Origin of the sequence: Bradyrhizobium denitrificans (assembly GCF_013179005.1) — a bacterium.
Taxonomy (GTDB): domain Bacteria; phylum Pseudomonadota; class Alphaproteobacteria; order Rhizobiales; family Xanthobacteraceae; genus Bradyrhizobium; species Bradyrhizobium denitrificans.
The window spans coordinates 1-41,553 of the sequence record NZ_JABFDP010000050.1 but is presented as its reverse complement, the minus strand read 5'-3'; the positions used below and the strand labels follow the sequence as shown (position 1 = coordinate 41,553).

Genomic DNA, 41,553 nt, shown 5'->3' with positions numbered 1-41,553 from the left:
TCGAACGGCGGATTGAGGAAGTTCATCCGGCCCAGCGTCTGAAAGCCGAACTTGTTGAGAACATCGATCTTCAGATCCGGGTTCGCTTCCAGCACCGGCAACAGATCATAGGGCGGCGCTTCCATGAAATCGATGTCGCCCGATTGCAGCGCATTCACCGCGGTCTGCGCATCGGCCATGGTGATCCATTCGACGCGATCGACCTTCACCACCTTGCCGCCGGAGGTCCAGCTCGCCGGCTCCTTGCGCGGCACANTTCGACGCGGTCGACCTTCACCACCTTGCCGCCGGAGGTCCAGCTCGCCGGCTCCTTGCGCGGCACATAGTCGGTGTTCTTCTCGTAGACCGCCTTCACGCCCGGCTGAAATTCCGCCTTGACGAATTTGAACGGGCCGGAGCCGATCTGCTCCGGGATCTGCTGGCCCTGCGGCGTCTCAGCGAGGCGCTTCGGCATCATGAACGGCACCAGCGACGACGGCTTGCCGATCGACTCCAGCACCAGGCCATAAGGCTCCTTCAGCTTCAGCACGATGGTCTTGGCGTCCGGAGCTTCCAGGCTCGCGGTGAAGTCCATCAGCTTCTGGCCCATGCCGTCATTGCGGCCCCAGCGCTTCAGCGATGCGACGCAATCCTCCGCCGTGACCGGCGTGCCGTCATGCCATTTCAAGCCATCGCGCAAGGTGAAGGTGTAGGTCAGCTTGTCGTCCGAGACCTTCCAATCCGCCATCTGCGGCTGGATCTTGAAGTTAGCATCGGTGGCGAGCAGCGTGTCATAGACCATGTAGCCATGATCGCGGGTGATATAGGCGGTGGTGAAGCCGGGATCGATCACCCGCAGGTCTGAATGCATCACGGCGGCGATGGTTGTCTTGCCAGCGGCGAGCGCCTGCGGCGCAAGACAGGGCGATAGCAAAACAGCGGACGCAACAAGCCAGGATGCGAGCACGGAATGAGCCCGGCGCGGATGAGGTGACATGCGATCTCTCTTGACGTGACGGGGTGAACGGCTGCCTCGGAACTCAGCGAGACACGGCGATCCGCCGAGCGTCGCGGCCGCGTTCTGCGATCCTCGGCTCAGCGTTCATTCCGCAGCCGAAGAGTTGCAACAGTTCTGGTGCCCGTCAATCGGCTTTGCTGGCGCAGGCCGCACGGCCAGCGCCCCGCGGCTCCCGCAAGATGAGCATTGGTACAGGCATGCCATTTGAACGGGCGCCATGCAGGGCGGCGGCACCGTCGTCGGCCGACGCAAGGCGACCTGCGGGTCTCCCCGTACCATCCGGACCGATGCGCTGGCTCCGTTGTCATTGCGAGCGCAGCGCGCGCTGCAATGTGGACGGCCTCGGCGGAGGGGTTCTGCGGTGCGTCGCTGCGTTCGCAATGGTGCAGGCCATCTTGCGATTGCAGCGAGAGGCACGCATCGCAGCCGCTTTGTCTACTCTCACGGTCACCGAAAACAAATGCGGCGGAGTTGCCTCCGCCGCAGGGTCGTGTGCTGATGGCAGAGCCGTGGTGGCGCCCTACTCGCTCTTGTCGATGTTCCAGAAGATCGGCGTCGCCGGGCCGTCCAGCACGCCGGTCAGCGATTTGCGCCAGCCGCTCGGCAGCAGATATTGGCCGAGCGGGATGTAGATCACACGCTCATAGTTCAGCTTCTGGATCTCGGTCGCGATCTTCTTCTGCTCGTCCTGCGAAGACGCGCGCGCATAGGCGTCGCGCAGCTTCTCGATCTCGGCATCCTCGGCCCAGCCGAACCAGCCGCCCTTGGTGCCGCGGCCACCGATCGACACGTTCACCACGGGATTGGCGACGTCGGCGCCGACCCAGTTGGTGAAGAACATGTTCCAGCCGCCTTCCTTGACCGGCTTCTGGCTGGCGCGGCGCGTCACCACGGTCTGCCAATCCGTCGCCTGCAGGTCGACCTTGAAGCCGGCCTCGCGCAACAGCTGTGCGGCCACGATCGGCTGCGCCTTCAACGTCGTGACGTCGCCGGGCGCCATGATCGCGATCGGCGTGCCGTCATAGCCGGATTCGGCCAGCGCCTTCTTGGCCTCGGCCATGCCGTTGCCCTTGATCAGCGTCTCCGCACCGACATCGGTCTCCAGCGGCGTGCCGCAGACGAACACCGCGCCGCAGATCTTCTGATATTTGGCATTGCCGACCAGCGCGTCGAGCACGTCCTTCTGGTTCAGCGCCAGGAACGCCGCGCGGCGCACCTTCACATTGTCGAACGGCGGATTGAGGAAGTTCATCCGGCCCAGCGTCTGGTAGCCGAACTTGTTCAGCACATCGATCTTCAGATCCGGGTTCGCTTCCAGCACCGGCATCATGTCGTAGGGAAGGTTCTCCATGAAGTCGATGTCGCCCGACTGCAGCGCGTTCACCGCGGTCTGCGCATCCGGCATCGTGATCCATTCGACGCGGTCGACCTTCACCACCTTGCCGCCGGAGGTCCAGCTCGCCGGCTCCTTGCGCGGCACGTAGTCGGTGTTCTTCTCGTAGACCGCCTTCACGCCCGGCTGAAATTCCGCCTTGACGAATTTGAACGGGCCGGAGCCGATCTGCTCCGGGATCTGCTGGCCCTGCGGCGTCTCGGCGAGGCGCTTCGGCATCATGAACGGCACCAGCGACGACGGCTTGCCGATCGACTCCAGTACCAGGCCATAAGGCTCCTTCAGCTTCAGCACGATGGTCTTGGCGTCCGGAGCTTCCAGGCTCGCGGTGAAGTCCATCAGCTTCTGGCCCATGCCGTCATTGCGGCCCCAGCGCTTCAGCGAGGCGACGCAATCCTCCGCCGTGACCGGCGTGCCGTCATGCCATTTCAAGCCATCGCGCAGGGTGAAGGTGTAGGTCAGCTTGTCGTCGGAGACCTTCCAGTCCGCCATCTGCGGCTGAATCTTGAAGTTCGAATCGACCGCCAGCAACGTGTCGTAGACCATGTAGCCATGGTCGCGGGTGATATAGGCGGTGGTGAAGCCGGGATCGATCACGCGCAGGTCGGAATGCATCACCGCCGTGATCGTCTTCTTGGCGGCGGCAAGCGCCTGGGTGCTCAGCGCCGTGGACAGCGAAAGCACGGAAACGGCCAGGCTCGTGGCGAGCGTAAGACCTTTCCAGCGCGGGATGTGGAACATTACGGAGTCTCCTGACGGGGATATTTTGATGCCAAACTGATCAGAGCCAGATCATTCGTTGAGCGGAGCGGTCAATCCTTGTGCGAACTAACAGACGCAAGCCGCTGAGATTCAACACTTGCACTGGCTGCCCTGCTCGTCAATCCGCATTCGCTGCATGGCAACAATGGCCGGCAACGCCGTTAACGACTGCATAGCTTTCGCTTTACAAAGCTTGCGCGACTCCATCTCGTGTGCGCCGATCGTGACCAAACCTTGAAGAGAGCAACATGAATCCAGCCAATCTTCCGTTCGATACCGAGGCCATGCTGCAGGGTTTGCGCGGCTGGGTGGAGTGCGAAAGTCCGACCTGGGATGCGGCCGCCGTCGAACGGATGCTCGACCTCGCCGCGCGCGACATGGCGATCATGGGTGCGACGATCGAGCGCATCGCCGGACGCCAGGGATTCGCCGGCTGCGTCCGCGCCCGCTTCCCGCATCCGAACCAGGGGCAGCCGGGCATCCTGATCGCCGGCCACATGGACACGGTTCACCCCGTCGGCACCCTCGCCAAGCTGTCCTTTCGCCGCGAGGGCAACAAATGCTACGGTCCCGGCATCTGTGACATGAAGGGCGGCAACTACATCACGCTGGAGGCCATCCGCCAGCTCATCAAGGCGTCGGTGACGACGCCGCTGCCGATCACCGTGCTGTTCACGCCCGACGAGGAGGTCGGCACGCCGTCGACGCGGGACATCATCGAGGCCGAGGCGCAGCGCAACAAATACGTCCTGGTGCCCGAGCCCGGCCGCCCCGACAATGGCGTGGTGACCGGCCGCTATGCGATTGCACGCTTCAATCTCGAAGCGGTCGGCCGGCCGAGCCACGCCGGCGCCCGGCTCGGCGCCGGCCGTTCCGCCATCCGGGAAATGGCCCGCCAGATCCTGGCGATCGACGCCATGACCGGCGAGGACTGCACCTTCTCGGTCGGCATCGTGCGTGGCGGCCAATGGGTCAATTGCGTCGCCACCACCTGCACCGGCGAGGCGCTCAGCATGGCGAAGCGACAGGCCGATCTCGATCGCGGCGTCGAACGCATGCTGGCGCTGTCCGGCACCCATGACGATGTCAGCTTCACGGTCACCCGCGGCGTCACGCGTCCGGTCTGGGAGCCGGATTCCGGAACCATGGCGCTGTATGAACACGCGCGCGGCATCGCCGAGCAGCTCGGCCTGTCACTGCCGCATGGCTCGGCCGGCGGCGGCTCGGACGGCAATTTCACCGGCGCATTGGGCATCCCGACGCTTGACGGTCTGGGCGTGCGCGGTGGCGACATGCACACGCTCAACGAGCACATCGAGGTCGACAGCCTTGCCGAGCGCGGCCGCCTGATGGCCGGCCTGCTCGCCACGCTCGCCTAGATCGTGACGAGATCATGACGCTGGACGCGCCGCAGCAGCCCTGCAGCTGTGCATGGATGAGGCGGCGCGCTCATCCTCTCGCCAACGCTGATTGACGCGCGGCCATGCCAAACGGCACCACGCAACTCCGGGCGCTGCTGCGCAGCAGTTTAGTTTCATTTTACGGGACGGCGACAGCGCCGGTGGACATTCTCGCGTCGGCGCGCAAGTAATGGCAAGGGCCTTGCAAAGTTTACGCGAGCTCCTTCGCACATGCGATGAAGCGCTATGATCGCGAAATGTCGCATCCGTCGGCCGGACAGCGGAGACCTTGAAAGCGATGGACATCAGTGACATGCAGACTCGGTCGCGCAATCTGCCTTCCCCAGGGATCATGAACACGGTTCTCTCACGATGATCGGTTATCTGCTTCGCCGCATTCTCGCATCCATCCCTGTGATGGGCGTGGTGGCGCTGTTCGTCTTTCTGCTGCTGCGCCTGACACCCGGCGATCCCGCAGCGATTCTCGCCGGCGACAACGCAACGCCCGAGCAGCTCGAGCGCATCCGCACCACGCTCGGCCTGAACGAGCCGCTCTACATCCAGTTCTTCACCTGGATCAATCAGCTGCTGCATGGCGATCTCGGCGTGTCGCTGATCTCCAAGGTGCCGGTGCTGCAGATGATCGGCCAGCGCGTCGAGCCGTCGATCTCGGTTGCGATCTCGACCATCATCCTCTCGATCCTGGTCGCGGTCCCGCTCGGCGTCATCGCCGCATGGAAGCACGGCACCTGGATCGACCGCTTCGTGATGGGCCTGTCGGTGCTCGGCTTCTCGGTGCCGGTCTTCGTGATCGGCTACATCCTGATCCAGATGTTTGCGATCAATCTGCGCTGGGTCCCGGTCCAAGGCTTCCGCAGCATCACGGTCGGCTTCGGCCCGTTCTTCGAGCGCATCATCCTGCCGACCTGCGCGCTGTCCTTCATCTACGTCGCGCTGATCGCACGCATGACGCGCGCCGCGATGCTCGACGTGCTCGGCGAGGATTTCGTGCGCACCGCGCGCGCCAAAGGCGTCAGCGAGGTCGCCGTGCTGCTGCGCCACGCGCTGCGCAATGCCGCGGTGCCGGTCATCACCGTGATCGGCTCCGGCTTCGCGCTGCTGATCTCCGGCGTCGTCGTCACCGAGAGCGTGTTCAATCTGCCGGGCATCGGCCGGCTCACGGTCGACGCCGTGCTGGCGCGCGACTATCCGGTCATTCAGGGCATGATCCTGCTGACCTCCTTCATCTATCTCGCGGTCAATCTGCTGATCGACCTCGCTTATACGCTGCTCGACCCCCGCATCCGCTACTGAGGCCTTGTTCCGATGGCAATCGTCACCACTCCTGAGCCGTCGATTCCGGTCACCACGCGACTGGGGCCCAAATTCGGCTTTCTCACCTCGACCCCGATCATCGCCGTGGCCACGATCTGCCTGTCGCTGATCGTGCTGGTCTCGATCCTGGCGCCGCTGCTGGCGCCCCATGATCCGGTGCTGCTGGCGCCGGCACAGCGGTTGAAGCCGTCGAGCGCGCAATACCTGCTCGGCACCGACGCCTATGGCCGCGACCTGTTGTCGCGCACCATCTATGGCGGCCGGATCTCGTTGCTGGTCGGCGTCGGCGCCGCCGTCATCTCGATCGCGATCGGGCTGGTGATCGGCCTCGTCTCCGGCTTCTTCCGCTGGGTCGACGCCATCATGATGCGGGTGATGGACGGCCTGATGGCGATCCCGAGCATCCTGCTCGCGATCGCCGTGGTGTCGCTGTCGGGCGCCAGCGTCGCCACCGTGATGATCGCGATTACCATCGTCGAGATTCCGCGCGTCGCGCGCCTGGTCCGCTCGGTCGTGCTGACCGCGCGCGAGGAGCCCTATGTCGAAGCGGCGATCTCATTGGGCACCTCGATGCCCAAGATCATGTGGCGGCATCTGATGCCGAACACGATCGCGCCGCTGATCGTCCAGGGCACCTATATCTGCGCCGCCGCGATCCTGACCGAGGCGATCCTGTCGTTCCTCGGCGCCGGCATCAGCCCGGAGACGCCGACCTGGGGCAACATCATGGCCGAGGGGCGCTCCTACTTCCAGATCAAGCCGTCGCTGATCTTCTGGCCGGGCCTGCTGCTGTCGATCGCCATTCTCTCGATCAACCTGATCGGCGACGCCGCCCGCGACGCACTCGACCCGCGCATGAAGCAGCGCGAGGCCGGCAAGTGACCAACGTTATTGCCGTCATTGCGAGCGCAGCGAAGCAATCCAGGGCCGCACCCGGGACTCTGGATTGCCTCGTCGCTTCGCTCCTCGCAATGACGGAGGAGACAGGAGACCCCGGATATCGCTGCGCTCATCCGGGCTACGCATTCTTCGCCACGGCGACTGAGGCCTGAACACATGACCGACACCATCCTCGACATCGACAATCTCGTCGTCACCGTCGGCAAGACGAAGAACCCGAACGGGCCGCGCATCATCGACGGCGTGTCGATCAAGGTCGCCAAGGGCGAGACGCTGTGCGTCGTCGGCGAGAGCGGCTCGGGCAAGTCCGTGACCTCGCTGACCACGATGGGCCTGTTGCCGAAGAACGCGCTGCATGCCGTCGGCGGCAGCGTCAAGCTGGTCGGCGAGGAACTGCTCACCGCCAGCGATCGCCGGCTGCGCGAACTGCGCGCCACACGGATGGCGATGATCTTCCAGGAGCCGATGACCGCGCTCAATCCGGTCGTTCCGGTCGGCCGCCAGATCGACGAGGTGTTGCGCGCGCATACGTCCCTCGACGCAAGGGCGCGCCGCAAGCGCATCCTCGACATGATGGAGCAGGTCCACCTGCCCGACGTCGAGCGCATCTTCGCCTCCTACCCGCACCGCCTGTCCGGCGGCCAGCGCCAGCGCATCATGATCGCGATGGCTTTGGTGCTGGAGCCGAAGCTCCTGATCGCCGACGAGCCGACGACTGCCCTCGACGTCACCACGCAGAAGCAGATCCTCTCGCTGATCCGCGAACTGCAGCGCGATCACGGCACGGCGGTGTTGTTCATCACCCACGACATGGGCGTCGTCGCCGAGATCGCCGATCGCGTATCCGTCATGCGCCAGGGCCGCCTGGTCGAGACCGGCCCGCTCGACAAGATCCTGCGCAGCCCGGAAATGGACTACACGCGCAACCTGCTCGCCGCGGTGCCGAGCCTGATCCCGCGGCCGCCGCGGCCCGAGACCAGCGAGCCGGTGGTGTTGGAGACCAACGAGCTCGGCAAGGTCTATCGCGAGCGCTCGTTCATCGGCAAAGCGCGCGAGGTCGTCGCCGCGCAGAACGTCACCCTCACCTTGCGCAAGGGCCGCACGCTCGGCATCGTCGGCGAGAGCGGCTCCGGCAAGTCGACGGTGGCGCGCTGCATCGTGCGCCTGATCGATCCGACTTCGGGCGGCGTCCGTCTGGCGGGCAACGAGATCTCGATCCTGACGCGCCGGCTGCTGCAGCCGCACCGCAAGCGCATCCAGATCGTGTTCCAGGATCCCTACCGCTCGCTCAACCCGCGGCTGACGGTCGGCGAGAGCATCGCCGAGGGCCCGGTCAATTACGGCACCTCGCACGATAAGGCGATGGCGCGGGCGCGCGAGCTGCTCGAGCTGGTCGGCCTGCCCGCGGACGCGATCTCGCGCTACCCGCACCAGTTCTCCGGCGGCCAGCGCCAGCGCATCGCGATCGCGCGCGCGCTCGCGCTCGATCCGGACGTGCTGGTGGCCGACGAAGCGGTCTCCGCGCTCGACGTCTCGGTGCAGGCCCAGGTGCTGGAGCTGCTCGACGAGATCCAGCGCCGGCTCGGGATCGCGATCCTGTTCATCACCCACGATCTGCGTGTCGCCGCCCAGATCTGCGATGACGTCGTGGTGATGCAGAAGGGCCGCATCGTCGAACAGGGTCCGGCCGGCGAGATCCTGACCCACCCGAAGGAAGCCTACACCAGGTCCCTGCTCGAAGCCGCACCCGGCCGCCACTGGGATTTCGCCAACTTCCGCCCGGTGTCGGAGGCCGTGGCGTAAGTCGCGTAGCCCGCATGAGCGACAGCGTGCGCCCGAAGGGCGCAGGCGATAGCGACATGCGGGGTCTCACGCGCTTCTCGTGAGACCCCGGATATCGCTCCCACCTCCGCCCTGCGGGCTCCGTCGTCCGCTCGTCCGGGCTACGAAACGCACGACATCGCCGGTGCCGTAGGATGGGCAAAGGCGCTGCCGTGCCGTTTCCACGCGCGAGATCACGGTGGCGCCGTGCCCACCGTCTCGCCGCCGAACACGCTGATCGACGGTGGGCACGCTGCCGCCTGCGGCGGCTGCTATGCCCACCCTACACGTCACTGCACGTTCCATCATCGTGGCCCGCATGCAAAACGGCATCGCTCCTTCGCTTGCCTGCGCCGCGAGCGCCGGTCTAACGTCAAGCCCAAATCAACGGCCTGAGGTTAAGGAATGGCGCGCGTCGCGATTGGCGGCTTCCTGCACGAAACCAATACATTCGCACCGACCAAGGCTGATTACGACGCCTTCATGCATGGCGGCGGCCGCGCCTCGATCGACGATGCAGCCAGCGTGCTCACGACCATGCGCGGCATCAATGCCGGCCAGGCCGGTTTCATCGCGGTCGCGGACGCCAATGGCTGGGACATCGTTCCGACCATCGCCTGCGCGGCCAGCCCCTCGGCGCATGTGACCGAGGAGGCGTTCGAGCGCATCACTGCAACGATGGTCGACCGCATCAAGGCCGCCGGCCCGCTCGACGGCGTCTATCTCGATCTGCACGGCGCCATGGTGACCGAGCATCGCGAGGATGGCGAGGGCGAGATTCTCGCCCGCGTGCGCCAAGTGATCGGTCCCGACGTGCCGCTGGTCGCAAGCCTCGATCTGCACGCCAATGTCACGCCCGAGATGATAGCGCAGGCCGATGCGCTGATCGCCTATCGCAAATATCCGCACACCGACATGGCCGACACCGGCCGCGCCTGCGCCGAGCATCTCGCACGGCTGCTGCGCACGCGCGCGCCGCTGGCGAAGGCTTTCCGGCAGTTGCCGTTCCTGATCCCGATCAGCTGGCAGTGCACCAACGACCAGCCGACCAAGGGCATCTATGAGCAGCTCGCGGCGCTGCAGAGCGAGGCGGTGCCGACGCTGTCTTTCGCCCCTGGCTTTCCCGCCGCCGACTTCGCCCATTGCGGCCCCAGCGTGTTCGCCTATGGCCTGACACGGGCGGATGCGGACACGGCGGCGGATGCGATCGCGGCGATCGTCACCGGCCACGAGAATGATTTCGACGGCCGCATCTACACCCCGGATGAGGGCGTGCGCCATGCGATGATGCTGGCCAAGACGGCGCGCCGCCCGATCGTGATCGCCGACACCCAGGACAATCCCGGCGCCGGCGGCGATTCCGATACGACGGGCATGCTGCGCGCGCTGGTACGCAACCGCGCCAGCCGCGCGGCGATCGGCATGATCTACGATCCGCAGGCCGCACTGGCTGCGCATGCCGCCGGCGAAGGCGCGACGGTCACGCTGTCGCTCGGCGGCAAGAGCGGCATTCCCGGCGATGCGCCGTTCGAGGAGAGCTTCATCGTCGAGACGATCTCCGATGGCCGCTTCATCGCGCCCGGCCCGTTCTATGGCGGCCGCAGGATGGAGATGGGCCCGTCGGCGTGCCTGCGCATCGGCGATGTCCGCGTCGTCGTGGCCTCGCACAAATCCCAGCTCGCGGACCAGGAGATGTACCGCTTCGTCGGCATCGAGCCCACCGAACAGGCGATCCTGGTCAACAAGAGCTCGGTGCATTTCCGCGCCGATTTCGAACCGATCGCCGAAGCCCTGCTGATCTGCGCCGCGCCCGGCGCGATGCCCGCCGATCCCTCCACTTTGCCCTGGACGCGGCTTCGCCCGGGCATCCGCCTCAAGCCGAACGGCCCGGCGTTCGGGGGCCCCATCTCCGCATACCCATCCTCATCCTGAGGAGCCCGCCTTCAGGCGGGCGTCTCGCAGGCTGGGCCGCAAGCGCGCTCGCAGACCAGCCACTCCTCACATCATAAGAACATCTCACCAAGCTCCAACGGAACCCCACATGCCCACCATCGACCGCATCCAGGCTTACGCCGACGAACTCACCGCCATCCGCCGCGACCTGCACGCCCATCCCGAGATCGGCTTCGAGGAGACGCGCACCTCCGGCATCGTCGCCGAGAAGCTGTCGCAATGGGGCATCGAGGTGCATCGCGGCCTCGGCGGCACCGGCGTGATCGGCGTGCTCAAGGGCAAGGGCGACAGCGGCAAGCGCATCGGCCTACGCGCCGACATGGACGCGCTGCCGATGGAGGAGAACACCAACCTGCCCTGGCGCTCGACCATCCCCGGCCGCTTCCACGGCTGCGGCCATGATGGCCACACCACGATGCTGCTCGGCACCGCGCGCTATCTCGCCGAGACGCGCAATTTCGACGGCACCGTGCATTTCATCTTCCAGCCGGCCGAGGAAGGCCTCGGCGGCGCGCGGGCGATGATCAAGGACGGCCTATTCCAGAAATTCCCCTGCGACGAGCTCTACGGCCTGCACAATGCGCCTGATCTCGCGCATGGCGAGATCGCCATCCTACCCGGCCCGGCGATGGCCGGCGCCGACTTCTTCGACATCAAGATCTCCGGCTATGGCGCCCATGGCGCGATGCCCGAACGCTCCAAGGACGCGGTGGTGATCGCCACCAGCGTGGCGCAGGCGATCCAGACCATCGTCAGCCGCAATGTCGAGCCGCTGCAGGCCGCCGTCGTCTCGATCACCCAGATCCATGCCGGCTCGGCCTACAACGTCATTCCGGGCGACGCCTGGCTGTGCGGCACAGTACGCGCGTTCTCGGACTCCGTCCGTGCGCTGGTGCGCGAGCGCATGCGCGCGATCTGCGCCGGCATGGCCGCGGCGTTCAACTGCGAGATCGATGTCGACATCCGCGACACGTTCAGCGTCCTGGTGAACCAGGAGGAGCAGTCCAAGGTCGTCGAGGAGGTCGCGCGCACCGTGGTCGAGCCCTCCAAGGTGCTGACGCGCTCGACGCCAAAGATGGGCAGCGAGGATTTCGCCGACATGCTGCAGACCATCCCGGGCGCCTATTTCTGGGTCGGCCATGACGGCTCGGTGCCGGTGCATAATCCCGGCTACGTGCTCGACGACAAGATCCTGCCGATCGGCGCCAGCATGTTCGCCCGCATCATCGAAACCCGTATGCCGGCAGCTTAGCGTGATCTGACATGCGTCCATGAGCGGGTGGCGATCTCATACGAAGTTCGGCAACGGAGTTTCAGCATGCACAAGCCCGCCTCGGATGATGTCACCTCGCTGCACGACCTCTCCGCGGTCGATCTGATCGCCGGCTACCGCGCGCGCCAGTTCTCGCCGTCCGAGGTGATGGACGATGTGCTGGCGCATGTCGCGGCCTGGGAGCCGCACATCAAGGCGCTGTACCTGCTCGACGTCGACGCCGCGCGGGCCGCCGCCAAGCTCTCGACCGAGCGCTGGGCCAATGACGAGCCGACGGGCGTGCTCGACGGTGTGCCGGCGACGGTGAAGGACAACATCGCCACCAAGGGCCAGCCGATGCCGCTCGGCGCCGCCAGCGTCACGCGCGCGCCGCTCGCGGCCGACGCGCCGCCGGCGGCACGGCTGCGCGAGGCCGGCGCGATCATCTTCGCCAAGACGACGATGCCCGATTACGGCATGCTGTCGTCGGGCCTGTCGAGCTTCCATCCGCTGACGCGCAATCCGTGGGATCTCCGGACGAACCCTGGCGGCTCCAGCGCCGGCGCGGGCGCGGCCGCGGCGGCGGGCTATGGCCCGCTGCATGTCGGCACCGATATCGGCGGCTCGATCCGGCTGCCGGCGTCGTGGTGCGGCCTGGTCGGGCTGAAACCGAGCTTCGGCCGGGTGCCGCTCGATCCGCCCTATGTCGGCCGCGTCGCCGGCCCGATGACCCGCATCGTCGACGACGCCGCGCTGATGATGAGCGTACTGTCGAAGCCGGACCGCCGCGACGGCACCAGCCTGCCGCCGTCCGACCTGCACTGGAAGATCGCGGAGAAGCCGGTGCGCAAGCTGCGCATCGGCCTGATGCTCGATCTCGGCGGCGTCGGCCAGGCGCTGGAAGAGCCGGTGCGGGCCACGACGCTGGCCGCGGCAAAAGCCTTCGCGGACGCCGGCGCCGTCGTCAGCGAGGTCAAGGGCTTCCTGACGCGCGAGATGCTCGACGGCCTCGACAATTTTTGGCGCGCGCGGCTGTGGGACGATCTGGCCCGGCTCGCGCCCGAGGTCCGCGCCAAGACCCTGCCCTACATCCTGCAATGGGCCGAGCGCGGCGCGACACTGTCCGGCGTGGAGGTGATCAGGGGTTTCAACGTCACCATGACCCTGCGCGCGGCGGCGGCCAGACTGTTCACCGAATACGACTACATCATCTCGCCAGTCTCGCCCGGCGTGAAGTTTCCGGCCGAGTTCGCGTCCCCCGTCAACGATCCGCAGGCGCCGTTCGAACACATCACGTACACCGTGCCGTGGAACATGTCGGAGAACCCGGCGATCTCGGTCAATGCCGGTTACGACGCCGACGGCTTCCCGATCGGCCTCCAGATCGTCGGCCGCCGCTTCGACGATGTCGGCGTGCTGGGATTGGCGAAGACGTTCGAGGGCCTGCGTGGCGAGCAGCGGCCGTGGCCGGCGCCGCCGGCCTTGTAGCCTGGATGCGCGCAGCGACATCCGGGTTCACCGACGCAGCGCGTGAGACCCGCATGTCGCGACGCTCCTGCGTGCACCAGGCTTTTTGTTTGAGAAGGAGATGTTTCCACGCGTCATTGCGAGCGTCGTGTCGCAATGACCGGGAAAGAGCATGGCGCATCGCTACGGCGCCGTTCGCAGAAATACAGATGGCACCGAGCTTTTCGGCGCGTCCTGCGGCCAGCGGATGGGCACGCCGTCGCGCGCCGTTCCATGCTGCGGAATGATTCCGCGGGACTTTGCCACGGCGTCACGCTGAACTATTGTGTTCATGTCGCGGGTCTTGGTTGCGTCGTTATTCCGGGCTCACGCCCTACGGGCCGTGCCCCGGAATGACAGCGGCATTTTTGGCTCGCCTAACTAAGAACAACAACGGATCAGGAAACCCCCATGGCCTACCAGACCATCCTCTATGACGTCGCCGACAAGATCCTCACCATCACCTTGAACCGCCCGGAGAAGCTCAACGCCTTCACCGCGACGATGCAGCAGGAGCTGATCGATGCCTTCGATCGCGCCGACAGGGACGACGGCATCAGGGCGATCATCGTCACAGGATCGGGCCGCGCGTTCTGTGCGGGCGCCGACCTCTCCTCCGGCGCCGACACGTTCGATCGCGATGCCAAACGGGGACCGGTGAAGCGCCATGCCGATGGCCGCGTCGACTATTCCGATCCGCAGGTGCGCGACGGCGGCGGCCAGGTGACGTTGCGGATCTTCAAGTCGCTCAAGCCGGTCATCGCCGCGGTCAACGGCCCCGCCGTCGGCATCGGCGTCACCATGCAGCTCGCGATGGACATCCGCATTGCGTCGGACGCGGCGCGGTTCGGCTTCGTGTTCTCCCAGCGCGGCATCGTGCCGGAAGCCGCGTCGAGCTGGTTCCTGCCGCGCATCGTCGGCATCTCGCAGGCGCTGGAATGGTGCTACACCGGTCGCGTCTTTCCGGCGCAGGAGGCGCTCGCAGGCCGTCTCGTCAGCAAGGTCGTGCCGCCGGACGAGCTGCTGCCGACCGCGCGTGCCCTGGCGCGCGAGATCGCCGACAAGACGGCGCCGGTGTCGATCGCGCTGATCCGCCAGATGATGTGGCGCATGATGGGCGCCGACGATCCGATGGAGGCGCACAAGATCGACAGCCGCGGCATCTACGCGCGCGGCCGCTCCGATGACGTCAAGGAAGGCGTGGTGTCATTCCTGGAGAAACGCCCGGCCCAGTTCAAGAACACCGTCACTGCCGACATGCCCGACTATTTCCCGTGGTGGGACGAGCGGGAGTACAAATAGCCTCCTTTGTCATTGCGAGGAGCGGCGCAGCTTGTAGCCCGGATGAGCGCGGCGACATCCGGGTTCATCGACCCAGCTCGTGAGCCCCCGCATGTCGCCACGCTCATGCGGGCTACGCGCTGTCATTGCGGGGAGTACTTGCGACGAAGCAATCCAGACTCTTTCCGAAGCCCCTGGATTGCTTCGCTGCGCTCGCAATGACGGCACCAAACAGGAGCTGTCGTCCCGGACAAGCACGCGCGCGCCGCGCCTCAATCCATCACCAGCGCGACGCGGCCGATGGCCTTGCGGTTGATCAGCAGTCGCATCGCGCGCGCATAATCCGCAAACGGTACGCGGTGTGAGACATTGGGGCGCAGTCTGCCCTGCTCCGCAAAATCGAGCAACGCGGCCATGCGGCGCTCGCCGAGCGCGGGATCCTGGCGCACGGCCTCGCCCGCGCGGACGCCGAGGACGCTGGCGCCCTTCATCAAAATCAGATTGGTGCGGGCCAGCCCGATGCCGCCGGTGAAGCCGATCACCAGCAGCCGCGCGCCCCAGGCGATGCAGCGGACGCTGTTTTCGAACACCTCGCCACCGACAGGATCGAACACGACATCGACGCCTCGGCCGTCGGTGATGCGCTTGACCGCATCGCGAAACGGCTCGCGCGCATACAGCACGAGATGATCGGCGCCGCGCGCGCGGGCCACCGCGAGCTTCTCTTCGGACGAGGCCGCCGCGATGACGGTGGCGCCCAGCAGCTTGCCGAGTTCGACCGCGGCCAGGCCGACGCCGCCACCGGCGCCGTGCACCAGCAGCGTCTCGCCGGACCTGAGCTGGCCGCGATCGACCAGCGCATGATACGCGGTGCCGTGGCCGGCGAGATAGGTCGCGCCTTCAGCGTAGTCGAAGGTCGAGGGCAGCGGCGTGAGCTGGCGGGCTGCGACCACCGCCTCTTCTGCATAGGCGCCGAAGCGCATGCGCACGATGACACGGTCGCCGACGGAACGCCCCGTCACAGCGGTGCCGGTCTCGATGACATCGCCGGCCGCTTCCACGCCCGGCGTGAACGGCAGCTCGGGCTTGAGCTGATACTCGCCCGCCGCCATCAGAATGTCCGGAAAGTTGATGCCGGCGGCGCGGATCTTCACCCGCACCTCTCCCTCACCTGGCGCGCGCGGCGGCAGATCTTCGAGCCGCAACGCCTCCGGTGGCCCGAGCTCGCGACAGACGATCGCCCGCGGCATCAGGCCGTCCGCCGCTTCGCCAGCGCCTCGCGGATCAGCGGCAGCCGGTCATTGCCGAAATACATATCGGTGGCATCGACGAAGATGGTCGGCGAGCCGAAGCCGCCGCGCTTCACCACCTCCTCGGTGTTGATGCGCAGCTGGTCCTTGATGCCCTGCTGGGCGATGCCGTCGAAGAACGCCTGCGGATCGATGCCGACGCGCCGGCACGCCTCGGTCAGCACCGCGTCCTGCGAAATGTCCTGGTCCTCGCCCCAGTAGATCTCGAACACGCTCCGCGCGAACGGCACCATGTCCTGCCCCAGCCAGATGCAGCCGCGCATCGCCTTGACGCTGTTCACCGGGAACACCGATGGCGGCATCTTGATTTTGAGCCCAGCCGAGCGCGCCCAGTCGCCGAGGTCTTTCAGCATGTAGGCCGCCTTGGCCGGCACCGGCTTTTCACGTTGGGCGTAGACGCTGGGATTGACAGTGTTGAAGATGCCGCCGACCAGAATGGGCCGCCAGACGATGTCGACGCCGAATTCCTTCGCGAGCGGCTGGATGTTGTGGAAGGCGAGATAGGTCCAGGGGCTAGAGCAGTCGAAGAAGAATTCGATCATCGGTTGTCCTCAATGTCTCAACAGGTTCGCCGGTGCGCGGCAAACAACGCAGACTGGTCGTGCCGCCCCTGGACTGCTTCATCGCTGCGCTCCTCGCAATGATGGAGAGCGTGAGGCCAGTTCGCTCCGCCGTCGTTGCGAGCGCAGCGAAGCAATCCAGGGGCGGCAACAAAGGGTCTGAATGGTTTGTCGCTGCCTTCCTCGCAGCAACGCAAAGTTTGCTCACTGTCTCCCCATCATCTCCTTCGCCTGCCCACCGAACATCACGTGGCGTGTCTTCTCGTTAAACGGCTCTTTGACGAACTTGCCGATCGCAAGCCCGGCCTGCAGCTTCGGCCGGGCCCGCAAGGTCGCGTACCAGCGCTTGATGTTAGAGAAGTCGTCGAGCGTGAACCCCTGCGCCTTGTGCGTCATCATCCAGGGAAAGCAGGCGATGTCGGCGATCGAGTAGTCGTCTCCTGCGACATAAGCGCCGGTCCTGCCGAGCTGCATATCGAGCACGTGGAACAGACGTGCGACCTCGTCGCGATAGCGCTGGATCGCGTAAGGGATCTTCTCGGCCGCATAGAGCGCGAAATGTCCATGCTGGCCCATCATCGGCCCCAGCCCGGCCATCTGCCACATCACCCATTGGATCACGCGCGAGCGCGCCCGCATCTCCTGCGGCAGGAACGTCCCGGTCTTGTCGGCGAGGTAGATCAGGATCGCGCCGGTCTCGAACACCGAGAAGGGTGCCCCGCCATCGGCCGGCGCATGATCGACGATCGCAGGGATCCGATTGTTGGGGCTGATCGCCAGGAACTCCGGCTTGAACTGGTCGCCGGCGCGGATGTCGACGGGAATGACCTTGTAAGGCAGCCCGAGTTCCTCGAGCATGATCGAGATCTTCCAGCCGTTCGGCGTCGGTGCGTAATGGAGATCGATCATGCCTTCCCGCTTCCCTTTCCCGTTGTCCCGCCTCTGTACAGCCCGGACCATTATGCCGCGCTGCGGAACGCGAGCGGCGGCTTCGTTCTTCTGTACCTGAAGGGTAAGCCATGGCACACAGGCGCTCAAGCCTGACCGCCCCCTGTGCCGGAGAGTTCGACCATGCTGTTTCCATCGACCATTGCAGGATCGCTGCCGAAGCCGGAATGGCTGGCCGAGCCGAACGTGCTGTGGGCCCCGTGGAAGGCGAAGGGCGAGGAGCTCGCCCGCGCCAAACGCGATGCCACGATCCTGGCGCTCAAGCTACAGGAGGATTCCGGCATCGACATCCTCACCGAGGGCGAGCAGTCGCGGCAGCATTTCGTGCACGGCTTCCTCGAGCGCGTCAACGGCATCGACTTCGCCCACAAGGTCGAGATGGGAATCCGCAAGGACCGCTACAAGGCGATGGTGCCGCAGGTGGTGGCGCCGTTGGCGCTGAAGGGCCGCGTCCACGGCGATGAAGCGCGGATCGCGCGCACGCATACGACGCGCGCGCTGAAGTTCACGCTGCCCGGTCCGATGACGATCATCGACACCATCGCCGACAACTATTATGGCGACCGCGTCAAGATGGCGTTCGCCTTCGCCGAACTGTTGAACCAGGAGGCCAAGGCGCTGCACGACGACGGCATCGACATGATCCAGTTCGATGAGCCCGCCTTCAATGTCTATATGGACGAGGTGCGCGATTGGGGCATCAAGGCGCTGGAGCGCGCGGCCGAAGGACTGACCTGCCCGACCGCCGTCCACATCTGCTACGGCTATGGCATCAAGGCCAACACCGACTGGAAGGAGACGCTGGGCAGCGAGTGGCGACAGTATGAGGAGACCTTCCCGGTCATCGACGCCAGCTCGATCCAGCAGGTCGCGGTCGAATGCCGCAATTCTAAGGTGCCGATCGAGCTGCTCGGCCTGTTGAAGAACAAGATTGTGCAGGCCGGCGTCATCGATGTCGCCAGCGACGAGATCGAGACCGCCGAGGACGTCTGCAAGACCATCGAGGACGTCATGAAGGTGGTGCCGAAGGAGAACATCATCGCCACCACAAATTGCGGCATGGCCCCGATGCGGCGCGAGGTCGCCGAAGCCAAGCTGAGTGCGCTCGGCACCGGCGCGAAGCTGGCGCGTCAAAGGTTCGCTTGATCGGCTGCGGGCGGCAGACGCGAGCGCTCCGTCAGCGCCTGCTGCCCATGTCTCACCGCCGGCATGTGGTGAATTGCGTGCAGGTCTTGGCGTCATCGCTCAAGCGATTCATACGAATCGCGCGCGGACGCGCAGCGTGCGACGTGCGGTCTCGCAAGACCCCGTAAGACAACGGATGAAGTCACGCGCGCGACGTCGACGTCGCCACCAGCGGCTTTTCTTGTGCAGCTTGTTGTACATTGAACAGCGCTGACCAGCACGACATGCGTTTGTCTTACTGGCAAATCTCCCACGATTCTTTCGGCGATACCCCGCGCACAGTTTTCGAGACGCGCTGTGTCTCTGCTGCGCTTGACAATTGATGTCCGGGCATTTCATTTGATTGCTACTGTTTGGTGTAGTCGCGGCCAAGCCTGCCGCTCGAATCGGCTTCTGATTTCACTTGCCTTCATTGCTGGGGATGGGGATGACTTGCTTTGCGAGAACGAACTTTGCTGTGCCGAATTCAAAGCCGCGGCGCTGGCTCGCGCTCTCTTTCCTCCTTGCAGGCACGTTTCTGAGCACCCAGGCCCTGGCGATCGACGTCGCCAATCAGGCCGACTGGAATACGGCAGTGGCGGCGGTCGCAGCCGCAGGCGCCAACTCGACCGTGACAATCAACATCACCAGCGGCTTCACCCTGTCCAGCTCGCTTGCGCAACTGCAAGCCGCCAATAGCAACGTCACGGTGAACATCACCGGCAATGGCCAGACGATCAACGGCGCCTCCTCGTTTCAGGGCATCGTCGTCAACGGTGCCAATGCGCCGACCGTGAATATCTCCAGCCTGTCGATCACCAACACCGCTGCGATCGGCGGCAACGGCCAGAATGGCCAGAACGGTTACTATAGCGGCGGCTTGGCCTATGGCTCCGGCGGCGGCGGCGGCGGCGGTCTCGGTGCAGGCGGCGGCCTGCTGGTCGGCAGCGGCGCCAACGTCACGATTGCCGCGGTGACCTTTACCAGCAACAGCGCCACCGGCGGCCATGGAGGCAACGGCGGCAGCGCTCAGAACGCGGCGGCTGACCCGGTCAATGGCGGCAATGGTGGCGCGGGCGGCGCCGCCAACAATGGCGGCGCCAGCGGCGGCGGCGGCGCGGGCGGCACCGGCGGACATGCCGGCGGACAAGGCACGGCCGGCACCGCGGGCGCCTCGCTCGGTGACGGCGGCGGCGGCGGCGGCGGCTCCGGCACCACCAACAGCACCACCTACACCAACAACAATCCCGGCGGCAGCGGCAACGCCAACGGCGGCAACGGCGGCAGCGGCGGCGACGGCGCGACGAATGCCAGCGGCGCGGGCGGCCCCGGGCCCGGCTCCGACGGCGGCGCCGGCGGCAATGGCGGCGCCGCCAATGGCGGCGCCATCTACGTCGCCACCGGCGGTACGCTGACGATTCTCGATTCGCCGATTTCCGGCAACACCGTCGCCGGTGGCGCCGCCGGCACCCCCGGCATCGGGATCGGGCCAAGCGCCATCAATGGATTTTCAGCAGCGGCAGGCGCAGCGCAGGGCGCCGGCATCTTCCTGAGCGGCGTGACGGCCAATATCGGCGTGTCCGGCGGCAGCGTGACCTATGGCGACTCCATCGGCGGCACCGGACTGACGACCGGCGGCGTCAACACCGCCATCAACAAGACCGGCGCCGGCACCTTGGTGCTGTCAGCGACCAACACCTTCACCGGCAACGTCAACATCAGCGCAGGCACTGTTTCGATCGGCGCCACCGCGAACCTCGGCAACGTTGCCAATGACGTGATCATTTCCAATGGCGGCACGCTAGCGGTCACTGGCACGACCACCCTCGCCAATGGTCGCGACTTCAAGATTGCCGGCCTGTCGACGATCGATGTGACCTCAGCGACCACGACCACGCTGCAAGGCATTGTCTCCAACGGCGCTTCCGCCGGCACCTTGGTAAAAGCGGGCGGCGGCATCCTGCTGCTGTCGGGCACCAACACCTACACCGGCGAGACCAACGTCATCGGCGGTACGCTGCGCGCGGGTACGGCGAACGCATTCGGCGCCAGCACCGTCTTCAGCGTGCTGTCCGGCGGCACGCTGGATCTCAACGGTTTCAACAAGACCTTCGGCACGCTGAGCGGCGACGGCGCCGTGACCGGCGCCAATGTGACGATCGCCGGCACTTTCACGCCCGGCAATGGCAACCCGGCCTCGTCCATGGCAATCACCGGAAACCTCGCATTCCAGTCGGGTGCGGTCTATCTGGTGCAGCTCAACCCGACGACCGCCTCACTTGCCCAGATCACCGGCACCGCCAATCTTACCGGCGCTGCGGTCACTGCGAACTACGCCAACGGCACCTACATCTCCAAGAAGTACACCATTCTCACCGCGACCGGCGGCGTCAGCGGCACCTTCAGCGGCGTGACCAACACCAACCTGCCGGCAGGCTTCTCCTCCACGCTGAGCTATGACAGCAACAATGCGTTCATCGACCTCACGATGAACACGGCGTCGGGCAGCATCAACCAGCAGAACGTCAGCAACGCGCTCACCAACTATTTCAACCGGAACGGCAGCATTCCGGTCGTATTCACCGGCTTGACACCGACGGGGCTGACACAGATCTCGGGCGAGACCTCGACCGGCTCGCAGCAGACGACCTTTACTGCGATGACCCAGTTCATGGGCATCATGACCGATCCGTTCCTCGGCGGCCGCGGCGACCAGGGCTCTGCGCCCGCCGGCGCGATCGGCTATGCCGAAGAAGCGCTCGCTTATGCGACCAAGCGCAATCCGAACGACGCCCTGGCGGCGATCTATACCAAGGCGCCGGCCGCGCCGGTGGCAAGGCCGAACTGGAGCGTGTGGGCGGCCGGCTTCGGCGGCTCGCAGAGCACCGACGGCAACACCGCGCTCGGCTCCAACAACACGACCAGCAACATCTACGGCACGGCCGTCGGCGCCGACTATCGCTTCTCGCCTTTCACGATCGCCGGCTTTTCGCTGGCGGGCGGCGGCACCACATTCAACGTCGCCAATGGCGGCAGCGGGCGCTCCGACCTGTTCCAGGCCGGCGCCTTCGTCAGGCACATGATCGGCGCAGGCTATGTTTCGGGGGCACTGGCCTATGGATGGCAGAACGTCACCACCAACCGCACGGTGACGGTGGCTGGCGTCGATCAGTTGCGAGCCAATTTTGATGCCAACACCTTCGCCGGCCGGCTCGAAGGCGGCTATCGCTTCATCTCGCCATGGATGGGGTTCGGCATCACGCCCTACGCCGCCGCGCAGTTCACCACCTTCAACCTGCCGGGCTATGCCGAGAGCGCGGTCGCCGGCGCCAACACTTTCGCGCTCCGTTTCGGATCGCAGAGCTTGACCGATACGAGGTCGGAGCTGGGTGTTCGCACCGACAAGGCCTATGCGCTGACGGACGGCGTGTTCACGCTGCGCAGCCGCTTCGCCTGGGCCTATGACTTCAATCCCAGCCGTTCGGTCGGAGCCACGTTCCAGACACTCCCCGGCGCATCCTTCGTCGTCAACGGCGCGCGGCTGGCGCAGAACTCGGCGCTGACGACGGTCGCCGCGGAAATGAAGTGGAGAAACGGCTGGTCAGCCGCAGCAAGCTTCGAAGGCGAGTTCTCGGACGTGACCCGCAGCTACGCCGGCAAGGGCGTCGTGCGCTACGCATGGTGACGCGAGGGCCGCGCAGTCCCTCGGCCGTCGTAGTCCGTAGCCCGCAGGAGCGACAGCTGGCGCGCCGCATGCGCGACGACGCCAGCGACATGCGGGGTCTGATGCGCCATGTCGCAGAATCCGGATGTCGCTGCCGCCTTCGCCTTGCGGGCGCAGGCGTCCGCTGATTGGGGCCACGGGGCTTAAGCGCTCGGATGGAGCACCGGGCGATAGCCGGCTTGCAGCGCGCGAAGCGTCGACGGAGGGGTCAGCAGACACACTGCCGTCACGTCGTCGCGGGGGTCGCCGTAGCCGGCGAAGGACCATGGCCGGCTGCGGCCCGCAACGATCAGCAGACTCTCCTCGCCCGCCTGCACCATCGTGCCGTCAGGCAGATCGGCCACCGGCACCGTCAGCGGGTGCAGCCGCTTGCGGCCATGGTCGAGCCGCTCGCGATGCAGCACCCTGTCGATGTCGGCGGCGCGAACACCGCTGACAGCATTGCCCTGCTGCCACGCCGCACGAAACCGGTTGGCGTCATCGCGGCGGCAAAAGAAGCATGGCCGATGTCCGCCCGCCAGGGCCGTGGCCTCGTCGAGGAAGAACAGTTCGGTCCAGCTCTGCGTCGCCATCACCTCGCGGCGGCGGCCGCGGAAATCGCACAGGCAGACCAGCCATGCTTGGCTCGACCAGCGCTTCCGCAACAACGTCCTCGTCGCGGGATCATGGATGATGCCGCGATTGCCAGTGAACAGGCCGCGGTGCGGCGTGGCGACAATCTCGCCTGTCGGCGTGACACGGTTCTGCAGAGGCATCGGCTCCTCCGCCTGCGGCTGCGGAGCGGCAAATGGCGAGCAACCCATGATTCGGCCGCCCTCCCGCCCCCCTGTTCGCTACTCCCTACTCCCTACTCCCTATTCCCCCCCTCATCACGCCGCCCCGTCGCGCAGCGGCGGCGCGAAGGACAGCGCGGTGTCCCAGGGGAAAAAGATCCAGGTGTCCTGCGACACTTCGGTGATGAAGGTGTCGACCAGCGGCCGGCCCTTGGGCTTGGCGTAGACGGTGGCGAAATGGGCGTCAGGCAGCATTTCGCGCACCAGCTGAGCGGTCTTGCCGGTGTCGACGAGGTCGTCGACGATCAGGAGCCCCTTGCCGGTGCCGCTGCCGAGCTTGAGCGTATCCTCGGAGATGGCCTTGAGGATGTTCAGCTCGCCCTGGCGGGTGTGGTCGTAGCTGGCGATGCCGACCGTGTCGATCACGCGGATGCCGAGCTCTCGCGCGACGATCGCCGCCGGCACCAGCCCGCCGCGGGTGATGGCGATGATCGCGGCGAACGGACCGGCATCGTTCAGCCGCCAGGTCAGCGCCCGGCAATCGCGGTGGAACTGGTCCCAGGACACCGGGAAGGCCCGCCCCGCCCGCTCCTCTGCCGTCAACGTCTTGTCCGCCATCTCGTCTGGTCCGTCTGTTCTCGAAGCCGCCTTCTGCTTAGCGCGTCACGTTGAGCCCGGCGAGCATCTCCTTCACCGCCGCCATCGCCGCCGACAGCTTGTCCTGGTCGCGCGAGCGCACCACCAGATGCGTGTTCGGCTTCTGGTCCTCGTCGATGAACGGATAACTGCCGATGATGGTGTCGGGATGCGCCTTGGCGATCTCGCGCAAGGGGCCGCCGATGTCGCCCTCGCGCGCATTGGCGCGCACGGTCTCCGACAGCATGCGCACGCCCGATTTCAGCTTCGGCGCGACGATGTCCATCATCGCCTGCATGATGGAGGGCACGCCGGCCATGACGATGACATTGCCGAGCTTGAAGCCCGGCGCCAGGATGGTCGCGCTCTGGATCAGCTCGGCGCCGTCGGGAATGCGCGCCATGCGCAGCCGTGCCTCGTTGAGGTCCTGCTCGCTCCAGCGCTCGCGGAAGCGCGCCACGACCTCGGGATGATGGTCGATGCCGACGCCGAACGCCTTGGCGATCGCGTCCGCGGTGATGTCGTCATGGGTCGGGCCGATGCCGCCGGTGGTGAACACATAGGTGTAGCGGTGCCGCAGTGCGTCGAGGGCTGCAATGATCTCCGGCTCCTCGTCGGCGACGACCCGCACCTCCTTCAGGTCGATGCCGAGATTGGTCAGGTATTCGGCGATGAAGCCGATATTCTTGTCCTTGGTCCGGCCGGACAGGATTTCGTCGCCGATGACCAGCAACCCCGCGGTGACGATCTCGCTCATGGTTTCTCCTCGCATCTGACGTCTCTTTTGGCCCGCGCCGAAGCCAATGTCATCCGTAACGTCGCAGCTTATGCCGCGGATTTGAGCATCATGCAGCCGGTTTTTAAGGCAGACTTCCCGGCACCCCACGAAATGCCGCAGGAGAATGCATATCGCGCTGGCCCAGCCCTTGCTACCATCATGCAGAGTCATGCAGTGTATGACGAGGCTGGGACACACGGGCATCTATGGCAGTTGCGTTCGACGAAATGAACGAGCCGGGCGGCGACGTCCGTCAGGCCTATCAGGAGCTGTCGCGGTGGCTGAAGGAAACGCCACCGGAGGCGCTGGAATATCGCCGCCATGAAGCGGAGCTGTTGTTCCGCCGAATCGGCATCACCTTCGCCGTCTATGGCGAAGCGGAGGCGCAGGAGCGGCTGATCCCGTTCGACGTCATCCCGCGGATCCTCTCCGGCAAGGAATGGGCGCTGCTGGAGAAGGGGCTGAAGCAGCGCGTCAAGGCGCTGAACATGTTCCTGCGCGATATCTATCACGGCCGCGACATCCTGCGCGCCGATGTCGTGCCGGACGACCTGATCTTCCAGAACCCCGTGTTCCGTCCGGAGATGAACGGCCAGGACGTGCCACACGACGTCTATGTCCACATCGCCGGCATCGATATCGTCCGCGTCGACGCCAACGACTTCATCGTGCTCGAGGACAACGCGCGCACGCCCTCGGGCGTGTCCTACATGCTGGAAAACCGCGAGATCATGATGCGGCTGTTTCCGGACCTGTTCGCGCGCCACCGCGTCGCCCCGGTCGAGCGCTATCCGGACGAATTGTTGTCGGCGCTGCGCTCGGTGGCGCCGCTCAGCGCCTCGGCCGAGCCGACGGTCGCGCTGATGACGCCCGGCATCTATAATTCCGCCTATTACGAGCACTCGTTCCTGGCCGACAAGCTCGGCATCGAACTGGTCGAGGGCCGCGACCTCATCGTCAAGAACGAGGAGGTGTTCATGCGGACGACGGAGGGCCTGAAGCGGGTCGACGTGATCTATCGCCGCGTCGACGACGACTTCCTCGATCCTCTCACCTTCCGGCCGGATTCGGCGCTGGGCGTGCCCGGCCTGATGTCGGCCTATGCCGCCGGCAACGTCACGCTCGCCAATGCGGTGGGCACCGGCATCGCCGACGACAAGGCGATCTATTCCTACATGCCGGACATCGTGAAGTTCTACCTGGACGAGGAGCCGATCCTGAAGAACGTCCAGACCTGGCGCTGCCGCGAGCCGCAGGATTTGTCCTACGTGCTCGACCATCTCGGCGAGCTCGTCGTCAAGGAGGTGCACGGCTCCGGCGGCTACGGCATGCTGATCGGACCGGCCGCGACCAAGGCCACGATCGAGGCGTTCCGCGACAAGCTGAAGCGCGAGCCGGAGGGCTTCATCGCCCAGCCGACGCTCGCATTGTCCACCTGCCCGACCTGCGTCACCTCGGGACTTGCGCCGCGGCATGTCGATCTGCGTCCGTTCGTTTTGACCGGGCGCGACCGCACCACCATCGTGCCCGGCGGCCTGACCCGCGTGGCGCTGAAGGAGGGATCGCTGGTGGTGAATTCCAGCCAGGGCGGCGGCACCAAGGACACATGGGTGCTGGATGAGTGAGTGTCGGTTTGCGCGCGTGGAGCCGCCAGCTCGCTCTCACCTCTTCCGGCCCGCGGCGGAGAACACGCACCAGGGCCTCATGGTTCGAGACGCGCCGCAGGCGGCGCTGCTCACCATGAGGGCCTCGGATCCCGCTTCGCCTGCAGCCCTCGTCCGGAGGAGCACGCCGCAGGCGTGCGTCGCGAAGGACGGCCGCAGGCGCGTTCGTCGCAAACGCTCGACCACACGATTCCCCGGATCTGTGCCTGCCTTCCCCGTCGCCGGGGCAGCTTCACTCCGCACCTTGTAGATTGCCCATGCTCTCGCGCACCGCCGAAAACCTGTACTGGCTGGCCCGCTATGTCGAGCGCGCCGAGTATCTCGCCCGCACCATCGACGCCACCCTGCGCGTCACCGCCCTTCCCGCGGCCTATATCGGCAAGACCAATGAGTGGGAATCGGCGCTGATGACCGCCGGCGTCAATGTCAGCTTCTACGAGGTCTATGCCGAGGCCAACGAGCAGAACGTCATCGAATATCTGTCCTTCAACCAGTCCAACCCGTCCTCGATCAAGAACTGCATCGAGGCTGCGCGCCTCAATGCCCGCTCGGTGCGCACGGCGCTCACCTCCGAGATGTGGGACACCCTGAACGGCTCCTGGATCGAGCTTCAGGAGGTATGGAGCAAGGGCACCAAGACGCGCGAGGAGCTGGCGCGCTTCCTGCGCTTCGTGCAGGAGACCTCGCTGCGCTTCGACGGCTCGGCCTACCGCACCATGCTGCGCAACGACGCCTATTGGTTCTCGCGGCTCGGGCTGCATCTGGAGCGCGCCGACAACACCGCGCGCATTCTCGACGTGAAATATCACGTGCTGCTGCCCGAGGAGGAACATGTCGGCGGCCCGCTGGACTATTATCAATGGACCTCGATCCTGCGCTCGGTCTCGGCGCTCACCGCCTATCATTGGGTGTATCGCGAGACGCTGAAACCCTGGCTGATCGCGGACCTCCTGATCCTCAACGACACGCTGCCGCGCTCGCTCGCCAGTTGCTACGGCAACCTCGTGCGCAACCTCGACCAGATCGGCGTCGCTTATGGCCGCCAGGGGGCGGCGCAGCGCCATGCCCGCGGCGTCCGCAACCGGCTGGAGCATTCCAACATGGACGACATCTTCCAGCGCGGCGTCCACGAGTTCATCCAGGAGTTCATCGGCGACAATTCGCGGCTGGGGGAGATCATCACCAAGCAATATCTGATCTGAGCCGCTGTACGGCCGAGCCCTGGGCTCTGCCGCCAGAAAGACGAAAAGGCGTGCTGCCGAGCTGTGTCCGCAAGACCACGGCCCCGGGCTTGGCACCAATCCCTCCGCTTGAGGACCCTTCTCCCCCTTTCAGGGAGAGTTGAAACGAGCTACCGCGGACAGCACACTGACGAAAACCGGTCGACCGCCATGCGCCTGCGTATCTCCCATTCCACCACCTACCGCTATGAGCCGGCGGCGACTGGCGCCATCCAGATCATCCGCATGACGCCCGGCAGCCATGACGGCCAATATGTGGCGGAGTGGCAGATCGATGTGTCGACCGATTCCCGGCTCGATATGCACGAGGACGCGTTCGGCAACGTGACCCATGTGATCACCCATGGCGCGCTGCAGGACCTCACGATCACCGCCGAAGGCCTGGTCGAGACGCACGACACCGGCGGTGTGCTGAAAGGCGCGGATGAGCGGTTTCCGCCCGGCTTCTTCCTGCGAACCACCCCGCTGACGGCGGCCAATGCCGCCATGGCTGCCGTGGTGCGCGACCTGCGCGCGGAATCGGAGAGCGACGTGCTCGGCTTCCTGCACACCCTGATGACGCAGGTCTATGAGCACATGACCTTCGACGAAGACCCGACCCACAGCGGCACTTCGGCAGCCGAGGCTTTTGCCTTGAAGCGGGGTGTCTGCCAGGATTACGCCCACATCTTCATTGCCAGCGCACGCGCCGCGGGCATCCCGGCCCGCTTCGTGTCAGGCCACTTCCTGCGCTCCGATGGTGCAGTGCATCAGGAAGCTGGCCACGCCTGGGCCGAAGCCTATGTGCCGAATCTCGGCTGGGTGGGTTTCGACGCCGCGAACTGCATCTGCACCACCGACGCCCACGTTCGGGTGGCGATCGGGCTGGATTATCTCGGCGCGGCGCCGGTGCGCGGCACCCGTTACGGCGGCGGGACCGAGACGCTGACCGTGAAGGTGAAGGTCGAGCAGGTCGGCCGCGGCGGGCAGTCGCAATCGCAGTCGCAGCGGCAGTCCTGAAATCCGGGACGGCTCTCGGAGCCCGCATGAGCGAAGCGACATGCGGGTTCGCCAAGACAGCACGTCAGACCCCGGATATCGCTCCCGCCCGCGCCCTGCCGGGCGCCGGCTGCCGCTCATGCGGGCTACGGCATTGCAGGGTTGGACGTTCGACCGAATTTCGCTACTAATTCGCGCTCTGGCTCGGGGGACTGACGATGACCTATTGCTGCGGAATTCTGGTGCGTGACGGGCTCGTCATGATCGCGGACACCCGAACCAATGCCGGTCTCGACAATGTCTCGACCTTCCGCAAGCTGCACATCTTCTCCAATCCCGGCGAGCGCATCGTGGCGGTCGCCTGCGCCGGCAATCTCGCCATCAGCCAGTCCGTGCTATCGACCCTGACCGAAGGCATGGAAGACCCCGAAACCGGCGAGGTCGAGACGCTGATGAACGCGCCGACCATGTTCCAGGCCGCGCAGCGCATCGGCAAGGCGATCCGCATGGTGCACGCGACCGAAGGTCCGGCCCTGAAGGCCGAGGACATCTCCTTCGATGTCTCCTTCCTGTTCGGCGGCCAGATCAAGGGCTCGCGGATGCGGCTGTTCATGGTCTACACCGCCGGCAACTTCATCGAATGCACCACCGACACGCCGTATTTGCAGATCGGCGAGCACAAATACGGCAAGCCGGTGCTCGACCGCGCCATGCATTACGATGTCGAACTCTACGAGGCGCTGAAGACCGGCCTGATCTCGATGGATTCGACGATGCGCTCCAATCTCGGCGTCGGCCTGCCGATCGACGTGCTGGTGGTGCGCGCCGACGCCTGCGAGGCCGACCTCAACCATCGCATCGAGGCCGGTGAGCCCTATTTCCATGACCTCCGCTCGCGCTGGTCGGCGGCCCTGCGCGCTGCGCATAACAACATTCCGCGGCCGCCCTATAAGACTCAGAGCGAAGTGAAGCACTGACGCGGCACAACGCTCAAAACTGCAAAACGTGAAAACTGAAGGTGAGGAAACATGGCTGAAGCGGCAAAGAAGATCGCGCTGGTGACGGGCGCAGGCACGGGTGTCGGCCGCGCCGCATCGCTGGCGCTGATGAATTCCGGCTTCACCGTGGTGCTGGCCGGCCGCCGCAAGGAGATGCTGGAGGAGACCGCCAAGCTCGGCCCGGCTGGCATGAGCCTGCCCGTCTCCGCCGACATGATGGACCCCGCCTCGATCGCGGCGCTGTTCGACATGGTCAAGTCGACCTATGGCCGACTCGACGTTCTGTTCAACAATGCCGGCATGGGCGCGCCGCCGGTCCCGTTCGAGGATCTCACGATGGAGCAGTGGCAGTCGGTGGTCGCGACCAACCTCACCGCGCCGTTCCTGTGCACGCAGCACGCCTTCCGCATCATGAAGGACCAGTCGCCGCGTGGCGGTCGCATCATCAACAATGGTTCGATCTCGGCGCATGCGCCGCGGCCGTTCTCCTCGCCCTACACCTCGACCAAGCACGCCATCACCGGCCTGACAAAAGCGTCGAATCTCGACGGCCGTGCCTATGACATCGCGGTCGGCCAGATCGACATCGGCAATGCCGAGACACCGATGACCGAGCGCATGGTCGGCGGCGTGCTGCAGCCGGACGGCCGCATGATGCCGGAGCCGCGCATGGACGTGAAGGCCGTCGGCGATGCCGTCGCCTACATGGCCGGCCTGCCGCTCAGCGCCAACGTCCTGTTCATCACCGTGATGGCCACCAAGATGCCGTTCGTCGGACGGGGGTGACAGCTTTGTAGATGGGGTAACGGGCCGACCACCCCAGCGGCACGCGAACGGCGCTCACAAATAGCGCCGGAGTGAGCGTGCCGCTCGGGTGGTCGGCCCGTTACCCCATCTACGAGTGCTACTCCAGCCGCTCGACCTTGCGCAGCGTTGGAAACAGCTTCATCCACAACAGCGCGATCGCGATGGTGCCGAGGCCGCCGAGCACGGCGGCGGGCATGGCGCCGAACAGCGCGGCGGTGACGCCGCTCTCGAACTGGCCGAGCTGGTTGGAGGCGTTGATGAACAGGAAGTTCACCGCGCCGACCCGGCCACGCATCTCGTTCGGCGTGGCGAGCTGCACCAGCGAGAAGCGGATGACGACGCTGATCGTGTCGGCAGCGCCGAGAATGGCGAGTGCGAGGACCGACACCCACATCACATGCGACAGGGCGAACACGACCGTGGCGGCACCGAACACGATGACCGCCTGGAACATGCGCAGGCCGACACGCCGCCTGATCGTATAGCGCGCCAGCACAGCCGTCATCGCCAGCGCGCCGACCGCGGGCGCCGCGCGCAGCACGCCGAGGCCGAACGGCCCGGTGTCGAGCACGTCGCGCGCATAGATCGGCAGCAGCGCGCTGACGCCGCCGAGCAGCACCGCGAACAGGTCGAGCGAGATGGTGCCGAGGATCGCTGGATTGGCGCGGATGAAGCGGACGCCGGCGAACAGGTCATCCTTGCTGCCATCGAGGCGCTCGGCCGGCACGTCGTCCGGCACCTGCATCAGGCCGGTCAGCGCCATGCCGGCGAGCCAGAACAGCATCATGACGCCATAGGGCAGTCCGGGCGCGACCGCATAGGCGAAGCCGCCGATGGCAGGGCCGGCGATGGTCGCGAGCTGCGCTGCACCGCTCGACAGCGCGCTCGCCCGCTGCAACGTGCCTTCCGGCGCGATCAGCGGCAGCAGCGCCGCGGTCGCCGGGCTCTCGAATGCCCCGGCGGTGCCGAGCACGAAGGTGGCTGCGAACAGCTGGATTTCGCCGAGCTGGCCGGCGTAAGCGCCCCAGCACAAATAAAGCGCGGTGAGCGCCTCAGCGAGCTGGCAGAGCTGCACCACGCGCTTGCGCCGAAAACGATCGGCGGCGTTGCCGGCGACGAAAACCAGCAATGCCGTGGGCAGGAATTGGATCAGCCCGACCATGCCGAGATCGAAGGCCCGTCCCGTCAGGTCGTAGATCTGCCAGCCGATCGCCACCGCCGCGATCTGGCTCGCGAAGCGCGACAGGCTGCGGGACGACAGGAAGAACAGGAACGCGCTTTGCTTCAACAGATCGCGCGCGCCGATCGGGACGGTGGTCGACATGATGGGCCTGCGTGACGCAGGCCCAGATGCTTGTCAATCGCAAGTCCCGCATGGCGGCATGGCGTTGCGCGGAGCGGTTCCCTGCGCTCATAATTCACCAGGTGGTTTGGGGGATTTGATGCTTCAGCTGCAATCGGCGTTCGGAATCGTCGCGCTGCTCGCGATCGCCTGGGCGCTCGGCGAGAACCGTCGCGCGGTGTCGCTGAAGCAGGCCGCGCTGGGACTGATGGTGACGATCCTCACCGCAGTCGTCCTGCTGAAGGTGCCCGCGGTGGCCCGCGCCTTCGGCGCCATCAACGACGCCGTCGGTGCGATCTCGCAGGCCTCGCGCGCCGGCACCTCGTTCGTATTCGGCTATGTCGGCGGCGGCGCCCTGCCCTTCGATCTGAAGGCGCCCGGCGCCGACTTCGTGCTCGCCTTCCAGGCGCTGCCGATCGTGCTGGTCATGAGCGTGCTGACGACCCTGCTGTTCTATTGGCGGGTGCTGCCGCCGCTGGTGCGCGGCATGGCCTGGCTGCTGGAGCGCACGCTCGGCGTCGGCGGCGCCGTTGGCCTCTCCACGGCGGCCAACGTCTTTCTCGGCATGGTCGAGGCGCCGCTGTTCATCCGCCCTTATCTGGCGCAGATGACGCGCAGCGAATTGTTTCTGGTCATGACCGGCGGCATGGCTGGAATCGCCGGCACCGTGCTGGTGCTGTACGCGACGTTGCTGGCGCCGCTCATCCCGGACGCCGCCGCGCATTTCGTCATCGCCTCGGTGCTCGGCGCACCGGCGTCGATCCTGATCAGCCTGATCATGGTGCCGGAAACCTCGAAGCAGCTGACCGGTGGCGCGCTCGGCGATCCCGACATGCAGGCCTCCTCGACCATGGACGCCATCGTCAAGGGCACCGGCGCCGGGCTCGAGCTGCTGATGAACATCATCGCGCTGTTGCTGGTGCTGGTGGCGCTGGTGCATCTCGCCAATACCATCCTGTCGCTCTCGCCCGCGATCGGCGGCGCCGCCATCTCGCTGCAGCGGCTGCTCGGCCTGGTGATGGCGCCGGTGTGCTGGCTGATGGGCCTGCCATGGTCAGAGGCCGTCACCGCCGGCAGCCTGATGGGCACCAAGACGGTACTCAACGAGCTGATCGCCTATGTCGAGCTGTCCAAGCTCGACGCCGCGGCGCTCGATCCACGCGCACGGCTGATCATGCTCTATGCGATGTGCGGTTTCGCCAACTTCGCCAGCCTCGGCATCATGATCGGCGGCCTCGGCACCATGGCGCCGACGCGGCGCGACGAGATCAACGCGCTCGGCCTGAAATCGATCGTCTCAGGCACGCTGACGACATGCTTGATGGGGGCGATCGTGGGGGTGTTGACGTAGCAACGCACCTCTTCGCCCGCGATTGCAGGCGCAGCCGCGCGTGTATCGCGGCTGGAAGGGCCACGGCGGCCGCAAGTCAGAAGAGGCAACTGCAACAAACACGCCTGCTCCGGATCATCATGCTGTTCCACGGGACGCATCGTGATCTCTTCTCTTTGGCGCCAGCGCCACCGAGCTGTTCGCGTTCCAATCAATCGTCTCGGGTTCCGCTATCACCTGCCTGATCGGACCGCTCGCGGGCCTGCTCACGTGAACTGAAGTCGGTCGTATCAGGCAACAGGCGTGGCGCCACCGCAGCCATCACATGCTCCGAGCCCTCGGCCGTCAGATGCGCATGGTCGAAGGACAGCGGGACGTTGCTGGCCGTAAGCGGACAGCGCCGGTCCTCGCAGATGGCTGACAGGATCGACACGTAGGATAGTCCCTCTCGCGGCGGCAATGCCGCCTGCATCGCCGCGTCCAGCGCGAAGATGTCCGAGCGGACGAACGCCGCGGACTCAGGTGTCACGCCGCGCAGCGTGGCGCGCGCCAGCATCGATGGCAGCCGCGCCCGGAACTGCACGGAAGGACCGAACAGAACCACCGGAATGCCAGCTTCGCGCAGACGCCCGATGGTTCGCCGGAGGTCCCGCACCATACCCGCGAAGCGCGGCGGCCGGGCATTCTCGAGCCAATCCGCCGACATCACGACCAGGTCAGGTCGTGCCTGCGCGAAATATTCGCCCATCTGAACCGCGAACGCCCGGCACACGCCGACGCCCTGGGTCTCGGCGCTGAAGGTCGGCATGCAGGTGGGCTGGCTCGCCTGCATGATATGGACCGTCTTCGGATCAAGGTGAGCTCTGAGGCCGTGAAAATAATGCGCAGCGAAGCTGTCGCCCCACAGCAGTATGTTGGTCTTGCCCGAGACAGGACGCAGGCAGTCCTCGGCGACCCGCCCATCCGGCGTCGTGAAGCACGCGCCATAGCGATAGAGCGGCTTCATGTCGTAGCTGTTATAGGCATCGAAGCGCTGCGCGGCGCGGTCGGCCTTAGACACCGCACCACTGCCCAGCAGCCCCACGCCGCTGCCCGCCAGCAGCAGCAGGCTCGCCAGCGCGGCAAGGCTGAAGGCGGCGCGCGGCGTGGCTGCGAGCTGACGAGTCCGGAACGGCTGCTCGACATAGCGCCAGGACAGCGTGGCCACGGCCACCGTCAGCACGAACAGGCCCGCCCGCTCCCAGCCGTCGAGCGCGAGGCCGGGCTTGGCGAAGCGCGCGAACGCAAACAGCGGCCAGTGCCAGAGATACAGCGAGTAAGAGATGCGGCCGACGAACGCCGCCCATTTGAGCGGTGACATCCGGTGGCGCGGCACGTTGGCCACGCCAGTCCCACTCCACAGAAACAGCGCCGCGCCGAGACAGGGCGCGAGTGCGTTGAGGCCGGGAGAGCTTGGCCCGGGACGCAACGCCAGAATCGGGATCGCCATCAGGATGAGCGACAGCCCGCGCGCCGCGCGCTGCACCACGCCTGGCGGTGGCGCAGGAAGGCGCGACACGGCCAGCAGGCTGCCGAGCAGGAATTCCCACGCCCGCGGCGGGCTGAGAAAGAAAGCGCTCGCAAATGCGCCGTTACGCAACAAGAGCAAGCCGAGCGCAAACGACCCCGCGGCGAACAGCGCCAGGACCCCAGGCAGCACCAGCCTGCGCCGCTGCGCCAGCAGCCGCCCCCCCCAGACGACGACCGGAAGCACCAGATAGAACTGCTCCTCGACCGCGAGCGACCAGGTGTGCAGCAGCGGCTTCTCGACCGCCGCATGGTCGAAATAGCCGGACCGCAGCCAGAAGAAGACGTTCGAGGTGAAGGTGACGACGGCGGTGGCAGACTCGAAGAACTCGGCGCGTTCGGAGCTGAGCAGCTCGTGCGACGCCGGAATCGCAGCACATGCGACCATCACATAGAGGGCGGGCAGCAGCCGCCGTGCGCGGCGCTCGTAGAAGCGGGCGAACGAGAATTGGCCGCTTACGATCTCGGCCGAAATGATTCCCGTGATCAGATAGCCGGAGATGACGAAGAAGATGTCGACGCCGACGAAGCCGCCGAAGATCGCCGGCGCCTCGAAATGGAAGCCGACCACGGCGAGCACCGCGATCGCGCGCAGCCAGTCGATATCCTCACGGTGGCCCAGCCCCGTGCTGGCGCCCGCGACGCGGGCGGGGCCCGGCCGGCCGGCCGCCGAGCTGAAAATCGCAGCCTGACGAAATCTGGACACAAGCGGCGGCAACGGAATGGACATGCCCCGGGCAAGCCCACAGGCGAATGCGGCATGCGCACACATCTGCCCTGAGCCCATCCCGCCCGGTCGAGCGGGACGTCAACACACGTGCGATGCGACCGCCGTCCATCGCACGCGAATTGTTTCCATCCGTTTCTGTCGGCTTTACGTCGTAAGTTCGACCGTTTTGAAGTCGGCCGGCAGGATAACCTCCAGCAGCTCAACGTCGTCGGAATAATCGAGGATCATGTGCCGGATCTTCGGCGGCTGCGTCCAGCAGCTGCCCTCCTTCATCAGCGTCTCGCCAACGCCTTCAAGATAGCTCTTCACCCATCCCTTGAGCACGTAGACCATCTGGAAGTCGACGGCATGGGTGTGCAGCTTCGAGACCTCCTGCGGGTTGCACGGCGGCAGCATGCGGATGACATGCGCCCGCGCCAGGCCATGGGTGGCCGCCGCAATGCTGAGATCGCGGTAATGCGCATAGGCGCGCAGGCCGTCGGCCTTGAAGTCCGCCTCGTTGAGATGGCTGATCGCGACCTTCTGCTTCGGCCGCCGCGGTGCCGGCGCCGGCCGTCCCTGGCTGGCAAGCGCCTTGCGCGCCGACGACGCCGCCCGGCCCGGCTTCGCGAGCGTCTTGGCTGCGGCTTTTGCAGTCGGCTTGGTCTTTGCGGTCTTGCGCGGCGCGGCCTTCGCGGCGGCGCGTGATGCTGACTTGGTGGTCCGGCTCTTCTTGGCCATGGCGCTCCCCTGCGTTCCTCGCTCTGAGGCTATCACAGTTGGAAGAACTCCGCAGGGGCTCCGCAAGAGGTCGTCATTCCGGTGCGGCGCGCAGCGACGAGCCCGGAATCCATTCCTTCGCACGTGTTGCCGCGCGATGGATTCCGGGCTCGCGTTGCGCGCGCCCCGGAATAACAACGGCGGTTGTGGCGTCTGATCGGCTGTCAGCTCAATTCAGCCGGAACACGCCGTCGACGGCGCGCAGCTCGGCGGGCTTGATCAGCTTGGAATGCGCCACCGTGACCGAGTACAGCGGGCCCTCGATCTTCTCCTGCCAGAACGCCAGGAAATCCTGCAGCGCCGGAAATTTCGGAAACAGGTCGTAGTTCTGCCAGACATAGGTCTGCAACAGCGAGCGATGGTCCGGCATCCGATACAGGATCTGCGCGGTCGTCAGCCCGTAACCCAAGACCTGTTTCCGAAAGTCCTCGGAAACCTCAACCCTCGACACCATGCCAACCTCCGTTTCTGGAGCGCATGTCCGTGTGGCCAACCGGGATGGAGCCACCCGGCAAAGATGCGCTCACTGCTTCGAAATGTGACGCATGTTCTCAATCCATCTCAAGCTTAAATGTTTAACGGCATGTTGAAAAATGCTGCATTAGCAGCGACTTAGCCCGGGTGCTAATACGGGGTTTCACGATCTGTTCCGACCCTGTTAACGCTATCGGAACGCTTTGGCAGAGCGCGCAGTTGACTGCTAATTTTTCTGCTACACACCCTTGCCCGGCCCCCAACTCTCCCCTAAATCCAGCCGGCGTGCTGGCACTCGCCGGCAGCGACTGCCAAAATTCCAGAAACTGACAATCGCCTCAATAGCTTAGGAGGACTGTATGGCTTTCCGTCCGCTTCACGACCGCGTCGTGGTCAAGCGCATCGACGCCGAAGAGAAGACCGCTGGCGGCATCATCATCCCCGACTCGGCCAAGGAAAAGCCCTCGCAGGGCGAAGTGATCGCGGTGGGCCCGGGCGCCCGCGACGAGAGCGGCAAGCTGGTCCCGCTCGACGTCCAGGTCGGTGATCGCGTGCTGTTCGGCAAGTGGTCGGGCACCGAGGTCAAGATCGACGGCCAGGAGCTGCTCATCATGAAGGAAAGCGACATCATGGGCGTGCTCACCGACACCGCGTCGAAGAAGAAGGCCGCCTAAGCGCTGTTGCCCCTCATCCTGAGGAGCCGGCGCAGCCGGCGTCTCGAAGGATGAGGCCTCGACCACCTCCCCATCTCGTCCTTCGAGACGCCCGCCCAAGGTTCAATCGACCATGGCAGGCTCCTCAGGACGAGGAGCAAAGTTCAACCCAGGGAAACCCAATATGTCAGCGAAAGACGTAAAATTCGGCGTCGAAGCCCGCGACCGCATGCTGCGCGGCGTGGACATTCTCGCCAATGCCGTGAAGGTCACGCTCGGTCCGAAGGGCCGCAACGTCGTCCTCGACAAGTCGTTCGGCGCGCCGCGCATCACCAAGGACGGCGTCACCGTCGCCAAGGAGATCGAGCTCGACGACAAGTTCGAGAACATGGGCGCACAGATGGTGCGCGAGGTCGCCTCGAAGTCCGCTGACGCGGCCGGCGACGGCACCACCACCGCGACCGTGCTGGCCCAGGCCATCGTCCGCGAGGGCGCCAAGGCCGTTGCCGCCGGCATGAACCCGATGGATCTGAAGCGCGGCATCGACCTCGCGGTCGAGGCGGTCGTGGCCGACCTCGTCAAGAACTCGAAGAAGGTCACGTCGAACGACGAGATCGCTCAGGTCGGCACCATCTCCGCCAACGGCGACTCCGAGATCGGCAAGTTCCTCGCCGACGCCATGAAGAAGGTCGGCAATGAGGGCGTGATCACGGTCGAGGAAGCCAAGTCGCTCGAGACCGAGCTCGACGTCGTCGAGGGCATGCAGTTCGATCGCGGCTACATCTCGCCCTACTTCGTCACCAACGCCGACAAGATGCGCGTTGAGATGGACGACGCCTACATCCTCATCAACGAAAAGAAGCTGTCGTCGCTGAACGAACTGCTGCCGCTGCTCGAGGCCGTGGTGCAGACCGGCAAGCCGCTGGTGATCGTCGCTGAGGACGTCGAGGGCGAGGCTCTGGCCACGCTCGTCGTCAACCGCCTGCGTGGCGGCCTGAAGGTCGCGGCCGTCAAGGCCCCGGGCTTTGGCGATCGCCGCAAGGCCATGCTGCAGGACATCGCGATCCTGACCGGCGGCCAGGCGATCTCGGAAGACCTCGGCATCAAGCTCGAGAACGTCAACCTCTCGATGCTCGGCCGTGCCAAGAAGGTGATGATCGACAAGGAGAACACCACGATCGTCAACGGCGCCGGCAAGAAGGCCGACATCGAGGCGCGCGTGGCCCAGATCAAGGCGCAGATCGAGGAGACCACCTCGGACTACGACCGTGAGAAGCTGCAGGAGCGTCTGGCCAAGCTCGCCGGCGGCGTCGCGGTGATCCGCGTCGGCGGCGCGACCGAGGTCGAGGTCAAGGAGCGCAAGGATCGCGTGGATGACGCGATGCATGCGACCCGCGCGGCTGTCGAGGAAGGCATCCTGCCGGGCGGCGGCGTCGCCTTGCTCCGTGCTTCCGAGCAGCTCAAGGGCCTGCGCACCAAGAACGAGGACCAGAAGACCGGTGTCGAGATCGTCCGCAAGGCGCTCTCCGCTCCGGCCCGTCAGATCGCGATCAACGCGGGCGAGGACGGTTCGGTCATCGTCGGCAAGATCCTCGAGAAGGAGCAGTATGCGTACGGCTTCGACTCGCAGACCGGTGACTACGTGAACATGGTGTCCAAGGGCATCATCGACCCGACCAAGGTCGTGCGTACCGCGATCCAGAACGCCGCCTCCGTGGCGAGCCTCTTGATCACCACCGAGGCGATGGTCGCCGAGCTGCCGAAGAAGAACGCCGGCGGCCCCGCGATGCCTCCGGGCGGCGGAATGGGCGGCATGGACTTCTAAGGTCCGTTCCTCTCTGAGACAGGAAGGGCGCAGCGCAAGCTGCGCCCTTTTTCTTTGCCTGCCGAATCACCGAGATCATGCGCGGCACCCGCGATGTCACGCGGCCGATACCGCCATCCGGCCCGGCCGCTATTTCGGCGACGACCCGCGCTTCCGGATGAACCTGCAGACCGCCACGACCTCTCGAAGGCGGAGCAGACCCAGAACTACAAGAAGATCGTGCCACGCGACGCCGCCTGACACGCCGCGCACCGCGACCGACGTCGCCGTCGACCTTGAGCAGGCCTCAATCCCGCGCCTGATACGCTGCAAAACACTCGCGCAGCCAGCCAATCACGATCCGCGCCGCCGCGTCGCGCTTCAGATGGGTCTGCACCAGCAGCCAGACATCGCGCCGACGCGGCAGCTGTGTCACGCGCAATGATTGATCGGCGAGCAGATCGCGGCAGGCATGTTCAGGCAGCACGGCAGCGGCGTGGCCACTCCGCAGCAGCTCCGACATCACGCGGACATTGTCGGTGACGCAGCGGGCCGCAGCGAACAGCCCGCGCTGTTTCAGGACCTGCTGCTCCGGGATGCCGTCGAGATCGTCCGGATAGGCGCAGACGAAGCTCGGCGCGGCGCCGGCAGGCTCGATCAGAAAGAGCGCGATGGTGCCGAGCCGGGTGATGGTGAAATCGCCCTTCTCCGGCTTGCGAAGCCGGATCGCGAAATCCGCCTGCCAGCGCGAGAAGCTGACATTCTGGCTGGCGGTCAGAAGATGCAGCAGCAGACCGGGATGAGCCGCGAGCAGTGATGCCAGGCGCGGCGCCAGCACGTTCTCTGCAACCGCTGCGGTCGTGGCAATCCGGAACCGGCCGCTCGGTCCCGACTGATCCGCCGCACTCCGCGCGATCGCCGCGGCATGACCGGCCATCGCATCGACATGCGCCAGCACCGTTGTGCAGGCCGCGGTTGGGCGCCGTGCGCCATCCACGGCCTCGAACAGGCGCACGCCGAGCGCGGCCTCGATGCGTGACAGCCGTCGCCCGACCGTCGTCTCGTCGATGCGCAGCCGGCCGCCGGCGCCAGCATAACTGCCGGCGTCGCGCACCGCCGCGATGATGCGCAGATCGTCCCAGTTCATCCAGGAGCCGTAACACGCCTTGCGGCCTACCTGCAAATCCGCAGCCATCGGCTGCATGATCCTGCGTTGCTGCAGGCGCGCCCCGGCCTAGGATGCTGCCAACCGCTCCCCGGAGACGATATCCATGACCGCCCCCAAGACCCTGCTCGAGCTCGCCGGCGCCGACCTCAGCCTGCCGTCCCTCGCCGAGTCCTGCCTCGTGCTGATCGATATCCAGAACGAGTACCGCGACGGGCCGCTCGCCCTGCCCGGCGCCGAGCCCGCGATCGCCTGCGCGGCGCGGCTGCTGGCCCGCGCAAGGGCGGCCGGCGCGCAGGTGTTTCATATCGCGCATCAGGGCCGCGCGGGCGGCCTGTTCGACCGCACCGCCCCGCGCGGCGCGATCGTCGATGCGCTGGCGCCGCGCGCCGACGAGCCGGTCATCGAGAAGACGCTGCCGAATGCGTTTGCCGGCACTGATCTGTCGGCGCGGCTGTCCGCCTCGGGCCGCAAGAACCTGCTGCTCGCCGGTTTCATGACGCATATGTGCGTGTCGTCGACCGCGCGCGCCGCACTCGATCTCGGCTACCGCGTCACCATCGACGCCGACAGCTGCGCGACGCGGGATCTGCCCGACGGCCGCGGCGGCGTGCTTTCGGCCGCCCTGGTGCACGACGTCGCGCTGGCCGAGCTGTCCGACCGCTTCGCCATCATCGCCCGCGACAGCACGGCCCTGGCGTAGCGCTGCATTGGCATTGTCGAAGGAGCCTTGTTGACGCGGTCCGGCGTCTCGTTGCTTCCTCCAGGGCGCGTCGTCTTCATCGGCTCGGCCTGTTTACGCTTCAACCTATGCGGCCCATCCCATGGGCTGCCGCAGGCGGCGACCGCGTTCATGCGCCGTCCGCGGCTACTCATGTATCCGATGGCGTCTTCCTACTTTATCCGCCGATACATCACGTCGGTCCGCAGGACGTATTTGCGTCCCCGTGTGACCCGATCGCCACGATGCATGATGGGATGATGGAACAGCAGCGCCATCCCCTTCTCCGGTGTCACCCGCAGCGGACCATCCGGCATCAGGCCGGTGTCGTCGCAGAACGACGTCGCGCCGCCTTCGAAATCGTCGTTGAGATAGATCAGGAAGGTGAACTGGCTGCGCTCGCCATTGTCGCGCGCGAAATGACCGTCGCGGTGCCAGTCGAACTTCTGTCCGACATCGTAGCGATACAGCCGCAGCCGTTCGTTCAACCCGACCGGCTGCCAGCGGTGCTGGAAGGACGGTGCGAGGTGGCCGGCGAGCCGCTGATACAGCGCCTGCGTACGGTCGCGATCGTCGACCATGACCCGCTCGTTGTTGCGCACGTCCTTCGCCATGATCATGCCCATGGAGGTCGAGATCGGCGCGTCCTTGAAGCCGATGGCCTCGCCGCAGCTTACATAGTCGTCGCACTCTGCCGCCGAGAGGAAATTCGCAATCGTCTCGATGTTCTCGACGCGCCAAGTCAGCTCGGTCATGATCGTATCCTCTTCACAACACATCGTAGTTGCGTAGATGGGGTAACGGGCCGACCACCCGAGCGGCACGCTC

The 41,553-nt window shown here is 65.8% G+C and carries 32 protein-coding genes and 1 pseudogene; 19 read left to right on the top strand and 14 right to left on the bottom strand.

Annotated features, from left to right (window positions below):
• Nucleotides 1–976 (bottom strand): annotated as a pseudogene (locus HL671_RS35680) (ABC transporter substrate-binding protein); the annotation flags it as partial.
• 541 nt (nt 977–1,517) lie between these two features.
• Nucleotides 1,518–3,131, bottom strand: a complete 1,614-nt coding sequence (locus tag HL671_RS35675; protein ID WP_172243409.1) for an ABC transporter substrate-binding protein — start codon at nt 3,129–3,131, stop codon at nt 1,518–1,520.
• A gap of 269 nt (nt 3,132–3,400) precedes the next feature.
• On the opposite strand from HL671_RS35675, the gene HL671_RS35670 reads away from it, so the two are divergent.
• The 8 genes from HL671_RS35670 (at nt 3,401) to HL671_RS35635 (ending at nt 14,621) form a co-directional block, all read left to right on the top strand.
• Entirely contained in the window at nt 3,401–4,531 is a 1,131-nt protein-coding gene (locus HL671_RS35670) for a M20/M25/M40 family metallo-hydrolase (protein ID WP_172243406.1), read from the top strand.
• Between the two features lie 393 nt (nt 4,532–4,924).
• A complete protein-coding gene (locus tag HL671_RS35665; RefSeq protein ID WP_012045209.1) occupies nt 4,925–5,866 on the top strand; it encodes an ABC transporter permease in 942 nt (313 codons plus the stop codon).
• Nucleotides 5,867–5,878: 12 nt separating this feature from the next.
• Nucleotides 5,879–6,769, top strand: a complete 891-nt coding sequence (locus HL671_RS35660) for an ABC transporter permease (protein ID WP_012045210.1) — start codon at nt 5,879–5,881, stop codon at nt 6,767–6,769.
• A 174-nt stretch (nt 6,770–6,943) separates the two neighbouring features.
• The gene (locus tag HL671_RS35655) at nt 6,944–8,590 is read left to right on the top strand and encodes an ABC transporter ATP-binding protein (RefSeq protein ID WP_012045211.1); all 1,647 of its coding nucleotides are present in this window, start codon (nt 6,944–6,946) and stop codon (nt 8,588–8,590) included.
• Nucleotides 8,591–9,013: 423 nt separating this feature from the next.
• Entirely contained in the window at nt 9,014–10,540 is a 1,527-nt protein-coding gene (locus HL671_RS35650) for a M81 family metallopeptidase (protein WP_172243403.1), read from the top strand.
• A 109-nt stretch (nt 10,541–10,649) separates the two neighbouring features.
• Complete coding sequence (locus HL671_RS35645) at nt 10,650–11,813, top strand: M20 aminoacylase family protein (RefSeq protein ID WP_012045213.1); 1,164 nt, start codon at nt 10,650–10,652, stop codon at nt 11,811–11,813.
• A gap of 66 nt (nt 11,814–11,879) precedes the next feature.
• Nucleotides 11,880–13,301: an amidase gene (locus tag HL671_RS35640; RefSeq protein WP_172243400.1), complete on the top strand. Its 1,422-nt coding sequence runs from the start codon at nt 11,880–11,882 to the stop codon at nt 13,299–13,301.
• A 429-nt stretch (nt 13,302–13,730) separates the two neighbouring features.
• Complete coding sequence (locus tag HL671_RS35635; protein ID WP_012045215.1) at nt 13,731–14,621, top strand: crotonase/enoyl-CoA hydratase family protein; 891 nt, start codon at nt 13,731–13,733, stop codon at nt 14,619–14,621.
• A 251-nt stretch (nt 14,622–14,872) separates the two neighbouring features.
• Here the strand turns inward: HL671_RS35635 and HL671_RS35630 are convergent, their stop codons facing one another.
• The 3 genes from HL671_RS35630 to HL671_RS35620 form a co-directional block, all read right to left on the bottom strand.
• Nucleotides 14,873–15,850 (bottom strand): NADPH:quinone oxidoreductase family protein, encoded by a 978-nt coding sequence (locus HL671_RS35630; RefSeq protein WP_012045216.1) that lies wholly within the window; start codon nt 15,848–15,850, stop codon nt 14,873–14,875.
• Complete coding sequence (locus tag HL671_RS35625; protein WP_172243397.1) at nt 15,850–16,452, bottom strand: 2-hydroxychromene-2-carboxylate isomerase; 603 nt, start codon at nt 16,450–16,452, stop codon at nt 15,850–15,852. Before HL671_RS35625 ends, HL671_RS35630 begins: the two co-directional genes overlap by 1 nt.
• Before the next feature lie 222 nt (nt 16,453–16,674).
• Nucleotides 16,675–17,379: a glutathione binding-like protein gene (locus HL671_RS35620; RefSeq protein WP_172243394.1), complete on the bottom strand. Its 705-nt coding sequence runs from the start codon at nt 17,377–17,379 to the stop codon at nt 16,675–16,677.
• A gap of 162 nt (nt 17,380–17,541) precedes the next feature.
• Here HL671_RS35620 and HL671_RS35615 point away from each other — a divergent pair, with 162 nt between their 5' ends.
• Nucleotides 17,542–18,564, top strand: a complete 1,023-nt coding sequence (locus tag HL671_RS35615; protein ID WP_012045219.1) for a methionine synthase — start codon at nt 17,542–17,544, stop codon at nt 18,562–18,564.
• Nucleotides 18,565–19,030: 466 nt separating this feature from the next.
• A complete protein-coding gene (locus HL671_RS38855) occupies nt 19,031–22,267 on the top strand; it encodes an autotransporter outer membrane beta-barrel domain-containing protein (RefSeq protein WP_012045220.1) in 3,237 nt (1,078 codons plus the stop codon).
• Between the two features lie 182 nt (nt 22,268–22,449).
• Here HL671_RS38855 and HL671_RS35605 read toward each other — a convergent pair whose 3' ends face one another.
• From HL671_RS35605 to HL671_RS35595, 3 genes are all read right to left on the bottom strand, one after another.
• The gene (locus HL671_RS35605) at nt 22,450–23,061 is read right to left on the bottom strand and encodes a hypothetical protein (RefSeq protein ID WP_172243391.1); all 612 of its coding nucleotides are present in this window, start codon (nt 23,059–23,061) and stop codon (nt 22,450–22,452) included.
• A gap of 114 nt (nt 23,062–23,175) precedes the next feature.
• A complete protein-coding gene (gene gpt, locus HL671_RS35600; protein ID WP_012045222.1) occupies nt 23,176–23,697 on the bottom strand; it encodes a xanthine phosphoribosyltransferase in 522 nt (173 codons plus the stop codon).
• A 37-nt stretch (nt 23,698–23,734) separates the two neighbouring features.
• Complete coding sequence (locus HL671_RS35595) at nt 23,735–24,472, bottom strand: competence/damage-inducible protein A (RefSeq protein WP_012045223.1); 738 nt, start codon at nt 24,470–24,472, stop codon at nt 23,735–23,737.
• Between the two features lie 227 nt (nt 24,473–24,699).
• On the opposite strand from HL671_RS35595, the gene HL671_RS35590 reads away from it, so the two are divergent.
• The 5 genes from HL671_RS35590 to HL671_RS35570 all read left to right on the top strand — a co-directional run bounded on the left by HL671_RS35590 (nt 24,700) and on the right by HL671_RS35570 (nt 30,160).
• On the top strand, nt 24,700–26,118 hold the full coding sequence (locus HL671_RS35590) for a circularly permuted type 2 ATP-grasp protein (protein WP_012045224.1): 1,419 nt from the start codon (nt 24,700–24,702) through the stop codon (nt 26,116–26,118).
• A gap of 296 nt (nt 26,119–26,414) precedes the next feature.
• Nucleotides 26,415–27,359, top strand: a complete 945-nt coding sequence (locus tag HL671_RS35585) for an alpha-E domain-containing protein (RefSeq protein ID WP_012045225.1) — start codon at nt 26,415–26,417, stop codon at nt 27,357–27,359.
• Between the two features lie 189 nt (nt 27,360–27,548).
• Nucleotides 27,549–28,397, top strand: a complete 849-nt coding sequence (locus tag HL671_RS35580) for a transglutaminase family protein (RefSeq protein WP_172243388.1) — start codon at nt 27,549–27,551, stop codon at nt 28,395–28,397.
• Between the two features lie 197 nt (nt 28,398–28,594).
• Entirely contained in the window at nt 28,595–29,353 is a 759-nt protein-coding gene (locus HL671_RS35575; protein WP_172243385.1) for a proteasome-type protease, read from the top strand.
• Between the two features lie 51 nt (nt 29,354–29,404).
• Nucleotides 29,405–30,160: an SDR family oxidoreductase gene (locus tag HL671_RS35570; RefSeq protein ID WP_012045228.1), complete on the top strand. Its 756-nt coding sequence runs from the start codon at nt 29,405–29,407 to the stop codon at nt 30,158–30,160.
• 118 nt (nt 30,161–30,278) lie between these two features.
• Here HL671_RS35570 and HL671_RS35565 read toward each other — a convergent pair whose 3' ends face one another.
• The gene (locus tag HL671_RS35565) at nt 30,279–31,505 is read right to left on the bottom strand and encodes an MFS transporter (protein WP_172243382.1); all 1,227 of its coding nucleotides are present in this window, start codon (nt 31,503–31,505) and stop codon (nt 30,279–30,281) included.
• 118 nt (nt 31,506–31,623) lie between these two features.
• Here HL671_RS35565 and HL671_RS35560 point away from each other — a divergent pair, with 118 nt between their 5' ends.
• Nucleotides 31,624–32,874, top strand: a complete 1,251-nt coding sequence (locus HL671_RS35560) for a NupC/NupG family nucleoside CNT transporter (RefSeq protein WP_172243379.1) — start codon at nt 31,624–31,626, stop codon at nt 32,872–32,874.
• 190 nt (nt 32,875–33,064) lie between these two features.
• Here the strand turns inward: HL671_RS35560 and HL671_RS35555 are convergent, their stop codons facing one another.
• From HL671_RS35555 to HL671_RS35545, 3 genes are all read right to left on the bottom strand, one after another.
• Nucleotides 33,065–35,125 carry an acyltransferase family protein gene (locus HL671_RS35555; protein ID WP_307769084.1) on the bottom strand — a complete coding sequence of 687 codons (2,061 nt, stop codon included), beginning with the start codon at nt 35,123–35,125 and terminating at the stop codon, nt 33,065–33,067.
• A gap of 168 nt (nt 35,126–35,293) precedes the next feature.
• Complete coding sequence (locus HL671_RS35550; protein WP_172243376.1) at nt 35,294–35,869, bottom strand: cupin domain-containing protein; 576 nt, start codon at nt 35,867–35,869, stop codon at nt 35,294–35,296.
• A gap of 208 nt (nt 35,870–36,077) precedes the next feature.
• On the bottom strand, nt 36,078–36,362 hold the full coding sequence (locus tag HL671_RS35545; RefSeq protein ID WP_012045234.1) for an usg protein: 285 nt from the start codon (nt 36,360–36,362) through the stop codon (nt 36,078–36,080).
• 379 nt (nt 36,363–36,741) lie between these two features.
• Here HL671_RS35545 and groES point away from each other — a divergent pair, with 379 nt between their 5' ends.
• Together groES and groL are read left to right on the top strand one after the other, a co-directional pair.
• The gene (gene groES, locus HL671_RS35540) at nt 36,742–37,056 is read left to right on the top strand and encodes a co-chaperone GroES (protein ID WP_008966485.1); all 315 of its coding nucleotides are present in this window, start codon (nt 36,742–36,744) and stop codon (nt 37,054–37,056) included.
• A 163-nt stretch (nt 37,057–37,219) separates the two neighbouring features.
• Complete coding sequence (groL, locus tag HL671_RS35535) at nt 37,220–38,860, top strand: chaperonin GroEL (RefSeq protein ID WP_012045235.1); 1,641 nt, start codon at nt 37,220–37,222, stop codon at nt 38,858–38,860.
• 286 nt (nt 38,861–39,146) lie between these two features.
• Here the strand turns inward: groL and HL671_RS35530 are convergent, their stop codons facing one another.
• Entirely contained in the window at nt 39,147–39,986 is an 840-nt protein-coding gene (locus HL671_RS35530) for a LysR family transcriptional regulator (protein WP_172243412.1), read from the bottom strand.
• 124 nt (nt 39,987–40,110) lie between these two features.
• Between HL671_RS35530 and HL671_RS35525 the strand changes: the two genes are divergently transcribed.
• Nucleotides 40,111–40,707 carry a cysteine hydrolase family protein gene (locus HL671_RS35525; RefSeq protein ID WP_172243373.1) on the top strand — a complete coding sequence of 199 codons (597 nt, stop codon included), beginning with the start codon at nt 40,111–40,113 and terminating at the stop codon, nt 40,705–40,707.
• A 191-nt stretch (nt 40,708–40,898) separates the two neighbouring features.
• Here HL671_RS35525 and HL671_RS35520 read toward each other — a convergent pair whose 3' ends face one another.
• A complete protein-coding gene (locus HL671_RS35520) occupies nt 40,899–41,480 on the bottom strand; it encodes a 2OG-Fe(II) oxygenase (protein WP_172243370.1) in 582 nt (193 codons plus the stop codon).
• Between the last annotated feature and the right edge of the window lie 73 nt (nt 41,481–41,553).

Coding starts and splice junctions, on each gene's coding strand:
- HL671_RS35650 (WP_172243403.1), top strand. CDS start 9,014: ATGGCGCGCGTCGCGATTGGCGGCTTCCTGCACGAAACCAATACATTC.
- gpt (WP_012045222.1), bottom strand. CDS start 23,697: ATGGCGGACAAGACGTTGACGGCAGAGGAGCGGGCGGGGCGGGCCTTC.
- HL671_RS35675 (WP_172243409.1), bottom strand. CDS start 3,131: ATGTTCCACATCCCGCGCTGGAAAGGTCTTACGCTCGCCACGAGCCTG.
- HL671_RS35625 (WP_172243397.1), bottom strand. CDS start 16,452: ATGATCGAATTCTTCTTCGACTGCTCTAGCCCCTGGACCTATCTCGCC.
- HL671_RS35565 (WP_172243382.1), bottom strand. CDS start 31,505: ATGTCGACCACCGTCCCGATCGGCGCGCGCGATCTGTTGAAGCAAAGC.
- HL671_RS35530 (WP_172243412.1), bottom strand. CDS start 39,986: ATGAACTGGGACGATCTGCGCATCATCGCGGCGGTGCGCGACGCCGGC.
- HL671_RS35665 (WP_012045209.1), top strand. CDS start 4,925: ATGATCGGTTATCTGCTTCGCCGCATTCTCGCATCCATCCCTGTGATG.
- HL671_RS35645 (WP_012045213.1), top strand. CDS start 10,650: ATGCCCACCATCGACCGCATCCAGGCTTACGCCGACGAACTCACCGCC.
- groES (WP_008966485.1), top strand. CDS start 36,742: ATGGCTTTCCGTCCGCTTCACGACCGCGTCGTGGTCAAGCGCATCGAC.
- HL671_RS35550 (WP_172243376.1), bottom strand. CDS start 35,869: ATGGCCAAGAAGAGCCGGACCACCAAGTCAGCATCACGCGCCGCCGCG.
- HL671_RS35590 (WP_012045224.1), top strand. CDS start 24,700: ATGGCAGTTGCGTTCGACGAAATGAACGAGCCGGGCGGCGACGTCCGT.
- HL671_RS35615 (WP_012045219.1), top strand. CDS start 17,542: ATGCTGTTTCCATCGACCATTGCAGGATCGCTGCCGAAGCCGGAATGG.
- HL671_RS35640 (WP_172243400.1), top strand. CDS start 11,880: ATGCACAAGCCCGCCTCGGATGATGTCACCTCGCTGCACGACCTCTCC.
- HL671_RS35630 (WP_012045216.1), bottom strand. CDS start 15,850: ATGCCGCGGGCGATCGTCTGTCGCGAGCTCGGGCCACCGGAGGCGTTG.
- HL671_RS35595 (WP_012045223.1), bottom strand. CDS start 24,472: ATGAGCGAGATCGTCACCGCGGGGTTGCTGGTCATCGGCGACGAAATC.
- HL671_RS35520 (WP_172243370.1), bottom strand. CDS start 41,480: ATGACCGAGCTGACTTGGCGCGTCGAGAACATCGAGACGATTGCGAAT.
- HL671_RS38855 (WP_012045220.1), top strand. CDS start 19,031: ATGACTTGCTTTGCGAGAACGAACTTTGCTGTGCCGAATTCAAAGCCG.
- HL671_RS35570 (WP_012045228.1), top strand. CDS start 29,405: ATGGCTGAAGCGGCAAAGAAGATCGCGCTGGTGACGGGCGCAGGCACG.
- HL671_RS35525 (WP_172243373.1), top strand. CDS start 40,111: ATGACCGCCCCCAAGACCCTGCTCGAGCTCGCCGGCGCCGACCTCAGC.
- HL671_RS35660 (WP_012045210.1), top strand. CDS start 5,879: ATGGCAATCGTCACCACTCCTGAGCCGTCGATTCCGGTCACCACGCGA.
- HL671_RS35605 (WP_172243391.1), bottom strand. CDS start 23,061: ATGCCTCTGCAGAACCGTGTCACGCCGACAGGCGAGATTGTCGCCACG.
- HL671_RS35620 (WP_172243394.1), bottom strand. CDS start 17,379: ATGATCGATCTCCATTACGCACCGACGCCGAACGGCTGGAAGATCTCG.
- HL671_RS35580 (WP_172243388.1), top strand. CDS start 27,549: ATGCGCCTGCGTATCTCCCATTCCACCACCTACCGCTATGAGCCGGCG.
- HL671_RS35575 (WP_172243385.1), top strand. CDS start 28,595: ATGACCTATTGCTGCGGAATTCTGGTGCGTGACGGGCTCGTCATGATC.
- HL671_RS35585 (WP_012045225.1), top strand. CDS start 26,415: ATGCTCTCGCGCACCGCCGAAAACCTGTACTGGCTGGCCCGCTATGTC.
- groL (WP_012045235.1), top strand. CDS start 37,220: ATGTCAGCGAAAGACGTAAAATTCGGCGTCGAAGCCCGCGACCGCATG.
- HL671_RS35545 (WP_012045234.1), bottom strand. CDS start 36,362: ATGGTGTCGAGGGTTGAGGTTTCCGAGGACTTTCGGAAACAGGTCTTG.
- HL671_RS35635 (WP_012045215.1), top strand. CDS start 13,731: ATGGCCTACCAGACCATCCTCTATGACGTCGCCGACAAGATCCTCACC.
- HL671_RS35655 (WP_012045211.1), top strand. CDS start 6,944: ATGACCGACACCATCCTCGACATCGACAATCTCGTCGTCACCGTCGGC.
- HL671_RS35560 (WP_172243379.1), top strand. CDS start 31,624: ATGCTTCAGCTGCAATCGGCGTTCGGAATCGTCGCGCTGCTCGCGATC.
- HL671_RS35670 (WP_172243406.1), top strand. CDS start 3,401: ATGAATCCAGCCAATCTTCCGTTCGATACCGAGGCCATGCTGCAGGGT.